The organism is Pseudomonas sp., assembly GCF_032058845.1.
In the GTDB taxonomy this organism is placed as follows: Bacteria; Pseudomonadota; Gammaproteobacteria; order Pseudomonadales; family Pseudomonadaceae; genus Aquipseudomonas.
Window position 1 is genome coordinate 1 of the sequence record NZ_DAMCCR010000024.1, and the last position, 48023, is coordinate 48023.

Here is a 48023-nt window from a genome sequence, read left to right on the forward strand (position 1 = left end):
GCTCAAGCGCGCGATGGGGTTGGAGCAGCATCTGGTGGTGGACTATCGCGACGGCGAGCTGCGCCTCGGCGAGTGCTTCCTGCTGGTCAGCGATGGCGTCTGGGCCACCCTGGGCGATGCTGCCATCGCCGGCGTGCTGCGCGACCAGCCCGACCTGCAGAAGGCCGCCGATGCGCTGGTGTGCGCCGCGCACCTGGCCGGCAGCCAGGATAACGCCAGCGCCGTGCTGGTGCGGGTCGATGAGACCGGCGACGCCAGCCTTGCCGATGCGCTCGGCCAGGCGCAGCAGTGGCCTGTACCACCGGCCTTGAAACCAGGCCAACACTTCGAGGGCTGGCAGGTCGAGACGCTGCTGAGCCAAACCCGGCAATCGGTGCTCTACCGCGTGCGCGACGCGCAGCAACAGCGCTGGTTGCTGAAAACCTTGCCCGCCCGCTGCGAAGGCGACAACGAAGCCGGCCAGCGCCTGCTCCAGGAAGAGTGGTTCCTGCGCCGCGTGGCCGGGCGCTTCTTCCCGGACGTGCACGCTGCCAGCGAGCGGCAGCATCTCTACTACCTGATGCGCGAGCACCCCGGTCTCACCCTCGCCGAGCACCAGCGCCAGCACGGCCTGCTGAGCCTGACCCAAGCGCTCGACATCGCCGCGTCGCTGTTGCGGGCGCTGGGCATGCTGCACCGGCGCAACATCGTGCATCGCGACGTCAATCCGGCCAATCTGCTGCTGGGCGAGAACGGCGAACTGCGCCTGCTGGATTTCGGCCTGGCCTATTGCCCGGGGCTGTCTGCGCAGGTAACCGGCGAACTGCCCGGCACACCCAACTACATCGCACCGGAAGCCTACGCCGGCGCCCTGCCCAGCACGGCCCAGGACCTCTACAGCGCAGGCGTGACCCTGTACGTCCTGCTCACCGGCCACTACCCCCACGGCGAGATCGAAGCCTTTCAACGCCCCCGCTTCGGCACCCCCGTGCCCGCCAGCCGCTACCGCCCCGACCTGCCGGAATGGCTGGTACACAACCTCGACAAAGCCCTCGCCACCGACCCGGCCGAGCGCTTCGAAACCGCAGAGCAGTGGCGCTTGGCACTGGAGAATGGCGAGCAACAGCCCAGCGCGCGGTTTCGCCCGCTGCTGGCGCGTGAAACGGTGAAGGTCTGGCGCACGCTTGCGCTGCTTTCACTGTTGATGAATGGACTGCTGCTGATCTGGCTGCTGCATGGATAAGGACCCACCTGAACACGTTCGTACGCGCTCTGTGCTGTTGATGCGCCGCCGCCAATCTGGCTGAAGCACACAAGACGACCCTGATGAGGGACCGCGCCCGACGGCCCCCACACCCCTGATGAGGAAACGCCCATGAATGCAAAAGTCTGGCTGGTAGGCGCCGGCCCCGGCGACCCGGAACTGCTCACCCTCAAGGCCGTACGTGCCCTGCGCGGTGCCGACGTGGTGATGATCGACAGCCTCGTCAACCCCGCCGTGCTCGAGCACTGCCCCAACGCCAACGTCATCGGCGTTGGCAAACGCGGCGGCTGCCGCTCCACGCCCCAGGCGTTCATCCAGCGCCTGATGCTGCGCTACGCCCGCCAGGGCAAGTGTGTGGTACGCCTCAAGGGCGGTGACCCGTGCATCTTTGGCCGTGGCAGCGAAGAGGCCGACTGGCTGCGCGCCCACGGCGTCGAGGTCGAGCTGGTCAACGGCATCACCGCAGGCCTGGCTGGCGCCACGCAGTGCGACATCCCCCTGACCCTGCGCGGCGTGGCACGCGGCGTGACCCTGGTGACGGCGCACACTGAAGACGACAGCGCGTTGAACTGGCAGGCCCTGGCGCAGAGCGGCACCACGCTGGTGGTGTACATGGGCGTGGCGAAACTGGAGGACGTGCGGCGGGAGTTGCTGGCCGGGGGCATGGCGCCATCCACGCCAGTGGCGATGATCGAAAACGCCTCGTTGCCGCAGCAGCGGGCGCGCTACAGCGACCTGACGGGGATGTATGACGCGGCGGTGGGGTTTGCGCTGAAGGCGCCGGCGGTGCTGGTGATCGGGGAAGTGGCGGCGCGGGGTGCGAGTCAAGAGGTGTTCAGCCAGGATCAACGGGCCATGGCGTCGGCCCTTGAACGAGCACGTATGCAGGGCTGATCCAGATGCGGCTGGCGTTGCCCCGATCCACTTCTGCGCAGGTGGATAGAGATGATGCCACTGGCACGTGAAACCAGCCGGTTACCCTGCTTTGCAGCCCATCGCGGCTAACCGGAGCGCCGAACCGGCCGCTCCCACAGGCCCGCATTTTTCTGAAGAAACACCCATGCCGACCACAATAGAAACCCTGTGGGAGCGGCTTCAGCCGCGATGGGCCGCAAAGCGCCCCCAGTCACTCAACCGGTCGGCATCGACCTCACGCCCACTCTCTTTTGCCGCTGAACTGACTGACAGTTGAGCCGCCCCAAAGCCCCTCATCAACCGATGATCGCCACTCCCGCTTCGAGCCTAAAGCCCCACCCAAAAACGCCGATAGCCTCCTACCACCCCCGTGCACCCGATTCACCGCCCGCATGCCCGTCTGGCACGTCGCATGCTTGCCTGACCCTGCCCAGCCCACATGGAGTACGAGTGAATGCCTGCGCACGTCCGTTTCATCGAGCACTACCGCAAAGCCGACCGCATCATGCTCGCCCTGATCTGGCTGATGACGCTGTTCTCCGTGGGCCTGGCGTTCTGGCACGACACGCTGCTGCAAGCGCTGATCATCGGCGGCGGCACCAGTGTGGTGCTGACCCTCGCCTATCGCGTGATCGGCGGCACACGCCTGATGCGCTGTGCGCTGGGGGTCGGGCTGATGGTGATGGCGGCGCTGCACATCAACCAGGCCCAGGGCGCCATCGAATCGCACTTCGGCATTTTCGCGCTGCTGGCAGTGCTGACGTTCTACCGCGACTGGCTGCCGATTCTGGTGGCCGCCGTCACCATCGCGGTGCATCACGTGGTGTTTCATGCCTTGCAGCACCAGGGTTTCCCGGTGTTCGTGATGGACCATCACGGCGGCTGGAGCATGATTTTCGTCCACGCGTTCTACGTGGTGATGGAAACCATCGCCCTGCTCTACCTCGCGGTACATAGCCATAAAGAAGCGGTGGAAAGCCAGGAGATGCTGGAAAAGATGCTCGCCGTCACCACCCAGTTCAGCGGTGAGGCGGTCAAGGGCGGCCCAGGCACTGTCCACGTATCACTGGCGACGCGTTTCGACCACTTCCTGACCCAGCTCACCGCCCTGGTCGACGGCGTGGCCCATGACTCACACGGCCTCGGACAGCTCGGCCAGGAGCTGGCCCACGCCAGCGGCACGCTGGAACAAGGCGCACGCCACCAGCTCGCGGAAATCGCCCAGATGACCGACGCCATGCAACGCATGGAAGACGCCATGGGCCACATCACCGTGCACGTCGAGCACGCCGTCGAACACGCCGGGCAAGCCAGCCAGCAAGTGATCCGTGGCCAGGAAAGCGTCGGCCGCGCGCAACAGGAAATCACCCAGCTCGCCACCCGCCTGCACGACACCAACGAGACGGTCCAGGGCCTGGCCGTGCACGCCGAACACATCGGCTCGGTGCTGGAAGTGATCAGCAGCATCGCCAACCAGACCAACCTGCTGGCCCTCAACGCCGCCATCGAAGCCGCCCGCGCCGGCGAGCAAGGCCGCGGCTTTGCCGTGGTCGCCGATGAAGTGCGCAGCCTGGCACAGCGCACGGCGGTGTCGACCCAGGAGATAAAGACGATCATCGAAGGCCTGCAACACGGCAGCCGGCAAGCCGTCGACGCCATGCACGAGAGCCGCCAGGGCGTGGAGCGCTGCGTGGAGGACAGCCAACTGGCGGTGGCGATGCTGCAGGCGGTGGGCAATGACATCTCGCAGATCGATCAGCTCAATGGGCGGATCGTCTCGACCACCCGTGAGCAGTCCACGGCGAACGTGGAGATCGTCGGGCGACTGCAATCGGTGCAGAGCATCGCGCAGAACACCGCGCAGGATGTGGAGATGCTGGCCAGGAGCAGTGAGCAGGTGTCGCCGATTGCGGTGCGGTTGGATGCGTTGGGGCGGCGGTTTCACTAGTGAGGGAGCACTGCGCAGCGAGCGGGTGGCCTGATGACGGACAGCAAAGTGCCAGCATGCAATTCCTGCCTGAAGGCTTGCCGGTGTGTCCGCCCGTGAGTCGGACTTCCCGGTCTTCATCAGGCCCAGCGAGCGCGATGCCTGAGAGCGGATTGCAAAGTACCCGTAGTCATCCTCGCCTGGCGGTTCACACCTGCGTCAGCCCTTCAATCGGGCTTGGGCGTCGCCAGCCGCTGGCCACGCGTGCAGAGGTAGAGCAACACCCCCACCAGCATCAAACCGCCCGCCCGCAGCCAGGTGTCCCAGCCCTGCTGACTGAGCAGCAACAGACACGACACGATCGCCAGCACCGGCACCCACGTCGGCACACGAAAATGCGCCTCGGCAACGGCGTCACGGCGCAACACCAGCACCGCGACGTTGGTGCTGAGGAACACGAACAGCAACAGCAACACCACCGTCTGCGCCAAAGTGGCCAAGGTGCCGGTGAGCGTCAGGGCAATCGCCACCAGCGTGGTGGCGACGATCGCCACCCACGGCGTGCGCCGCGCCGGCAGCACCGCGCCCAGCACGCCCGGCAGCAGGCGCAGATTGGCCATGCCATAGGTGAGCCGGCTGGCCATGATCATGGTCAGCAGCGCGCCGTTGGCCACCGCCACCAAGGCGATGAAGGCAAACAGCATGGGCGGAATGTTCAGGCCCGACGCGCGCACCACTTCCAGCAGCGGCGCCGAAGTGGCCACGAGCTTGTCGGTCGGCAGCACGCTCGACGCCGCCACCCCCACCGCCATGTACACCACCCCCGCCGTGAGCAACGCCGCGAACAAGGCGCGCGGGTAGATCCGGCGCACATCCTTGATTTCCTCGGCCAGGTTGGCTGAGGTCTCGAAACCCACGAAGGAATAGAACGCCAGCAACGCCGCGCCGAGCACCGCCAGCATCGGGTTGACGCCCGGCTTGAACGCCAGCGTGCGCCCCAGGTCGGCGTCGCCCGTGCGCAAATACCAGGCAGCGGCAACCACCACCAGCAGCAGGCCTGAGAGCTCGATGAGCGTCATCACCAGGTTCGCCCCCAAGGACTCCTTGATGCCCCGCGCATTCAGCGCGGCGATCACCAGGAGAAAGACGGTCGCCGCCAGGTAAGGCGAGACATCCATGAACGCGCTCAGGTAATCCCCGGCAAACGCCAGCGACAACCCCGCCGCACTGGTGACGGCCGCCGCGAGCATGCAGAAGCCCACCAGAAACGACAGCAGCGGTGACTTGAAGGCCTTCTCCGCAAACACCGAGGCCGCACCTGCGTGCGGATACTTGGTCACCAGCTCCGCGTAGGACCCCGCCGTGAGCATCGCGAAGAACAGCGCAATCAGCAACGGCACCCAGATCGCCCCACCCACCTCCCCCGCAATGGTGCCAGCGAGCGCGTACACACCGGCGCCGAGCACATCGCCGAGGATGAAGAGAAACAACATCGGGCCCGTGATGGCGCGGCGCAGGGAGGGTTTAGCGGTGGAAGCGGTCACGGTCGACTCCTGTCGTCGGTGGGGAATGGCGGGCCTGGCGGTTGATGCGCGCTGGGCGAAGCATGGGGCAAGCAGTTCACACCGTGCACGCACGGGTTTGGAGGCAAGCAGTTCAGACCGTGCTTGCACGGGCTTGGAGGCAAGCAGTTCAGACCGTGTTTGCACGGGCTTGGAGGCAAGCAGTTCAGACCATGCTCGTGCGGGTTAGCGCCAAGCCGATGAGCGCTCGGTAGACGGACGGGTGTGGGATTCTCGGATGTGGTTCACAGCTTCGGAATATCGCCCATGGCCTCAGCGATGGTGGCCAGGCCCTCTTCGATACCGGCAATGTCGTCCTGGAGCTTGGCGAAGGCCAGGTCCAGCGCTTCATCGTCGTCCACTGTCTGGTGGCCGCGCAAGGAGATGGCGCGGTCCTGTTCGGTGACGTGCAGTGCATGTACGCTTTCGCGCAGGGCCAGGAGTTGATCGAAGATGGCCGCGAGTTGGGTGTTGCTGTCGGCGCGGGTGCGGGGCATGCGGGTCTCCTCGGATGGGGCGTTGGCGGTTCGTTGAACGGATGTAAGGGCTACGGCTGGTCAACGTCGCTGACCAAGCTTTAAGGCCGGATAAGCCTGAGACACTTTCCGAAAAATTTTGTACGGCTAGCGCGGAACATGTAGGAGCGACTTCAGTCGCGATGGGCGGCGAAGTCGTCGCAAAAAAAGCCCCCACTCATGGATGTCTGACACACCGCAACCGCTGGTTCAACGCCTGCTTCGCAGCCGATCGTGAGCGAGCTCTCTACAGAACAACGCTCTACATTTGTGAGCCGGCTTCTCATACAAAGCCTAGTTTTTTGGCCGTACTGTTGCCAGCAACCTACCGCATGAGATTTGCACGCGTCGTACGGAGTTCAGGCGGACCCCCCAATAGCGCCTGGCACTCATTGACACGTGTGTTTGGAGCCACTGCCCGCCATTTAACGGGATGCATCAAATTCATGCAGGAAAGCATTCCTACCCTGATGGCGTTGCGCTATCCTCCATGCCGTTTAGATTATTCGCAAAAGGACTTGCTGCGTGACCTACCTCCGTCTTCTCCTCGTTTCGGCGTTCATCGCCGTGTGCACCGGCTGCGCCTCCCCCGCGCAAGTCGCCAACATGACCGTCCCGGCCGACCAGGCCCGCGCCAACACCTACAGCACCGATCTGCACCAACGCGTGCAAGTGGCCGAAGTGAACGGTGGCAACAAGACCAACCCAATGTGGACCTCAGACGTCGACGGCCCTGACTTCGCGGCTGCGCTCAAACAGTCACTGACGAATGCGCAGTTGCTCGGCGGCGCGTCTGCCCCCTATAGCTTGCGTGCCAATCTGCTGCGTGTCGAAAAGCCGGTATTTGGTTTTTCGTTCACGGTCACCAGCGAAGTGGAATACACCCTGCTGCAAACAACCACCAATCAAGTGCTGTGGCGCGAAATCGTGAGAGCACCGTTTACTGCGGGCGTGAGTGATGCATTCGCCGGCATCAAGCGGCTGCGCTTGGCGAATGAAGGGTCGGTGCGGACGAATATCTCGACGCTGTTGAAGCGGTTGAGTGAGTTGAAGATTGAGGCGAAGCAGGTTTCGGTTGAGGGGCAGTAAGGGGTTTGATTGAGGCTTGGGTGGGGTTGGCGTGATGGCGTTCTTTGGTGGACCGGACTTCGCGTGAGGTGCGGGCTGATTGGACGTACGGCATGCTCCGACTTGATTCATTGCAGTCCTGGGTCCAGCCCGGTTGGTGCTGGACCCAGTGAGGCAAATGAACGGCGACGCTGAATCGACTGAGTGATGGCGAGCCGCTACAGGATCATGCGCTTGCAGTTGGCGCGAGCATCTGTGCCATGACGATATCTTCGATCAGCGCTTTTGCCATGCCACTCAAGTGATGGGCCGCGACGATCAAGGTCTCGTTTCGCTCAAGGCTGGCTTCGAGGGTCATGCGGTAAACGCAGTTCATCAGAATGCTGGATTGTTCCAGTAGGTATTGATGATCGTGGCCGGGTTGGACTTTGAACAGGCGGTGCGAGCTGAGGCCTTGTGCGCCTTCGCCGAAAGTGGCTGAGCCGATGGATTCGGTGGTTGGGCTTAAAGAACTGGAAGACGGGTTATTCATGTATGACGTCCCTGCTCAGTGCCGGGATGACCTGGCGAGTGTAGGCCACCCTGGCTTAGACCGTTCTTGGAAGGGTTGGCTGCTTGGTCTCTAAACGAAATCCAGCGCCGGAGGCCGCTCACATCGCAGATGGCGGTGAGTTCTGAGGGTCGGTCGAGAGCCTGGGTAGCGACAGCGGAAGGCCGTTCGGTGAGGGGGGCGCAGCAGGACAGTGCGCAGGGAGGGTGATAAAACGGTCGGCGGTGGATCGGGGACAATCTTCAGCATTGGATCTCCTTATTCTTGGACGGACCGGCCACGTCTTCGCTGTCAAACGAAAGGTGGCGGCTGTACGCGGGTTGACAGACCGGTGAATAAGGAAAAAAACCGGCGCACCGAGGTGCCCCACGCACAGCCACCATTACGGGTAGCTGTTGCGGTCCTTTTTTCCTCGGCCTGTCACAACCGGTCGCTTTTGGGGAGCGACGGGGGGAGACTAAGGCGCGGGAAAAGTGGCCGCAAGGATTTGATGTGCGGGGGAGTATGTTTGGGAAATGGACTACAAGGTATAGGAAAAGGACGAGGTTTTTGTGGTGTGTCCTCGGAGGCTTAATGCGTTTGAGGCTAAATCGTGGACGGGGGTGATCCGATGATGGATTGGGCCTATCTTTCTCAAGACCATTGATTTCTCTAGCCTCTCGCACTGATCGCCCCTTCAAGTACCGGGTAGAGGAAGACTTTTCGGTTCTCCAGCCAGGGCGCATCATCGGCAGAGCTTCTTGGAATCGGAAGCGTCAGGATGGGTGACTATACCGGCGAGATGAAGGTGGAGTTGCTGGATCGTTTACGAAGCAACGGAGCGTTCGATAATTAGCCACATCGATGGAACCTTGCCAGCAGGCGCATGCCTGTCTGCACGCTTTTCGGGGTCAGGTCGCGCCGTGCTGTGGTTTGAAAATTCTGATCTCTTGGACTAGAAAAAGAGACATCCGTCCAACTCAGCAGCTGACTCATACTTGGATGCGGCACTACACTTAACTCAAAGAACGCTCCGATATCGACAGCATTACTAGTGCACTGCTTCATTGGGTAAAAATGGCAGGCTCAATCTGAAAATTTTTTATAACAGGAAGTTTTATGCAACAGGTTCAGATCATAAAAATAGATATAACAAACTATCGTTCTTGCGTTTCTACAACGTTTGAGCCCACACGAACACTTTCTGCCCTGATAGGGCCCAACGGAAGCGGAAAGACAACAGTGCTTTCCGCAATCCAGCTTCTTCAGAAATTACAATCTAATTATCATCGCAGACGGAACTCAGAATCTCATTCCTCAGATAGCCTTATCAAGGCTTCATTTAAGTGGAAGGGAAAAACCGTTCATTATCAGGCACAAATCAGCCTAGTAAACAATGAGCGTAATGAAGACGAAATAGTTGCAGCAAGTGAGTCTTGGACATTTCCATCGATAAGTGGGAACCGGAAAAAGTTACAAATTCCGATAAGTGCGCTTAGTGAGGAATCTCGTTACTCGGAAAAATCCTTCCGCGACTCTATTCTGGGGTACATAACGCACAGCATTGGAAATGAAAATGCATCACCTCAAGTCATGGAAGCGCTAGGTGCGATCTCTCAATTTATTTCAACGATAAGCTACTACAGCGCGTCAATGTTCACAAACCCTGCAAGCTCACCTATTTCATTCGAAGTCGAAGAAACAATGGTTAGAAGAGCAGCTGCAGCTTCCGGTCACAGAAAATTTCTTTTTGATCTCTATGCAGCCTACCGAGACAATACAGAAGACTACCAGGATTATTGCGCGATCGTTGGTGCTCAAGGTCTAAACCTAGTGGATAAAATTGATTTCCACTCAATAGAAACATCATCCTCCGTTTACAAAGTTGCTGTGGGAGGACGCATCACAACACGCGAAAAAACTAATAATCTAATTATTCCGAATTTCATTATCTACGAAAACTCATTATCTCCAAGCCAGCTATCCGAGGGAACATTTAAAGCTCTTGCCCTAATCTTTTACATCATGACTAATCACGGCTCGATGCTACTAATTGAGGAGCCCGAGGTTTGCGTACACCATGGACTGCTATCAAGCATAATTGAACTACTAAAAACCTATAGCCATGAAAAGCAGATCGTGATATCTACGCACTCAGACCAAGTATTGGATTACATATCAGTCGAATGCGTATTTAAAACCACCCGATCTGACGAAACAACAAATGTTACTAACATCCAAAAAGACATGGGCCCTAACGAACTTACTGCGCTAAAAAATTATTTAAAGCACGAGGGCGGCCTTGGCCAATACTGGAAGCACGGAGAGCTATGAATGGCTACGAAAATAGGAATAATCGCTGAAGATGAAAGTGATGTGGACGTCATTAAAGAAATTCTTGGAATTTATATTCCTGCTAATAATTTTGGTACAAAGAAATTTGTCGGCAAGGGATGTGGAAAGCTAAGAGCAAAATGTGCTGCATGGACGACTAATCTTGTCGCAATGGGTTGCGAGCATATTTTGATATTTCATGATCTCGATAGATATGATGAACATACTCTTCGCAAGGAACTTTCTGCAAAGATAGAGCTTACTGGTTTCAAAAATACGCTAATCGTTATCCCTGTCGAAGAGCTCGAAAGCTGGTTGCTTTCTGACATGGAGGCAATCAAAGAGATCTTTTCAATCCAGAAAAAAATAAAGCCACTAGGGCCCTCTGAAAAAATAAAGTCACCAAAAGAACAGTTACAAAAGCTCGTAAAAAGATACTCTAAAAAAACTTATATAAACACCATTCACAATAAGAAAATAGCCTCAAAACTCAGAATCCAAGAACTGATGAATTGCAAATCGTTCCACCCCTTAAATCAATATTTAAATTCTCAATTTAAAAGACATGAACCACCTCATTGCAACCCGTGATTTTTCTTTGTCTCAAGTTTCTATTAACATGCTGCAAATTAAATCCCCGTAAAGACCTATAGACTTATTGGAATAAGCATGAAGCGTAAACTTCAAGTTTTCATCTCGAGCACTTACATCGATTTGATTGAGGAACGTCAAGCAGCAGTAAGCGCAATTCTGAAAGCAGGACATATCCCAGCTGGCATGGAGCTATTTACGGCGGGGGATCGTTCTCAACTAGAAACTATAAATTCATGGATAGATGAATCCGATGTATACATGCTTATACTCGGTGGTCGATACGGAGCAGTAGAGCCAACATCAAACGTAAGCTACACAGAGCTGGAGTTCGATTACGCCGCATCCCAGAAGAAACCAATGTTTTCAGTAGTCATTAAGGATGATGCTCTTGAGAATAAGATTAAAACCCAAGGAACTAGCTTTTCCGAGAAAGAAAACCCTAAAGAGTTGAGACTCTTCCGTACAAAAGTGCTTAGCCGAATATCCTCATTTTTTGAAGACACCAAAGATATTAGGCTGTGTGTTCATGAAACTATGGCTGATTATGCGGCAAACAGAGATCTTTCTGGATGGGTCTCAGGAAATGAGATTGTTGACTCTAAACCACTGATTGAGGAAGTCAACAAACTATCTGCCGAAAATGCCGCACTGAAAGACAAAATAATCCATCTGGAGAATCTACCCCAAACCAAAAATCTAGAGAATAAAGTTAACAACCCAGACTTTAGCGAATTGAAAACGTTGCTTCAAAACACCCTAATCAACCTGCCCAAAAATTTGACTAAGGGTGAAGAAAATATGGAAATTACTCTATTAAAAGCATTCGATATAGCTAAAGACGAATTAATTACAGGAGTGACTAACGACATGGATATGTCTGACACCGATCAGTTTGTCTTCTTCAATCTCAGCCCTAAACTTCAAATACACGGCTTGGTGGATAACGAGAAAGTTCCAGGCGTGCGATATCGGCGCAGCTATGTAACTCCATTAGGAATAGCTTTCTTAGCTTATCTCGAAAAATCCAAAATTGCGAAACAACCTGCAAAACCTGCAAGAAAACGATAGCACCACAGCTTAAACTAGAGCTGCTTGGTATTACCCCATCCCAAACAGCTCCATATCTACAAAAACCCTTGAAGCAATTGTATATTGTATATGCGCCTTCCAGATCAACGCAAATAAGCCTAATCACATATGAAACTTAAAATTTATGACATATCCTTGACCTAACTCACTTAGCCGATTGTAAATCGAGAACCTCGTGAACAATAAAGACGCCACTATCGCAGACGCCATCGAGATTTTATTAATGAACCAGGCGTCACTGATAGCCGATTTTGAAGAAGTTTCACTATTGGTTATTCAGTGAGGATCAATACATACACACAACAATATACTCAGCTGGATCTCACCAAGCTTCTCGTATCGATATGGTACTCGATTATCGACAATGATGGCTAAACGGGAGCAGTATTTTAGGCCAATCGATGGCTCATAGGCGGCGTGGGCATAGCACGCCATTGAGCATCAAGCGGTCATTTGATCGCGGCCTGCCTCTGGCATGGGTTGAGATGAAGAGATCCGCGATCACATTCCATGCTTCATCTGACAGATCCTTTGGCATGGCCATCACTAAATTCTTTCCCCAGATTGGCTTCAAACTTTACAAAATTTTGTCCCTCGGGATGTGGGATTTTGGGCTTCCCAGGCTTTCAGCCGGAGACGAACCTTCTGCAAAATATCTGAGTTGAACACGTCACCCAGTAGACTGGTCTGGATGGCTTCAACCATGCTCTGCTTGCTCTCACCGAGTGACCGAGCTCTCTCAACCTTCAACAGATAGCGCTCGATCATGTATCTAACCGTTAGCCCCTGACGCGTGGCTCAATCAACGGCGCCAAGCTCGGACAGCACGATTTCACGACGCTTGATCCACGCCTGGACACTCCTCTCTCGGGCGAAGATCTAGCCTTCTTGCTAGACTACAACACCATTTTTCTCGAGGCTGATCTGTACGGTGTAGCTAACCGTATCGTCAGTCTTTCCCCCGCTCTGATCGTTACCAAGACTTCCAGTGGTACAAGCGCAGTTTATGGTGACACAGCTCACCACTGTCACACCTGAACCGCCCAACGAATCTGGAAATTGGTACATAACCGCGTAACCCACAATGCCCTCAAATACCGAATCACAGCCAGCAACCACACGTCCTGAGCCCTCCCGCCGCTTCTCCGTCGCCCCCATGATGGACTGGACCGACCGCCACTGCCGCTTCTTCCTGCGCATCCTCTCCAAGCACACCCTCCTCTACACCGAAATGGTCACCACCGGCGCCCTGCTCCACAACGACGCCCACCGTTTCCTCCAGCACCACGAAACCGAACACCCCCTGGCCCTGCAACTCGGCGGCAGCACCCCGGCGGACCTCGCTGCCTGCGCCAAGCTGGCCGAAGCGGCCGGCTACGACGAGGTCAACCTCAACGTCGGTTGCCCGAGCGACCGGGTGCAGAACAACATGATCGGTGCCTGCCTCATGGCGCATCCGGCGCTGGTCGCTGACTGCGTGAAGGCCATGCGCGATGCGGTTGCCACGCCGGTCACGGTCAAGCACCGCATTGGCATCAACGGCCGTGACAGCTACGCAGAACTGTGCGATTTCGTCGGTCAGGTGCGCGACGCCGGTTGCCGCAGCTTCACCGTGCATGCGCGTATCGCGATCCTTGAGGGGCTGTCGCCGAAGGAAAACCGTGAAGTGCCGCCGCTGCGCTATGACGTGGCGGCGCAGCTGAAGGCTGACTTCCCGGACCTGGAGATCGTGCTGAACGGCGGCATCAAGACGCTGGACGCGTGCGAGGCGCACTTGCAGACCTTCGATGGGGTGATGCTGGGGCGTGAGGCGTATCACAACCCATACCTGCTGGCCGAGGTGGATCAGCGGCTGTTTGGCAGTGCGGCGCCGGTGATCACGCGGGCGGAGGCGTTGGCGCAGTTGCGGCCGTACATCGTGGCGCACATCGAAAGCGGTGGCGCGATGCACCATGTGACGCGGCACATTCTGGGGCTGGGTCAGGGCTTTCCGGGGGCGCGGCGGTTTCGGCAGTTGTTGTCGTCGGACATTCACAAGCATCCTGAGCCGTTGATGGTGCTGGATCAGGCCGCTGAGCTGTTAGCAGGCCGGTGAAGTGAACCTGATCGGGCGCTCTGACTCGAAGCCTACAGTCTGATCCGACTTGCCCTACCGCCTTGAGCGGAACCGAGGCGTCGGGTACTGTCGAGCACTCGCAAAGGAAAGAGCACGCCATGACCTCCAAGCTGGAACAACTCAAGCAATTCACCACTGTGGTTGCCGACACGGGCGACCTGGATGCAATCACTCGGCTGAAGCCGGTCGATGCCACCACCAACCCGTCGCTGCTGCTGAAAGCGGCCGACATCGCGGGGTACGCGGACTTGCTGGGCAAGGTCAAGGGCGATGCCAAGGGTAACGTCGACCTCGCTTGCGATCAGTTCGCGGTGGCGGTGGGCAGTGGGATTCTGAAGGCGATTCCGGGGCGTATTTCCACTGAGGTGGATGCGCGTTTGTCGTTCGATGAGGCGGCGTTGCTGAACAAGGCGCGTCACCTGATCGAGCTGTATGACAAAGCCGGTGTTGGGCGTGATCGTGTGCTGATCAAGCTGGCGTCGACTTGGGAAGGTATCCGCGCGGCGGAGAAGCTGGAGAAGGAAGGCATTCAGACCAACCTGACGCTGCTGTTCTCCTTCGCGCAGGCGCAGGCCTGTGCCGATGCGGGGGTGTTCCTGATTTCGCCGTTCGTGGGCCGTATCTACGATTGGTACAAGAAGAGCACGGGCAAGGAATACACCGGGGCTGATGATCCGGGTGTGCAGTCGGTGACGCGTATTTACGATTACTACAAAACCAACGGTTACAAGACCGTGGTGATGGGTGCGAGCTTCCGTAATCTGAATCAGATCGAGCAACTGGCGGGGTGTGATCGCCTGACCATCAGCCCGGAGCTGTTGCAGAAGCTGGGTGAAGATGAAGGCGAGTTGCCGCGTGTGCTGAAGCCGGGGAATGCCGGTGAGGCGAAGCAGCAGTTGACTGAGAGCCAGTTCCGCTGGGCGCACAATGAAGATGCGATGGGGACTGAGAAGCTGGCGGAAGGGATTCGTCAGTTTGCGCGGGATCAGGAGAAGCTTGAGGCGGTGATGGCTAAGAAGTGAGTGGTGGGTTTGGGGAGTGGTGCTGATCCGTTGAGGTGGGTGGGGTCGGTTGGGGCTGCTTTGCAGCCCATCGCGGCTGAAGCCGCTCCTACGCCGGGTGGCTTACGCCTATTGAGAGGACGGGACCTGGCTTGGTCCCTGTTGAAGCGGACTGTCCGGCGTCCTGGTCAGTCGCGATGGGCTGCGTAGGAGACCCAATGGCTGCGATCGGGTTTTGTCTAACAGTACGCGGCGACTGAATGAGGCCGGCTATGCCGGCCATCGCGGCTGAAGCCGCTCCTACAGGGGCTGTTTTTTCTGCTGGGGTAGCCATGGACAGCCATCCCGATCTTGTTGGAGCGGCCGATCTAACAACACCGCACCGTGGATCTAACAAACATCTCTGACCTGTTGCAGCGGCTGTTCAGGCGCTCGGGTCAGACATGGTGGGTCGCTAAACGGCCACCATCACTACGGCCATCACGGTTTTGCAAACTGTCTTTGAATCAACTGTCCTATTCCTCTTCCGACCTCTGAATCCCAATGACCTCTCCCCTGCCCTCTATCCTCGCCGGCCCTGTACTGCGGCGTCTCGAACCTTCTCGGCTGGCGATCTGGCTGGTGTCCACGCGGCCGCTTGCGCCGGCGTTCACGATGGCAGGCCAGGCCTGTGAGACCACCTGCACCGTGGTCCCGGTTGGGCGCGAGGCGTTCGTGCATTTGCTGGACGTGCGGTTCGCGGCGCCTTTGCCGGTGGATACCGTGTTGGCGTACGACGTGCAGATTCCTGGTCTGGGTGGCGTGCAGGACTGGGCGGCGCACCTGCTCTACCCGGGTGAGTCGCAACCGACTCTGGTGTTGCGCGGGCGCTTCGATCATCTTTTGCATGGGTCCTGTCGCAAGCCGCACCACCCGGCGCGTGATGGTCTGCTGTGCGCGGATGAGCTGCTGCTGGGTTGCGAGGCGCCGCAGGATCGGCCAGCTGCGCTGTTGATGACGGGCGATCAGGTGTATGCCGATGATGTGGCCGGGCCCATGTTGCGGGCCATCCACCAGCTCATCGAGCGGCTGGGGCTGTTCGATGAGACGTTGGAGGACGCCTGCATCGATCACACCCAGGCGCTGCATGGCGACACTGCCTACTACTACCGCCGTGCGGAGCTGCTGCCCAGCCATGCGGGGACCGAGGGGTTGAAGCGGCGGTTCTTCGGTGGCAAGCGCAAGCCGATCTTTTCCTCGGCCAATGCGGACAACCACCTGGTGAGCTTTGCCGAGGTGATGGCGATGTACCTGCTGGTGTGGTCGCCGGTGCCGTGGACGCTGGTCGATCTGCAGATGCCCGCAGGGCTGGCGCCGGAGCATCAGCAGCGCTACGGCGAGGAACTGCCACACATCGAGGGCTTTGCCCGTGGGTTGGATCGGGTGGCGCGGGTGATGGCGCACCTGAGTTGCCTGATGATCTTCGACGACCATGATGTGACCGATGACTGGAACCTGTCACTGCTGTGGGAACAGACCGCTTATGGTCATCCGTTCTCGCGGCAGATTCTTGGTAATGCGCTGTTCGGGTATTTGTTGTGTCAGGGCTGGGGCAATGATCCGGATCGCTGTGCCGGGCTTGTCGAGGCGGCCGTCGAGCTGCTGAAGGGTCAGCCGACGCTAAATGCTGAGCGCCATGATGCGTTGATCGAGCGCCTGCTGCACTTTCAGGGCTGGCACTACTCGCTGGCCAGCGACCCGCCGCTGCTGGTGCTCGACACGCGCACACGGCGCTGGCGCAACGAGGACCAACCGCACAAACCATCGGGGCTGCTGGACTGGGAGGGTTTGTGCGAGTTGCAGCAGGCGCTGCTGGATCATCCGTCGGCGATCATCGTTTCGCCGGCACCGATTTTCGGGGTGAAGCTGATCGAGGCGGTGCAGCGGGTGTTCAGTTGGCTGGGGTATCCGCTGCTGGTAGATGCGGAGAACTGGATGGCCCATCGCGAGGGCGCGCGGACGATTCTGAATATCTTCCGGCATTCGCGCACGCCGGGGCATTACGTGATTCTGTCGGGGGATGTGCATTACTCGTTCGTGTATGAGGTACTGATTCGCCAGCGTCAGCACAGCCCGCATGTGTGGCAGGTGACCAGCAGCGGGATCAAGAACCAGTTTCCCAAGCGCTTGCTGGATGTGCTGGACCGGCTCAATCGCTGGCTGTATTCACCGCGCTCGCCGCTCAATGGCTTTACCAAGCGCCGCGAGATGCAGGTGGAGCCGCGCACGCCGAGCAGCCGGCAGGCGGGGGAACGGCTGTGGAACAGCGCGGGGTTGGGGCAGGTGTTTTTCGATGAGGATGGGCGGCCGGCGCGGGTGTTTCAGTTGAATTCGGATGGGCGGGAGAGGACGGAGTTTGTGGGTAAGGCGTGAATGCGTGCTGTGCGGCGCTTTGCGGTTGAGTTGCCATAGTGAGGGCGTGAGTGCACGAAAGATTTGTTTCGGCTCACGCACATCTGTAGGGGCCACTGTCTTTCACACGGGGCTAACCAACGGTCGGATCAGGCCTTTGAACACAGAAACGCGGTCCGGGTAGGAGCGACTTTAGTCGCGATGGGCTGCGCAGCAGCCCTAATGGCTGGAATCGCGTTTTTGCCTGGCGGTATGGGTTGTCTGAGTTGGGGCGGCTGCGCCGCCCATCGCGGCTGAAGCCGCTCCTACACCGACCATGGACTGGCCGGAAGCAGGGCTGAATTTAGACCGATCGTGGACGCGTGCTGAGGAAACCGGATCAAGCCGCTTTTCAGACGCTTCAGCTGCGCTCCAGCGCATTCACCAGATCCCGAAACGCCTCGCGATTCGACTCGTTCAAGCCCATCAGAATGCGGTGTGCTTCGAGCACCTTGGCGCGCACCACGTCTTCGCTCTGGTCCTGCGGCGGCAGGTCATCGAGGCATTCCGGGCAGGGTAGCGGGTGATCGACGATGTTGAACACCTGCTCGAAGCCCATCGACTGCAGCAGGCGCGAGATGTCGGGGTGGGTGGTGACCACGGTCGGCAGCAGGCCGATCTGTTGGCGCGAGAGGATCGACAGCTTGGCCAGCAGGCCCAGGGTCGTGCTGTCCATGCTCTCGGTTTCGGTGAGATCGATGACGATGTTGGAGAAGCTGCGCGTGCTGAAGATCTTCTCGATCGTGGCATCCAACGCGGTGCACAAGGTCAGACGCACTTCACCGACGAACTTCAGCACAAACGTGCCGGCTTCTTCTGCAAACTGGATTCTTCCAGTACTCATTGAAGGTTCCTGCTCAACACCAATAGGGCGATATCATCCGGCATCTCCCCAAGCGTAGCCAATCCGAATCGTTGGCGCAGGCCATCCAGGCTGCCCCCGGCTGCCTTGACCACCTCGGGCAAGCCAGCTTCTTTCTCTTTGAGGGTACTGCCGGGCAAAAGGTCCAGGATGCCGTCAGACATCAGGGTCAGGCTGAATTGCGGTGGCAGTTCCAGCACATGGTCCTGATAGGTCGCCTCTTCGAACAGCCCCACCGGCAGCCCGCGCCCTTCCAGGTAACGGGCCTGGCCAGGGCTGTACAGCACCGGCAGCGGCAGGTGGCCGCCGACCGCGTAGGTCAGCAGGCCGGTGTCTTCGTCGATGATGCCACCGACCATGGTCACGTGCTTGCCCAGCTTGCAGTTGATCAGGCCGCGGTTGATGTGGCCGAGCACATCGGACGGCTTGAACTCGCGCAGGCTGCTGTTGCGCTTGAATTCGAACATCAGGCGGGTGGTCATGAACTTCAGCAGTACGGTGACGAACGCCGAAGAGGCACCGTGCCCGGACACATCGGCGAGGTAGAACGCAATGCGCGTCTCGTCGATCCGGAAGTAGTCGACGAAATCCCCTGACAGGTACAGCGAGGGAATGATCTGGTGCTCGAAGGCAATGCCCGACGCGCTCCACGGGCTTTGCGGCAGCATGTTCATCTGCACCTGGCGCCCGGCGGTCTGGTCTTCCTGCAGCAGGTGCAGGCTGGCTTCGAGCTCGCGGTTGGCGGTTTCCAGCTTCTCGCGGTAGCGCAGGTTTTCCTGCTGCAGGCGCGCGCGCTCCAGGGCCCGGTGCACCGACAGTTCGAGCACGGCGAGGTCTTCGAGCGGCTTGATCAGGTAGTCGGCAGCGCCCAGGCGCAACGCTTCGACCGCATCGGTCATCACACCGGCGCCCGAGACGACGATCACCGGCAACTGCGGCGCCTGCTCGCTGAGGGTGCGAATCAGTTCGAGCCCGCCCATGTGGGGCATGCGCAGGTCGCAGATGACGAGGTCGAGGGGCTGCTGGGCGAAGGTCTGGAGGCCCGCTTGGCCGTTGCTGGCCTGGAGGACGCGAAAACCGCTGTCTTCGAGATAGGCGGCGAGGCTCGCCCGTACTACGTCGTCGTCGTCGATGATCAGCAGCGTTGCACTGGTTTTCTGCATGTGGGCGAACGGCGCCAGAAATAGGTTGGCGTAGCCCTGCAAGGTGGCTGGCAGGCACTACTGGATTCTCTCTGGCCACTCTGCGCTGGGCACTGGACCGGGAAGCGGGCCATCAACCCAGGGTAGAAATGCCCTGTAAGGCGCAGACGGTACTCCCATCCGCCAGGCGTTTCAAGCGTGAAGGGCGCGACGATCCTGCACTTTACAGGCGAAATCGCCGGGAGTTATAAGAAAGTTCTCAAGCCCTACCAGATGGAAGGTTGTCCCTATGTCACAGACGCCCCAGAACTACAGCGAGAAGCGCGATTTCATTCGGATGCGCGTCGATGCGGCCGCCAGTTTGCTGCACGAAGGTGAGGTGATTGCAGCGGTGTGCCTGGACCTGTCCAGCAGTGGCATGCAGGTGCAGGCGCCGCAGCAGTTTCAGGTCGGTGATCGCCTGGAGGTGCGTATCGAGTCGGAACATGCCGCGCTCACCGGGCTGCAGGCCAGCACCGAAGTGGTGTGGATCGCCGATCAGCCTGACGGGGAACAGAAACTGGGGTTGCGCATCCTCACCATGCGCTGAGCCGCGCGTCGGCGCGCGGCTCAGGTACGGCGGATCGCTTAGAAGTCGTCTTCGACTTCGCCGTCCTTGACGCGGAACTCGCGGTTCTGCAGGTAGGCGTTGCGGATGAAGATGTACTTGTCGCCGCTGAGCAGCTTCTCGGCCGAGAGCAGTTGTGCGCGGGTGTCGACGATGTCCATGGCCAGGATCGAGTTGCGGGTCGGGACATGGTCGATGTAGCGATACGGCTTGGTGTAGGTGTCCGGGTAACGCGCCAGCCCGTCACGCACGGTGCTCGGCCCCAGCAACGGGATGACCACGTACGGCCCGCTTGGCACGCCCCAGTAGCCCAGGGTCTGGCCGAAGTCTTCGTCGCTGCGCTGCAGCCCCATGCGCGTGCCGACGTCGAACAGGCCGCCGATGCCGAAGGTGGTGTTGAAGATGATCCGCGCGGTGTCGATGCCCGCTTCGCGGTACTTCAGCTGCAGCACGTTGTTGGCCAGGTTGGTGACGTCGCCGACATTGTTGAACACGTTGTGGATGCCATCTTCGACGAACTGCGGCGTGACGGCCTGATAGCCCTTGGCCAGAGGCTTCAGCGCGTAGGTGTCGAGCACGTCGTTGAACCGGAAGATCGGCCGGTTGATGGCCTCCCAGGGGTCTTCCTCGGTGGCGGCCTGGGTGGCCGTGATCGGTGCCAGCAGCAAGCTGGCACAGATACAGGCCTGGGTGACGCGATCAATCACGCCGGTCCTACGCATAATGCTTCTCCATCGAGGGTTCATGACGGCATCGCAAGGGGCGGCTGCCTGACAAAGCGCCAGTATAAGGTGTCCGTGGCTGATGAACAGCCTTGCGGTGACGTCGGCAAAGATTGCCCGGTGTCACGCAACGGTCACGACGCTGTTCTAGGGTGGATGTTCTTTCATGGATGCTGCCATGCCCCACACCACCCCCTCACCCGCCCGCGTAACCGCCGTGCTGTTCAGCCTGCGGGGCTGCCTGGTGCATGTCGAAGCGGACGGCGCCCGCCCTGCGCCAGGGGCGTTGGCGTGCCTGGCGCAGTTGGCCGAACAGTCGGTGCCGTGCCTGTGGCTGGATGCGCAGGCCAGCGATGACCACGGTCGACTGGCCGCCGCCTTGCCGCCAGGCCTGCCTCGGCAGGTCGGCGCGTCACGGCCCTGGCCCGCTCCAGATGCTTGCTGGCAGGCCTTGATGGCCCTGGGCAGCGAGCACGTGCACGGTGTGGTGGTGGTCAGCGCTGAGCCCGCCCTGCTGCAATCGGCGCTCAATGCCGGGCTGTGGACCGTGGGGCTGGCGGCGTGCAATCCGGCGTGTGCGCACAGCGCCCGCCAGTGGCAAGGGCTGAGCGACAGCGCGCAGGGCAAGGCGCGGGGCCAGGCTACCCTGGCGCTGTACGCACTCGGGGTTCATTCGGTGATCGATCATCTGGAGGCGCTGCCGTTGTGCCTGGGCGACATCGCTCAGCGGCTGGCCAAGGGTGAGAAGCCTTAGGCTCTGTACGGAAAGTCTTGAGACGAAGGTCAGGCAAAGCCGATGGCGGCCCCACAAAAAAACCGGCGAGGAAAGACTGGGGGCGCGCTCGACTGTACTGGAGTACATGAGCATTACGACGGGGACGCCTAGTTGGGGACGCCTAGCCGGGAACGGCCCTCCGGCCGGCATTCAACGCAGCATGAACGCGTATCAAGGCTTCTCGTACAGAGCCTGGCGCGGGTGTGGAGCGCCTGTACGCCCAGCCCGGTTGCCCAGCACACGCCCCCAGTGCCCGGCATGCTTTTTGGCGCCTGCGTTCGCAACGCACAGGGCCTTGCGCTTGACGCCCATCATGCAAAGTCACGGCCAGTGGATTAGGCTTGCAGGCAGGTCAGAAACCTTTAGCTGACTCTCAAGGTCCATGCCTTAAGTCATTGATGGAGTACGTCCCATGTCCGCCCCCGAACTGCAAGCGCGTCTCAACAGCCTGCGCGAACAACTTGACCGTAACGTGCCGCTTTCCGATGAGGAAGTGGCCAACCTGCACGAAGAGGCGCGCGAGGTCGAAGCGCAACTCAAACTCGAGGAAGCCACCGCCGACAACAACGTGGTCGACGGCGTGAACCTGGCCATCGAACGCTTCGAAGCCGAACACCCGGACCTTACCGCTACCCTGCGCAGCATTGCCAATTCGCTGCATAGCATGGGGATCTGAGACGCTCGGGTCAGGCAATTGCTGACATCTGACGCAAAGGCTGTTCGCTCGTGCCACTGGGGCCGCTGCGCGGCCCATCGCGGCTGAAGCCGCTCCTACGTGCTCAAGTCCATGCTGTGGGAGCGACTTCAGTCGCGATGGCCGGCGCAGCCGGCCCAGCACTGATAACCCCGGATACCTGCCAGGACAGGACAACCGCGATCAGGGCCGCTGCGCGGCCCATCGCGGCTGACCGGGGCGCCGGACCGGCCGCTCCTACACGGATAGCGAGACGCCTTGCGCGTCTTTTTTCATGTCCGCTTACTGGCGCACCAAACGCAGGTTGCGTGGGGTGATCGCCCCGCTGCTGCGGTACGGGTTGATGTCCAGGCCGCCGCGGCGCACGTAGCGGGCATACACGGTCAGGTGCTGCGGGTTGAGCAGTCGTTTGAGATCCAGGTAGATGCGCTCGACGCATTGCTCGTGGAAGTCGGCGTGCTGGCGGAAGCTCACCAGGTAAGCCAGCAGGCTCGCATGGTCCAGCGCCGGACCCTGGTAGTCGACCACCACGCTGCCCCAGTCGGGCTGGCTGGTCACCGGGCAGTTGGACTTGAGCAGGTGGCTGTGCAGGGTCTCTTCGACGATGCGATCAGGGTTGCACGCGAGCAACTCGGGTTGTGGGTGGTCGTAGCTGCTGACGGTGATATCCAGCGCGTCAATGCACAGCCCAGGCAACGCCGTGGTGCCTTCATCCTCCACTTCGCCCAAGGTCCGGACGCGTACGGCAACCGGCTTGCCGGCGGCGGCTGACAAGTCTTTTTCCAGGCACGTGCGCAATTCGCCCTGGGTGGCGAAGGCGGTCTGGTTCAGCGAGTTGAGGTAGAGCTTGAATGACTTCGACTCGATGATGTTCGGCGAGTCGGCCGGAATGGCGAACTCGCCGATGGCCACCACCGGCTTGCCCGACGGCAGCAGCCACGACAGCTCGAAGCAGTTCCAGTAGTCCACGCCCTGCCAGGGCAGGGTCTGCGCGGTCACGCCCAGCTCGGTCCATTTGGCCTCGCGTGGGATCGGGAACAACAACGAGGGCGTGTAGGTGGCGACGTATTCGCTGGATTTGCCCAGCGGCGAGGTTTCGGCGGAAGGATGCATGAGATCGGCCCTGCAGAGTCAAATGCCGGCCAGTTTACCGATTTTTCCTATCGCCTGTTGTTCACTCGATGGTCAGCGGCCCGACCATGCCGGCCTGGTAGTGCCCTGGCACGTTGCAGGCGAACTCGATGGGCGCGGACGCGCTGAAGGTCCAGGTCAGTTCGGCGCGTTGACCCGGTTGCACGAGCACGGTGTTGCCACCGCCGTGCCCGTGGTCGGCATCGCCGTGGGCCATGCCGGCATGGGCGCCGGGGGTCTGACCGTGATCCATCCCCGCGTGTCCGCCAGCAGCCTCACCATGCGCCATCCCCACCTGCCCACCCGCAGCCTCACCATGCGCCATCCCCGCCTGCCCACCCGCAGCCTCACCATGGGCCATCCCCGCCCCCCCAGCTCCGGCGAACGTCCTGCCCTGCATGGCGAGCATCTCTTTCTGGTGCTCGACATGCATGGCCTTGTCACCAAGGTTGAATTCATGCGGCAACTGACCTTCGTTGATCAGCACGAAGCGCACCGTTTCGCCGGCCTTGACCTGCAACCTGGTGGGCTCGAAGGCGATGTCTTTCATCACCACCTCCACCGTACGGGTGGCCTTCTCGGCCGAGGCGGGCTCGCCGAAGGCGAAGGTTTCGGCAAGTGCCGGCAGGCTGAACAGCGACAAGGCAGCGGTGAGCAACAGCGGTTTCATGCAGGTAACTCCAGAGCGCGTCAAACGATGTCACGCACCTTACCCAGTGCGCGCTGGCACGCACCTGACGCGCAGATTACAAAGCTGTCAGCTTGGCCGAAACCCGTCAGCCTGACGTATCCTTGCCCTCCCCGCCCATGGAAGCCTCAGCCCATGAAACTGCTGATCGTCGAAGACCAGGCCAAGACGGGCCAGTACCTGTGCCAGGGCCTGCGCGAAGCCGGCTTCAGCACGGAACTGGCCAGTGACGGCGACACCGGTCAGCACCTGGCCTTGACCGGCGACTACGACCTGCTGCTGCTGGACGTGATGCTGCCCGGACGCGATGGCTGGCAGATCGTGCAAAGCGTGCGCCAGGCCGGGCTGGAAACCCCGGTGCTGTTTCTCACTGCCCGCGACACCATCGAGGACCGCGTGCGCGGCCTGGAGCTGGGCGCCGACGATTATCTGGTCAAGCCGTTCGCCTTTGCCGAGCTGCTGGCGCGGGTCCGCAGCCTGCTGCGCCGCGGCGCCAGCAGCCCACAGGAGACCTGCCTGAGCCTGGCCGACCTGCGCCTTGACCTGCTGCGCCGCCGCGTCGAACGTGCCGGCCGGCGCCTGGACCTCACCGCCAAGGAATTCGCGCTGCTGGAATTGCTGCTCCGCCGCCAGGGCGAGGTACTGCCCAAATCGCTGATTGCCTCGCAGGTCTGGGACATGAATTTCGACAGCGACACCAATGTCATCGAAGTGGCGATCCGTCGCCTGCGATTGAAGGTCGACGATGCCCATCCCGAGAAACTGATCCATACCGTGCGTGGCATGGGTTACGTGCTGGAAATGCGTGCCGAATGAATTCCGACAATGGCACCGTCATCGAAGCGGTGATCCGTCTGCGATTCAAGGTCGATGACGTCCACCCCGAAAAATTGACTCATACCGTGCGCAGCATGGGTTATGTGCTGGAAATGCGCGCCGAATGATGCCGCGCCTGTCGCTCGGGACGCGGTTGGGGCTGTTGTTTGCCGCCTGCACCGCAGTGGTCTCGCTGACGGCCGGGCTGCTGTTCAGCCAGGCCAGCGCCCGGCATTTCATCGAGCTCGACCAGCAGCTGCTCAGCGCGCGGCTATCGCAGTGGCGTACTCAGCTGGACGGTTTGCACGAGGCTGAGGATCTGGCGCCGCGCCTGGGCGAGCTGCGTGCTCAGCTCAGCCATCAGGCCGATCTGGCCTTGCGCATTCAGGGCCCGCAAGGGGGCACCTGGTTCACCAGCCACAGCGAGCTGCCCCCCGCGCCAGCCCAGCCAGGGCTGGCCACCCAGCACGGCAGCGGTATCGACTACCGCAGCCTGGACGCCCCGCTGTACGCCAACCAAGCGCAGTCGCCACGCCTGACCTTGTACCTGGACATCACCCACCACCAGCATTTTCTGCAACGCATGCAGCAGTTGATCTGGCTTACCGTCGGGTTGTCAGCGCTGGCCACGGCGCTGCTGGGGGCCTGGGCCGTGCGCCGCGGCCTGCGCCCGCTGCGGCAGATGGGCAAAGTGGCCGCGAGTGTCTCGGCGCGCTCGCTGACGACCCGCCTGCCCGCCGCGCAACTGCCGGAAGAACTGGCCGACCTGGCCGGCGCCGTGAATGACATGTTGCAGCGGCTGGACGATGCCTTCCAGCGCCTGTCGGCGTTCTCGGCCGACATCGCCCATGAACTGCGCACGCCACTGTCCAATCTGCTCACCCATACCCAGGTCACCCTCACCCGCCCGCGCAGCCTGGAGCAGTATCGCGAGGCGCTGCATGGCAACCTGGAAGAGCTGCAGCGCATGGCGCAGATGGTCAACGACATGCTGTTTCTGGCCAAGGCTGACCATGGCCTGCTGGTGCCAGGGCAGCAGCCGTTGCAGCTCGAAGACGAAGTGGATGCGCTGCTGGAGTACTACGCGGTGCTGGCCGAAGACGCCGAGGTGCGCTTGAGCCGACAGGGCCACGCCGCGTTGAGAGGGGATCGCCACATGCTGCGCCGCGCCCTGTCCAACCTGCTCGACAATGCCCTGCGCTTTACCCCGGCAGGCGGGGAGATCCGCGTCAGCCTGAGCCCTGGCGTGCAATTGTGCGTAGCCAATACCGGCCCGGCCATCGACCCGGAGGTGCTGCCGCGACTGTTCGACCGCTTCTACCGCGCAGACCCCGCGCGCAGCGACAGCGGGCGTGAGCATGCCGGGTTGGGGCTGGCCATTACCCGCTCGATCATCCAGGCGCATGGCGGGGAGATTCAGGCCGAGAGCGAGGGGGGGTGGACACGGGTGACGATCGAGTTGCCCGTTGAGGCCGTGTGAGCGGCCGGTTCGGTATCGGGGCGGGGGGCAGGGATCGCGTTATAGAGGTGGGACGGAGGGTCTGGCATTGGGCCGGCTGCGCCGGCCATCGCGGCTAAAGCCGCTCCTACACCGTGTGATGCCTGGGCATCTCGATCGTATGATGCGTGGGAATCTCGCGGTCGTGTAGGAGCGACTTCAGTCGCGATGGCCGGCAAAGCCGGCCTGATTCAGGCAGCACGCCGGGCCGGAAGAACCGGCCTCCCAGCCCATGCGGCTGGCCGGAGGGCTCGGCCTCCCGGCGCATGCGGCTAGCTCGGATTCTGCAGCCCTACCCTGTTAGTCTCGCCGCAGGCCTTACCTTGGAGTGCCGGCTCCATGTCATATCGCATTCCATACTGCTACGCCCCCGGCACCCTCACCCACCCCTCCATCAACACCCGCGCACTGCGGCTCATCAGCGCTTTGGTCACCGTCCACTGGCCGTCGACCTGCTGCGCTTCGGCGCCCACTCGCAAACTGCCGGAAGGATGCCCGAAGCGCACCGCAGCGCGGGTACCGCCTCCCGCCGCCAGGTTGACCAGCGTTCCCGGAATCGCCGCCGCCGTGCCGATGGCCACTGCCGCCGTGCCCATCATGGCGTGGTGCAGCTTGCCCATGGACAGCGCCCGCACCAGCAGGTCGACATCCGTTGCCGGTACCGGCTTGCCGCTGGAGGCGATGTAGTCGGCAGGCGGTGCCACGAACGCGACCTTCGGTGTGTGCTGGCGATCGGCAGCCTGTTCCAGCGTGCTGATCAGGCCCATGCGCAAGGCGCCGTGCGCGCGCAGGGTTTCGAACCGCGCCAAGGCGGCAGGGTCACCGTTGATGGCCTCCTGCAGCTCGGTGCCGGTGTAGCCGAGGTCGGCCGCGTTGACGAAAATCGTCGGGATGCCGGCATTGATCAACGTCGCCTGCAGCGTGCCGAAGCCCGGCACCTCCAGCGTGTCGACCAGGTTCCCGGTGGGGAACATGGCGCCGCCGCCGTCGCCTTCATCAGCGGCCGGATCAAGAAACTCCAGTTGCACTTCGGCGGCGGGAAAGGTCACCCCATCGAGCTCGAAATCGCCGGTCTCCTGCACCTCACCGGCGGTGATCGGCACGTGGGCGATGATGGTCTTGCCGATGTTGGCCTGCCAGATGTGCACGGTCGCAACACCGTCATGCGGGATACGCGCCGCGTCCACCAGACCGCTGGCAATCGCGAAGGCGCCGACGGCGGCGGACAGATTGCCGCAGTTGCCGCTCCAGTCCACGAACGCGCGGTCGATGGCGACCTGGCCAAACAGGTAATCGACGTCATGCCCGGCGCGCTGGCTGGGCGCGAGAATCACCGCCTTGCTGGTGCTCGAGGTGGCGCCGCCCATGCCGTCGATCTGCTTGCCGTAGGGGTCGGGGCTGCCGATGACCCGTAACAGCAACGCGTCGCGTGCAGGGCCCGGGGTCTGGGCGCTTTCCGGCAGATCGGCCAGGCGAAAGAACACGCCCTTGCTGGTGCCACCACGCATGTAGGTGGCGGGAATCTTCAGTTGTGCGGGGTGGGCCATGGTGAATTCCTGTCGGCCAGCCCTGCCGCAGAAGCGACAGGCTGGCGGGTTGAGTCAGACGGAGGCTTCGAGGAAGTCCTGGGCGAAGCGTTGCAGCACGCCACCGGCTTCATAGATCGAGACTTCTTCACCGGTGTCGAGGCGGCAGGTCACCGGCACTTCCAGGCGCTCGCCGTCGCGCCGGGTGATGACCAGGGTCAGGGTCGCGCGTGGGGTGCGCTGGCCGACCACGTCATAGGTTTCACTGCCATCGAGCGCCAGGGTGTGGCGGTCGGTGCCGGGGTGGAATTCCAGCGGCAGCACGCCCATGCCCACCAGGTTGGTGCGGTGAATGCGCTCGAAACCCTCGGCGACGATGGCCTCGACCCCGGCCAGGCGCACGCCCTTGGCCGCCCAGTCGCGTGACGAGCCCTGGCCGTAGTCGCCGCCGGCGACGATGATCAGCGGCTGCTTGCGCGCCATGTAGGTCTCGATGGCCTCCCACATGCGCACCACCTGCCCTTCAGGTTCCAGGCGGGCCAGCGAGCCCTGCTGCACCTTGCCATCGGCGCCACGGACCATCTCGTTGAACAGCTTGGGGTTGGCGAAGGTGGCGCGCTGCGCCGTCAGGTGGTCGCCGCGGTGGGTGGCGTAGGAGTTGAAGTCTTCCTCGGGCACGCCCATCAGCGCCAGGTATTCGCCCGCTGCGCTGTCGCGCATGATCGCGTTGGAGGGTGACAGGTGATCGGTGGTGATGTTGTCCGGCAGCACCGCCAGCGGACGCATGCCGGTCAGGCTGCGCTCGCCGGCCAGGGCGCCTTCCCAGTACGGCGGGCGGCGGATGTAGGTGCTCATGGGGCGCCAGTCATACAGCGGCGCCACGCTCGGCCCAGTGTCTTCGTCGATCGCGAACATGGGGATGTAGACCTGGCGGAACTGCTCGGGCCTGACCGCGGCCTTGACCATCGCATCGACCTCGGCATCGCTCGGCCAGAGGTCCTTGAGGCGAATCTCGCGGCCCTCGACCACACCCAGCACGTCTTTCTCGATGTCGAAGCGGATGGTCCCGGCGAGGGCGTAAGCCACCACCAGCGGCGGCGAGGCGAGAAACGCCTGCTTGGCGTATGGATGAATGCGCCCATCGAAGTTGCGGTTGCCCGACAGCACGGCCGTGGCGTACAGGTCGCGGTCGATGATCTCCTGCTGGATCTGCGGGTCGAGCGCACCGGACATACCGTTGCAGGTAGTGCAGGCAAACGCGACGATGCCAAAGCCGAGCTGCTCCAGCTCCGCCTCGAGCCCCGCTGCCTGCAAATACAGTTGCACCGTGCGCGAGCCGGGCGCCAGGGACGACTTGACCCATGGCTTGCGTGTCAGCCCCAGACGGTTGGCGTTACGCGCCAGGAGGCCTGCGGCGATCACGTTGCGCGGGTTGCTGGTGTTGGTGCAGCTGGTGATGGCCGCGATGATCACGGCGCCGTCAGGCATCTGCCCCGGCACCTGATCCCAGGCCCCGGCGATGCCGCGCGCGGCCAGGTCAGTGGTGGCGACGCGGGCGTGCGGGTTGGACGGCCCGGCGAGGTTGCGCACCACGCTGGCGAGGTCGAAGCTCAGCACCCGTTCGTAGGCGGCGTCCACCAGGCTGTCGGCCCAGAGGCCGGCGGCCTTGGCATAGGCTTCGACCAGGTGCACCTGCTGCGCTTCGCGGCCGGTCAGGCGCAGATAATCGAGGGTCTGTTCATCGATGGCGAACATGGCGGCGGTGGCGCCGTATTCGGGGGCCATGTTGGAAATGGTGGCACGGTCGCCCAGGGTCAGCGCACGGGCGCCCTCGCCGTAGAACTCGAGGTAGGCGCCGACCACTTTCTGCTGGCGCAGGTATTCGGTCAGTGCCAGCACCAGGTCGGTGGCGGTGATGTTCGGCGCCAGCCGGTTGCGCAGCTCGACGCCGACGATTTCCGGCAGGCGCATCCACGAGGCGCGGCCGAGCATGACGTTCTCCGCTTCCAGCCCGCCGACGCCGACGGCGATCACGCCCAGCGCATCGACATGCGGCGTATGGCTGTCGGTGCCGACACAGGTGTCGGGGTAGGCCACGCCGTGCTCGGCATGGATCACCGGGGACATCTTCTCCAGGTTGATCTGGTGCATGATGCCGTTGCCCGGTGGGATCACTTCGACGTTCTTGAACGCTCGTTTGGTCCAGTCGATGAAGTGGAAACGGTCCTCGTTGCGGCGGTCCTCGATGGCGCGGTTCTTCTCGAAGGCCTGCGGGTCATAGCCGCCGCACTCGACCGCCAGGGAGTGGTCGACGATCAGCTGTACCGGCACCACCGGGTTGACCTGCGCCGGGTCGCCGCCCTTGTCGGCGATGGCATCGCGCAGACCGGCCAGGTCGACCAGGGCAGTCTGGCCGAGGATGTCGTGGCACACCACGCGGGCCGGGTACCAGGGAAAGTCGAGGTCGCGCCTGCGTTCGATCAATTGGCCGAGGCAGGCGTCGAGCGTGGCCGGGTCGCAGCGGCGCACGAGGTTTTCCGCGAGCACACGCGAGGTGTAAGGCAAGCCCGCATAGGCACCAGGCTGCAGCGCTTCGACTGCCGCGCGGGCGTCGAAATAGTCAAAGTCGGTGCCGGGCAAAGCGGTTCGGTAGGCAGTGTTCATATCGTTATCAGGCTCTATCACGGTAATCGGGTGTGGCCACGGGTCGCCGAGGACGGGCAAGCGCCCTCGGTGCAGCATTCAGCGCTGCGGCCCACTGCTGACCGTCAGCGCTGCTCGAGCGGCACGAACGGACGCTGCGCCACCCCGGTGTACTCGGCGCTGGGGCGGATGATGCGGTTGTTTTCGCGCTGCTCGAACACGTGCGCGGCCCAGCCGGTGAGGCGCGAGCAGACGAAGATGGGCGTGAACAGCTTGGTCGGGATGCCCATGAAGTGGTACGCCGAGGCGTGATAGAAATCGGCGTTGGGGAACAGCCGCTTCTGCTCCCACATGGTCTTGTCGATGGCTTCTGAAACCGGGTACAGCACGCGGTCACCGGCCTCGTCGGCGAGCTTCGCCGCCCAGCCCTTGATCACCTCGTTGCGCGGGTCGGACTCTTTGTAGATGGCATGGCCGAAGCCCATGACCTTGTCCTTGCGTTCGAGCATGGCGAGCAATTCACGGGTGGCTTCCTGTGGGCTGCTGAACCGTTCGATCAGCTCCATGGCCGCTTCATTGGCGCCGCCGTGCAGCGGGCCGCGCAGTGAGCCGATGGCGGCGGTGATGCAGGAATACAGATCGGACAAGGTCGAGGCACAGACCCGCGCGGTGAAGGTCGAGGCGTTGAATTCGTGCTCGGCGTAGAGGATCAGCGACACGTTCATCACCTTCACATGCAGCGCGCTCGGCGCCTTGCCCAGCAACAGCTGGAGGAAGTGGCCGCCCAGGGTGTCCTGGTCGCTGTCGCAGTCAATGCGCACGCCGTGATGGCTGAAGCGGTACCAGTAGCAGACGATGGCCGGAAACAGCGCCAGCAGACGGTCAGTGCGCTCGCGCTGGGCGCCGAAGGTCAGCTCCGGCTCCAGGGTGCCGAGCATCGAGCAACCGGTGCGCATCACGTCCATCGGGTGCGTGTCGCGAGGGATGCGCTCGAGCACGTCCTTGAGCGCCTGGGGCAGGCTGCGCAAGGCCTTGAGGCTGTGCTTGTAGTCAGCCAGCTCGGCGGCGCTGGGCAGTTCGCCGTAGAGCAGCAGGTACGCCACTTCCTCGAATTCGGCATGGGCGGCGAGGTCGCGCACGTCGTAGCCGCGGTAGGTCAGCCCGGCGCCGGCCTGGCCGACGGTCGAGAGGGCGGTCTGCCCGGCGACCTGGCCACGCAGGCCGGCGCCACTGAGTACTTTTGCTTCGGCCATGGTGTTGCTCCTTTATTGAAATTGTGGGGAGTCATTGGCTGATCAGGTGTAGGGGCTGCGCTTCAGCGTTTCTCCTTCGCGAACAGGGCGTCGAGGTGCTGCTCGAAGGCGTGGTAGCCGATGGTGTCGTAAAGCTCCATGCGCGTCTGCATGGTGTCGACCACCTGCTGCTGGGTGCCGTCGCGGCGCAGCGCGGTGTAGACGTTCTCGGCGGCCTTGTTCATGGCGCGGAAGGCCGACAGCGGGTAGAGCACCAGCGACACATCCACCGACGCCAGTTGCTCGGTGGTGAACAGCGGCGTGGCGCCAAATTCGGTGATGTTGGCCAGCACCGGCACCTTCACGCGGTCGACGAAGGTCTGGTACATGGCCAGTTCGGTGATGGCCTCGGGGAAGATCATGTCGGCGCCGGCCTCGACGCAGGCGGCGGCGCGGTCGAGCGCAGCGTTCAGGCCCTCCACGGCCAGGGCGTCGGTGCGCGCCATGATCACGAAGCTGTCGTCCAGGCGCGCGTCCACTGCGGCCTTGATGCGGTCGACCATTTCCTGCTGGGTGACGATCTCTTTATTGGGGCGGTGGCCACAACGCTTGGCACCGACCTGGTCTTCGATGTGGATCGCAGCAGCACCGAACTTGCCCATCGAGCGCACGGTGCGCGCCACGTTCAGGGCCGAGGCGCCAAAGCCGGTGTCGACGTCTACCAGTAACGGCAGATCGCACACATCGGTGATGCGCCGCACGTCTGTCAGCACATCGTCCAGGCCGCTGATGCCCAGGTCCGGCACGCCCAGCGAGCCTGCCGCAACACCGCCGCCCGACAGGTAGATGGCCTTGAAGCCGGCGCGCTTGGCCAGCAGCGCATGGTTGGCGTTGATCGTGCCGACCACTTGCAAAGGGTGCTCGGCGGCGACGGCCTCGCGAAACCGTTGGCCAGGGGTACTCATCATGCATCACCTCGGAGGTTGGGGAAGTCGGCGCCCAGTGCGTGGCGCTCGATGGTGCGTCGGGACGCGCCGATGTGACGGCGCATCAGCAGTTCGGCCAGCTCGCCGTCGCCGGCCTCGATGGCGTCGAGAATACGGTGGTGTTCGGCAAAGGCCTGGTGTGGGCGATTGGGCGTGCTGGAGAACTGGATGCGGTACATGCGCACCAGCTGGTAGAGCTCGCCGCAGAGCATTTGCACCAGGGTCTGGTTGCCGCTGCCGTGAATGATCCGGTAGTGGAAGTCGTAGTCGCCTTCCTGCTGGTAGTAGCCCAGGCCTGCCTGAAAGGCGGCGTCTTGCTCATGGGTATCGAGCACCTGGCGCAGCGCCCGGATCTGCTCGGCGCTCATGCGCTCGGCGGCCAGCCGGCAGGCCATGCCTTCGAGCGACTCGCGAATCTGGTACAGCTCGATCAACTCGCGGGTGCTCAGCGACACCACCCGCGCGCCCACATGCGGCACCCGCACCACCAGGCGCTGGCCTTCCAGGCGATGGATGGCCTCGCGCAACGGTCCGCGGCTGATCCCGTAGGTGCGTGCCAGCTCGGGCTCGGAAATCTTGCTGCCCGGCGCGATCTCACCGCTGATGATCGCGGCCTGGATGCGCCGGAAGACGTGCTCGGAGCGCGTTTCGCCTTCCTCGGCCTGGGCAGTGGGAGCGGTGGCGGTATCCTGCATCATTGTCGACACCTTTGGTTTTATTGACTGAAAAGTAGCCATTAAAAGCACTAAGGTCAATCTCGAAAAGCCTGATTGTCGACAATACGCCCACCAAGAAACTCCTCCCCCGCACTGCTGTCAGAACGCCGCGCGCTGGCGTGATGACAGCAGCGTGATAGACTGCCGCGCCGTTTGCCGGTGCAGGAATCCCCTGCAGGCCGCGATACAGACGCGATGGCAGCTCAATGAGGATGGCAAGGCCCTGCGCCCTGCATCCTGCCTCGACTTTGCACCGTACTGCGCCAGGATTATGAACTTCACACCCGCCCTACCGTTGCTCTGCCTTCTAATGCTGCCGGCCCCAGGCCAGGCGGCAGAAAAGACCGTGTACGGCCTGAACGAGTACGCCCGCCTGGGTGGGCTCGACCTCGAAGTGGCAGCCAAGCTCGACACGGGCGCCAAGACCGCTTCGCTGAGCGCCCGCGACATCAAGCGTTTCAAGCGCGACGGGGAAAGCTGGGTGCGCTTCTACCTGGGCATCGACTCGGCCCACAAGCACCCGATCGAACGCCCACTGGCCCGCGTCAGCAAGATCAAGCGCCGCGCCAGTGACTACGATGGCGAATCGGGCAAGGCCTATACCGCCCGCCCGGTCATCGAACTGGCCATCTGCATGGGCCAGACCCAACGTACCATCGAGGTCAACCTCACCGACCGCAGCGCCTTCCAGTTCCCGTTGCTGATCGGCTCGGAAGCGCTCAAGCACTTTTCCGCAGTCGTCGATCCAAGCCTTAAATACGCGGCCGGCAAACCTGCCTGTGCCCCCGAAGCTCCTACCGCAGAGTAATTCCGATGCGTTCTCTTACCCTTCACCTGAAAGTCCTGATCACCGTTCTGGTGCTCCTGGGCGTAATGGTCACGGCCTATCAGATTTTCTTCCTCGGCATTCCGGTGACCGAAGACGAAACCGACGACTTGTGGAACATCGATGCCAAGGTCGAGTTCGTGGCCAGTTCCAAGGATCCGGTCAAGGTGCAGATGTTCGTGCCGCCGCTCAATCGTGATTACGTCAGCCTCAACGAGAGCTTCATCTCCAACAACTACGGCGTGAGCGTCAACCGCGCTGACGGCAACCGCAAGGTGACCTGGTCAGCACGTCGCGCCAATGGCAACCAGACGCTGTACTACCGCCTGGTCCTGACCAAGCGCTTCAGTACCGAAAAAGCCAAGATCAAGGGCCCGACCTTCCGCGACAGCCTGGCCGTCGATGGCCCGGAGAAGATCGCCGCCGAAGCCCTGATCGCACCGATCCGCCAGCATTCCGCTGACGTCGAAACCTTCGTCAGCGAAACCATCAAGCGGGTCAACAACCCCAACGACGACAACGTCAAGCTGCTGCTCGCGGGCGACACCTCGTCGCTGAACAAGGCCAAGGTCGTCAATCTGCTGTTGTCCATCGCCCACGTACCGGTGGAGAAGGTGCATACCATTCGCCTGGTCGCAGACACCCCGCAGAGCCCTGAACTCTGGCTGCGCAGCTTCAACGGCAATGACTGGCTGTACTTCAACCCCGACACCGGTGAACAAGGCCTGCCCAGCGACCGCCTCATGTGGTGGAGCGGCGACGAAAACCTGATCACCGTCGATGGCGGCAAACGCGCCAATGTCACCTTCAGCCTGAACAACAGCGAGATGAACGCCATCCGCCTGGCCAAGCTGACCGACGAGAACACCGACGCCGATTTCCTCGAGTACTCGCTCTACAGCCTGCCGCTGCAAACCCAGCAGACCTTCATGATCATGGTGATGATCCCGATCGGTGTGCTGGTGATCCTGGTGCTGCGCAACCTGATCGGCCTGCAGACGCTGGGGACGTTCACCCCGGTACTGATCGCCCTGGCCTTCCGCGAAACGCAACTGGGCTTCGGCATCATCCTGTTCACGGTGATCACCGCGCTGGGGCTGTCGCTGCGCTCCTACCTCGAACACCTGAAGCTGCAGATGCTGCCGCGCCTGTCGGTGGTGCTGACCTTCGTCGTGGTACTGATCGCCGCCATCAGCCTGTTCAGCCACAAGCTGGGCCTGGAGCGCGGCTTGTCGGTGGCGCTGTTCCCGATGGTGATTCTGACCATGACCATCGAACGCCTGTCGATTACCTGGGAAGAGCGTGGCGGTGGCCATGCCATGAAAGTGGCGATCGGCACGCTGTTCGCCGCGTCCCTGGCGCACCTGCTGATGATGGTGCCGGAGCTGGTGTACTTCGTCTTCACCTTCCCGGCCGTGTTGCTGATCCTGGTGGGCTTCATGCTGGCGATGGGTCGCTACCGCGGCTACCGCCTCACCGAGCTCGTGCGCTTCAAGGCGTTCCTGAAGAAGGCTGATGCCTGATGTTCGGACTGATCAAGACCTGGAAGGCCCTGGAAGCGCGGGGCATCATGGGCATCAACCGGCGTAACGCCGACTACGTGCTCAAGTACAACAAGCGCAGCCTGTACCCGGTGGTGGACGACAAGATCATCACCAAGGAACGCGCGCTGGCGGCCGGCATCCATGTGCCGGAGATGTACGGCATCATCGAGACCGAGAAGCAGATCGATACGCTGCACGAGATCCTCGGCAAGCGCAGCGACTTCGTCATCAAGCCGGCGCAAGGCGCCGGGGGCGACGGCATCCTGGTGGTGGCCGACCGTTTCGAAGACCGCTACCGCACCGTGTCGGGCAAGATCATCAGCCATGAGGAAATCGAGCATCAGGTTTCGAGCATCCTCACCGGGCTGTATTCGCTTGGCGGGCACCGTGACCGCGCGCTGATCGAGTACCGCGTCACCCCCGACCAGATCTTCAAGAGCATCAGCTACGAAGGCGTGCCGGACATCCGCATCATCGTGCTGATGGGCTACCCGGTGATGGCCATGCTGCGCCTGCCGACCCGCCAGTCGGGCGGCAAGGCCAACCTGCACCAGGGCGCCATCGGCGTGGGCGTCGACCTGGCCACCGGCGTGACCCTGCGCGGCACCTGGCTGAACCGCATCATCAGCAAGCACCCCGACACCACCAACTCGGTGGACGGTGTGCAGTTGCCGAACTGGGACGGCTTCATGAAGCTGGCCGCCAATTGCTATGAGCTGTGCGGCCTTGGCTACATCGGCGTGGACATGGTGCTGGATCAGGACAAGGGCCCGTTGATTCTCGAACTCAACGCCCGCCCTGGCCTGAACATCCAGATCGCCAACGACTGCGGCCTGACCCAACGCACCCATGCCATCGAGGCGCATATCGAGGCACTGGCCAAGGAAGGCCGGAGCGAAACGCCTGAAGAGCGCGTGCGGGTGACGCAGAACCTGTTCGGGCACGTGCCGCAGCACTGAGGGCCTGCGCTTCACAGGCGGTTGCAGCGCCGGCGCATCATGGGCCGCGTATCGAGGTGTTGGTACGTGGTCTGTGATGCGCCGGCGCTGTCGTTCAGGGGCATGGGTGGGTGAGTTTGCCGGTGATGCCGAGCCGCCTTGCAGGGGCTTGCCCAGGTGGCGCCTGAGCCGATCAAGGCGGGCAAAGCCCGTCCTATGGGCGATGGGGCTGACCGTGGGGCTGTGATGTCCGTCCTGAGAGCGCTGGCGCTGATCAAGGCCGGTGATGTCCGTCATGAGGGCGCTGGGGCTGATCACCCTATCGCCGCACGTGATCCTATTCGCCCAGCGCTGGCCAGCGCGAGAATGTCGCTCCGACGCTAGGCGCCTTTCCTACAGCGGACTACAATCGCCCTCCTCGCTTTGCCAGCCCTGTCCCGAGCCATGCCGACCTGTACGCTCCACCCGCTGCCCTACCAGCCTGACCCCGCCGTCTACTTCGCTCACCTGCGTGCTGCGCCGGGTGCAGTGCTGCTGGACAGCGCCCGCCCGCACGCCGAACGCGGCCGTTTCGACCTGCTCAGCGCCTGGCCGCTGGAACAGTTCCACGCGCAGGCGGCTGAGCGCGGCGACGACTACCTCGCGCGCTTGCGCCAGGCGCTGCGCAGGCTGGGTGCGGCGCAGTTGCCAGACGGCTGTGAGCTGCCGTTCGCAGGTGGCCTGATGGGTTATCTGAGCTATGACTTCGGTCGGCGCCTGGAGCCCTTGCCGGCGCACGCAGTGGATGATCTGGGGCTGCCAGACGCGCAGTTGGGGCTGTACGCCTGGGCGCTGGTCACCGACCATCACCTGCGGACCAGCCAGCTGGTGTTTCACCCTTACCTGAAGGCTGACGAACGCAATCGCCTGGTGCACCTGTTCGCCTCCGGCTGTACTTCGCCGGCTGGCCACTTCCGCCTGCTCGCGCCCATGCGCGGGGACCTGCAGGCAGCGCAGTATCACGCCGCGTTCGACCGCGTTCAGGCGTACATCCAGGCCGGCGACTGCTACCAGATCAACCTCACCCAGCGCTTTCGAGCACCGTGCGAAGGGGACCCCTGGCACGCCTATCAAGCGCTGCGTAGCGCCTGCCCTACGCCGTTCTCGGGCTTCCTGCAACTGGCTGACGGCACGGCGCTGCTGAGCTTCTCGCCCGAGCGCTTCATTCAAGTGCGCGGCCGCCAGGTGGAAACCCGTCCGATCAAGGGCACCCGCCCCCGCGCCAGCGCACCCGATCAGGACGCCGCCAACGCCCGCGAGCTGCTCGACAGTGCCAAGGACCGCTCGGAAAACCTGATGATCGTCGACCTGCTGCGCAACGACCTGGGGCGCACCTGCGAGATCGGTTCGGTGCAGGTGCCCGAGCTGTTCAGCCTGGAAAGCTACCCCAACGTGCACCATCTGGTCAGCAGCGTCACCGGGCGCCTGGCGGCGGGCAACGATGCCCTCGACCTGATCGCCGGCAGCTTCCCCGGCGGGTCGATCACCGGCGCGCCGAAGATCCGAGCCATGCAGATCATCGACGAGCTGGAGCCTGCTCGCCGGGCGCTGTATTGCGGGTCCTTGCTGTACCTGGATGTGCGCGGCGAGATGGACAGCTCCATCGCCATCCGCAGCCTGCTGATCAAGGACGGCCAGGTCAGTTGCTGGGGCGGGGGCGCGGTGGTGGCCGATTCACACTGGCAGGCTGAATACGAGGAGTCGATCGCCAAGGTGCGGGTCCTGATGGAAACGCTGCAAGGATTAGGCGCGCGGCCTGCATCGCCTTGATCGCCTTGGTCGGCTTGATCGCCGATCAGGCTGGCGCGCAGATGGGTGCCTGCGCCAGCGCATGCCGCGTCTGCGACTGTTTGCGCGTGCGGAACTACTGCGTGGGCTGAACCTGGGCTGATCATATGGCGCGCAGATGGGTGCCTTCGCCTGCGCATTCCGCGTCTGCGACTGTCTGCGCATGCTGAACGGCTGCGTGGGCTGAACCTGGCCTGATCAGCTGGCTGCCGCCTGCCAGCAAGCCTGCCCCCATCGCTGTCCTGCCATTTTTTGTTACCATCTAGCCACTACGAGCGCCCAGCGCCACTATCACGATGGAAACCGCCTGATGAGCCAACCTTTCGACGTCGCCGCCCTGGCCGCGACCTACGCCAGCAAGTCACCCCAGGACATCCTCAAGCTCGCCTTCGAACACTTCGGTGACGATCTGTGGATTTCCTTCAGCGGCGCTGAAGACGTGGTGCTGGTGGACATGGCCTGGAAGCTCAACAAGCAGGTCAAGGTGTTCAGCCTCGACACCGGCCGCCTGCACCCCGAAACCTATCGCTTCATCGAGCAGGTGCGCGAGCAGTACAATCTGCCGATCGAACTGCTCAGCCCGGACCGCGACAAGCTCGACGCCTTCGTCAAGGAAAAGGGCCTGTTCAGCTTCTACCGCGATGGCCACGGCGAATGCTGTGGCGTGCGCAAGATCGAGCCGCTGCGGCGCAAGCTGGCCACCATCAGCGCCTGGGCCACCGGGCAGCGCCGTGACCAGAGCCCGGGCACGCGCAGCCATGTGCCGGCCATCGAAGTGGACGGTGCGTTCTCGACGCCCGAGCGGCCGTTGTACAAGTTCAACCCCTTGGCGCAGATGACCAGCGAAGAAGTCTGGGGTTATATCCGCATGCTCGAACTGCCCTACAACAGCCTGCACGAGCGCGGCTTCATCAGCATCGGCTGTGAACCCTGCACCCGCCCGGTACTGCCGCGACAGCACGAGCGCGAGGGGCGCTGGTGGTGGGAGGAGTCAACGCAGAAAGAATGCGGGTTGCACGCCGGGAACCTGATCAGCAAAGCCTGATTGCCCCTGCAATGGAACCAGCTTGCCGCGAATGTCCATCAGGTGATTCGCGCTGCCATCCCTGGAGCTGCCGTGCAGCCCATCGCGGCTGACCGGGGTGCCGCACCGGCCGCTTCCCACCCTGACCGCGCCTCTGCAGCGACCGTTTCGTCAAGCTGAACCCTGTTGGAGCGACTTCAGTCGCGATGGGCGGCGCAGCCGCCCCAATCGCTCAGTCGGTTATGTGCCTGGCGTTAAGCGTCGCTTGAGTCAGGGCGGCGGCGCCGATTACGAACTGATCGACATCAGCCTCGCAGAGCGGCTTTTCAGACCGGTGTCAGTCAGTGCACAGGCAACTCAACGCCTTCGAACAGCGCCTCGAGCTCTTGCTTGTTATGGCACTGGATCGCCTTGGCCATCACCTCGCGGGTCAGGTGCGGGGCGAACTTCTCGATGAAGTCGCACATGAAGCCGCGCAGGAAGGTGCCACGGCGGAAGCCGATCTTGGTGATGCTCGGCTCGAACAGCTCGCTGGCGTCCAGGGCCACCAGGTCATTGTCGAGCTTGGCATCGACCGCCATGCCGGCCACGATGCCCACGCCCAGGCCCAGCCGTACGTAGGTCTTGATCACGTCGGCATCGGCCGCGGTGAAGACCACCTTCGGCGTCAGGCCACGATGGCTGAAGGCTTCATCGAGCTTGGAGCGGCCGGTGAAACCGAACACGTAGGTCACGATCGGGTATTCGACCAGCGCCTCCAGGGTGAGCTTGGGCAGCTTGCTCAGCGGATGGCCCTGGGGCACCACCACACAGCGGTTCCATTTGTAGCAGGGCATCATGATCAGATCGTTGAACAGCTCCAGCGCCTCGGTGGCGATGGCGAAATCGACGGTGCCATCGGCCGCCATCTCGGCGATCTGCATGGGCGAGCCCTGATGCATGTGCAGGGCCACATCCGGGTACTGCTTGATGAACCCGCTGATCACCGGTGGCAAGGCGTACCGCGCCTGGGTGTGGGTGGTGGCGATCGACAGCGTGCCTTTCTTCTCGTTGGAGAATTCCTGGGCGATCTGCTTGATGCTTTCGACCTTGCGCAGAATTTCACCGGCGGTGGTGATGATGCGTTCGCCAGCAGGGGTCACGCGGGTCAGGTGCTTGCCGCTGCGGGCAAAGACCTCGACCCCCAACTCATCCTCCAACAGGCGAATCTGTTTGCTGATCCCGGGTTGAGAGGTGTACAGGCTCTGCGCCGTGGCAGACACGTTGAGATCGTGGTGCGCCACCTCCCAGATGTAGCGCAGTTGTTGAAGCTTCATAGATGTCCCTCGAATCGCGTTGGGTCAGCAGCGGGTGGTGACGGTTTATAACTATATTAGTGGTTAAACCTACAAATCTAGAACTTTTCATCAGGCCGCGAGGGAAATGACTGACAAATAGATTCAAGACTTCCTACGCCCAAGGTGTTGCGAGAGCGGAACCATGTAGACCGGCACCGTCGACAGCTGCAACAAACGCACAGCGGTCCGGCCAATCGGCACATCCACACCGGCGCCATGACTGTGGCTGCCGAAGATCAGCAAATCGGCCTGCACCCGCTCCACCTGATCGAGAATCACCTGCGCCGGATCGCCCTGGCGTACGCGTACGGCCTTGATCAGCGCCAGATCGGCGGCCTCGCCGAGTTCATCGCGAAAGTTCTCGAGCACCCGCTGCTCGATGGTGGCCAGCACGGTGTTGACGCCCTGACTGTGCAACTGGTCCAGGGTGCGCTCGTCCAGATAGCTCTGCAGCAACGATTCGGCAAACTGGCCCATGGGCTCTACCGCATGAATGACATAGAGGCTGGCATCGAACGTACGCGCCATGGCCAGCGCGTGCTGCATCACGAAAGGGGCATACACGCCGAGGTCGCTGGCGTACAGCAGGGAACGAATCATTCGGCCTCCTCGACTGCCACAGCGGCAGGGCACGGTTGAGCTTAGCAGCGCCTCACGCGGTCGCAGGGCCGCGTGGCACGACGCGCAGACGAGGCAGGCAGAGCCCGAATCATCCCTGCCGATTGGCCCGATCGATGAATGACAGCGCCTGGTACAGGGCCTCGATGCGCGGCAACTGGCAACCGGCCGCGCGGGCACGCGCCAGTGGCTCGGCATAGATCGCCTGCAGTTCGAGCGGTCGTTGCTGCACATGGTCGTGGTACATGCTGGGCCAGTAGTCGGGCATCTGCTGGGTGACACGCAGCAGGTGGCTGGCATAGTCGTCGTCCACTGCATGACCACAGGCCTGCGCGCCCTGCACCACCTCGCCCATCAGCGCCTGGATCAGCGCGCGGCTGTCGGCATCGCCCATCAACGGCGTGGTGCTGGCGCGCAACAACACCGACAGGCCGTTGTAGGGCACGTTCCAGACCAGCTTCTGCCAGCGCGCCAGACCCAGGTCGTCCATCGCCTGGGAGTCAAGACCTGCGGCGTGGAACAGCTGCGCAGCGTCAGCGACGATACCCAGGCGCTCATCGTCTGCGGCCGGGCCACTGTGGTAGCCCACATTCACCGCGCCCAATGCCTGGTGGCGGATGATACCGGGCGCCTGGCGGCTCACGCAGATGAAACACAACCCACCGAGCAGGTGCATGTCCTCGCGCAGCGCCGGGCGCAGTTGCTCTTCCACACCCAGGCCGTTCTGCAGCAACAGCACCTTGGCGCCAGGGGCTGCGGCCTGCACGATCAGCGGGGCCAACTCGGCATTGCTGGTGGCCTTGGCGCCGATCAGCAACCAGTCGCACGGCGGCAGGTCGGCCGCGTTGGCATAGGCCTGCACCTTCATCGACACCGCGCCGTGCACGGCGCTGTCGAGCGTCAGGCCCTGCTCGCGCACGCGGGCGTAGTCGCTGCGCAACAGAAAATGCACATCGAAGCCGGCGCGGGCCAGCATCAGGCCGTAGAAGCCGCCAATGGCGCCGCTGCCAATGATACCGATACGTACAGGGGTGGACGTCATCCGCTACTCCAGGGGGCTTTGACAGCGGCCATCTTGGCACGCAGACCAGGCCGAGTTCGAGCCCGGCATGGCGTTTGGGGCAACGACCCAGCGCTCAGCCCTGCAAAAACCCCACGGCGGTCGGGGTTTGCCCATTGTCGCAGGCCCCGTTAACGCGCTAAGGTTCGGCCCTCCCCCGCTGCGAACAATCTGCTGCTGGGCCGTACGGGGTTGCTGGCGGCCGGCACCCGTGACCTGACGAGTAACACGATGGCTGATTTACCGATCGATGACCTCAACGTCGCCTCCAACGACACGCTGATCACCCCCGATCAGCTCAAGAAAGAAATCCCCCTCAGCCGCAAGGCCCTGGACACCGTGACCAAAGGCCGTGAAGTGGTGCGCAACATTCTCGACGGCAAGGACCATCGCCTGTTCGTGGTGGTGGGCCCCTGCTCGATCCACGACCTCAAGGCCGCCCATGCCTACGCCGAGCGTTTGAAGGTGCTGGCTGAAGAAGTGTCGGACACGCTGTATCTGGTCATGAGGGTGTATTTCGAGAAGCCACGCACCACCGTCGGCTGGAAGGGCCTGATCAACGATCCGTACCTGGACGACTCGTTCAAGATCCAGGATGGCCTGCACATCGGTCGGCAACTGTTGCTGGACCTCGCCGAGCAAGGCCTGCCCACCGCCACCGAAGCGCTGGATCCGATCTCGCCTCAGTACCTGCAGGACCTGATCAGCTGGTCGGCCATCGGTGCACGCACCACCGAATCGCAGACCCACCGTGAAATGGCCTCCGGCCTGTCCTCGGCCGTCGGCTTCAAGAACGGCACCGACGGCGGCCTGACCGTGGCCATCAATGCCTTGCAGTCGGTGTCCAAGCCGCACCGCTTCCTGGGCATCAACCAGCAGGGCGGCGTGTCGATCGTCACCACCAAGGGCAATGCCTACGGCCACGTGGTACTGCGCGGTGGCAACGGCAAGCCCAACTACGACTCGGTCAGCGTTGCCCTGTGCGAACAGGACCTGGCCAAGGCCAAGATCAAGCCGAACATAATGGTCGACTGCAGCCACGCCAACTCCAACAAGGACCCGGCCCTGCAGCCGCTGGTGATGGACAACGTGGCCAACCAGATTCTGGAAGGCAACCAGTCGATCATCGGTCTGATGGTGGAAAGCCACTTGAACTGGGGCGCCCAGTCCATTCCGAAGAACCTCGAAGACCTGCAATACGGCGTGTCGGTGACCGACGCCTGCATCGACTGGGCGGCCACCGAGACTGCCCTGCGCAGCATGCACGTCAAGCTCAAGGATGTGCTGCCCAAGCGCCAGCGCGGCTGATCATTGGCACAGACACAGGAACGCCGGGCAATGCCCGTAATGGTGTTCACTCAAGCTGAATTGATATGACCTGGGGCTGCTTTGCAGCCCATCGCGGCTAAAGCCGCTCCCACAGGCTATGCCTACGCTGTGGGAGCGGCTTTAGCCGCGATGGCGTTTGGGAGCAGCTTCAGCCGCGACGGCATGTGGGAGCAGCTTGAGCCGCGACGGCGTGTGGGAGCAGCTTGAGCCGCGACGGCGTGTGGGAGCGGCTTCAGCCGCGATGGGCCGCAACGCGGCCCTAGTCGCTCAAGCAAACAGCATTACAGGCAATGCCCGGCGTTCTCACAGCGTCGATTCACGCTTTGCTGGAGTGGCGCTGCTGGCGCTCCATGTAGCGTTCTACATAGGAACATGACGGGATGACGGTGTAGCCCATCTGTTCGGCGTAGGCCAGTGCCTGCTCGGTCAAGGCGGCGGCGATACCGCGACCGCGCAGGGCGTTGGGTACGAAGGTGCGATAGATGTCCAGCGTCTGCTTGCCCAGGTCCATGTACGTCAGGTAGGCCCGGTGACCGTCCACATTGGTCTCGAACTGATGACCGGCCTGGTCATGGTGGATGGTCAACGCTTCACTCATCACAGCTCCTTGCAGGTCTTCTGGCAGACCTTCGCCTTATCGATAGGGTAATGACGGCTGGACCGCCTCCGCGCCCCCGTTGCGCATTCGACAGCGCAACTTGCACAATCGTTCTGCCAAGCGCAACGCTTGAATAGTAGGCGTTGTGCAACGGGTTACTCAAGCCGTGACCGGCAAATATTAAAGCGAACGGGCTCGCGCTGAATCATGCAAAGATCGGCGGGATATTCAATAAGCGTAGACGCTGGAGGACAGGAAAAGTCACCCTTAGTTCAACGGAAAAGTTACTGCTTAAGTGCCTTCAGCCCCTGTGGGCTCAAGGTGCCATGACTGTTCCCTGATACGCCGACGAGGCCAGCAGATTTTTTTAAGGCTTCTTGCGTTCAGTCAGTTTACTTACTACAAGTAATGGGTACTATGTACGCCGGCCAGTTTCTCATTTCGAGAGATGGCTCTATTTAATAGATATAAAGTCCTTGAAGGGGAACACGATGAACAACGTTCTGAAATTCTCTGCTCTGGCTCTGGCCGCAGTTCTGGCTACCGGTTGCAGCAGCGTCACCAAAGAAACCGAAGCTCGCCTGACCGCTACCGAAGACGCAGCAGCTCGCGCTCAAGCCCGTGCAGACGAAGCTTACCGCAAAGCTGACGACGCAATGGCCGCTGCTCAGAAGGCTCAGCAAACTGCTGACGAAGCCAACGAGCGCGCTCTGCGTATGCTGGACAAAGCCAGCCGCAAGTAATAATCCTCACGGATTATTGTTAAGCCGATCCCTTGCCGGATCGGCTTTTTATTGCCTGTAGAAAAGCCCGCGTGAAAAAAAAGCCCGCACAGGGCGGGCTGATCACGCGCAAGCGCGCTTATTGCAGTTCGGGCGGAAGACCGTTATCCCCTGCCGCCACGCCGCCATGGGCCGAAGGCACCGCGATCTCCACCGGCATGCCATCTTCGGCAGCGACCACATCACGCACCATGTCCCAGTTCATCTGCAGGCTGTTGGCCAGGTCTTCACGCTTGAGCAAGGCATTGATCACCGCCGTGTGCTTGTCGACCACCGACGGATTGCCACTCTCGTCCAGCGGCGTGTGCGCCTCGAGATAGACCTTGCCGGCACTGACGCCAAACTTGTATGGCTCGTTGATGATGCGCACCGAGGTGCCCACCGGAACCAGCCCCGAAAGTTGCAGCACGTTGTTGTTCAACATGCGGAAGCAACCGTGGCTGGTGCGCATGCCAATGCCGAACTTCTTGTTCGAGCCGTGAATGAGATAGCCCGGAACACCCAGGGTGAACTTGAATGGCCCAAGCGGGTTGTCAGGGCCTGCCGGCACCACGGCCGGGAGGATATCGCCATCGGCGGCGTGCTCGGCACGGATGGAGGCAGGTGGGGTCCAGGTCGGATTCGGTGTCTTGGCGATGATCTTGGTGTTGGCGATTGGCGAACCCCAGCCCTCACGGCCGATCCCCAGCGGGAAGGTGTACACCACGCTTTCGCCTTTGGGGTAGTAGTACAGGCGGTACTCGGCCAGGTTGATCACCACCCCTTCGCGCGGGCCGGGTGGCAGCACGTAGCGGGTGGGCAGGATGATTTCGGTGCCAGCGCCTGGCAACCAGGGATCGACGCCCGGGTTGGCCGCGATCATTTCCAGGTAACCCAGGTCATTGGCCGTGGCGATATCGGCGAAGGTGTCTTCGTACTTGGCGGTGACCGTGCGCACCTGGCCCACCACATCTTCACCTGGCGGTGGTAATGGCAGTTCCAGCGCGACAGCGGGGCCTGCAACCAGCAGGGCGGCCAGAGTCAGGCAACGGGCAACGACAGGAAAGCGCGGCGACATCCAGTGGATCCTTGGCAATCGGGTTCAAGACAGGCAAGTGTACACGCGCGCCACGGGGAGCGGGAGGCGCGCGCTCGTGCAGCCGTGGGCAGATGATGAAAGGCGCTCAGAGCAGTGGCCAGACCGGCCGCGTACCGCCCCGCTGGGCCAGCAGGATGGCTTTGCACAGCTGGCACAGCCGCTGGTCGCGATAGAGGCTGCGGGTTGCCACCGACCAGCGTGGCTGCGCCGGCAGCAGGCTGCCGCACAGGGTACGGTCGGCCGGCGCACCGAGTTCGAGCTGGCGAGTGACAAGGTGGACACGGACTTCCTGACAGGCGAACAGATCGAGTTGCTCATCAGGCTCGATCAATTGGTAAGCGAACAGGGACCAGGCAGGGCGCGGCATTGGGGGCACTCGAAACGGGGGCGCAACTTTAGCCGAAAGCCACCCCCGATTAAAGCGTCAAAGCAGCGGTTTAATGATTGGCCAGGCGTTGTCCAGCAGGCGCTGTTGGGCACCCAGGGCTGGGTGTACGCCGTCGGCCTGCATCAATTCAGGCACACCACCGACCCCCTCCAGGAAAAACGGCACCAGCGGAACGTCCTTGGCCTTGGCCAGGTCCGAATACACAGCAGCGAACGCGGTGGTGTAGCGAACGCCGTAGTTGGGCGGCAGGCGCATGCCCAGCAGGGCCACCTTGGCGCCACTGTCGCGGGCCTTGTCGATCATCGAGGCAAGATTTTGTTGCAATTGATCAGGACGCTGCCCGCGCAGGCCATCGTTGCCGCCCAGTTCCACCACCACCAACGTTGGCTTGTGTGCCTGCAACAGCGCTGGCAGGCGGGCCTGGCCGCCGGCGCTGGTGTCACCACTGATGGAGGCGTTGACGACCTGGGTATCGAAACCCTCTTGCTTGAGGCGTTTCTGCAGCAGGGTTACCCAACCCTTGCCGGTATCCAGGCCAAAACCGGCGCTGATACTATCGCCGACCACCAGCAACGTTCCCGCCACCGCAGTCTGAGCCAGACAACACAGGACCAGACCGACACTCAACCACCCTCTTCGCATTGGATTCTCCATGGGCCCCAGCATTCTCGTTGCGCAGAACCTTAGCAAAGTGGTCACCAGCGCGGAAGGCGAGCTGACCATTCTCCACGAACTGTCACTGACCTTGGCCGAGGGCGACAGCCTGGCCATCGTCGGCGCCTCGGGTTCGGGAAAATCGACCCTGCTCGGCCTGCTCGCCGGCCTTGACCGGCCCAGCGCCGGCACGGTCATCCTGGCCGGCAAGGACCTCGCCCCGCTCGATGAAGACCAGCGCGCCCAGGTCCGCGCCGAACACGTCGGCTTCGTGTTTCAGTCGTTCCAGTTGCTCGACAGCCTCAACGCGCTGGAGAACGTCATGCTGCCGCTGGAGCTTGAAGGCCGGCGCGATGCGCGCGAACACGCCAGTGAGCTGCTGCAGCGCGTCGGCCTGGGCCAGCGCCTGAGCCACACGCCGCGCCAGTTGTCGGGCGGCGAGCAGCAACGGGTGGCCATCGCCCGGGCCTTTGCCGCCCAACCCTCGGTGCTGTTTGCCGATGAGCCGACGGGCAACCTCGACAGCCTGACCGGCGAGCGCATCAGCGACCTGCTGTTCGAGCTCAACCAGGAACGCGGCACCACCCTGGTACTGGTCACCCACGATGAGCGCCTGGCCAAACGCTGCCGCCGCTCGATCCGCCTGGATGCGGGCCGCC

At 62.0% G+C, this 48023-nt stretch carries 43 protein-coding genes and 1 pseudogene; 24 read left to right on the forward strand and 20 right to left on the reverse strand.

Annotated features, from left to right (window positions below; all coding sequences use genetic code 11):
- From RT028_RS06995 to RT028_RS07005, 3 genes are all read left to right on the forward strand, one after another.
- Nucleotides 1-1222 (forward strand): protein kinase domain-containing protein (locus tag RT028_RS06995; protein ID WP_312933903.1); only part of this gene is annotated, 1222 nt, incomplete at its 5' end.
- Between the two features lie 132 nt (nt 1223-1354).
- A complete protein-coding gene (gene cobA, locus RT028_RS07000; RefSeq protein ID WP_312933905.1) occupies nt 1355-2137 on the forward strand; it encodes a uroporphyrinogen-III C-methyltransferase in 783 nt (260 codons plus the stop codon).
- A 475-nt stretch (nt 2138-2612) separates the two neighbouring features.
- A complete protein-coding gene (locus tag RT028_RS07005) occupies nt 2613-4106 on the forward strand; it encodes a methyl-accepting chemotaxis protein (RefSeq protein WP_312933907.1) in 1494 nt (497 codons plus the stop codon).
- A 206-nt stretch (nt 4107-4312) separates the two neighbouring features.
- On the opposite strand, the gene RT028_RS07010 is transcribed toward RT028_RS07005, so the two are convergent.
- On the reverse strand, nt 4313-5578 hold the full coding sequence (locus tag RT028_RS07010; protein WP_312933985.1) for an APC family permease: 1266 nt from the start codon (nt 5576-5578) through the stop codon (nt 4313-4315).
- A 314-nt stretch (nt 5579-5892) separates the two neighbouring features.
- Entirely contained in the window at nt 5893-6144 is a 252-nt protein-coding gene (locus RT028_RS07015; protein ID WP_312933908.1) for a hypothetical protein, read from the reverse strand.
- A gap of 543 nt (nt 6145-6687) precedes the next feature.
- Here RT028_RS07015 and RT028_RS07020 point away from each other — a divergent pair.
- On the forward strand, nt 6688-7251 hold the full coding sequence (locus tag RT028_RS07020) for a hypothetical protein (protein ID WP_312933910.1): 564 nt from the start codon (nt 6688-6690) through the stop codon (nt 7249-7251).
- Nucleotides 7252-7456: 205 nt separating this feature from the next.
- Here the strand turns inward: RT028_RS07020 and RT028_RS07025 are convergent, their stop codons facing one another.
- A complete protein-coding gene (locus RT028_RS07025; RefSeq protein WP_312933912.1) occupies nt 7457-7762 on the reverse strand; it encodes a DUF3077 domain-containing protein in 306 nt (101 codons plus the stop codon).
- A 1116-nt stretch (nt 7763-8878) separates the two neighbouring features.
- Here RT028_RS07025 and RT028_RS07030 point away from each other — a divergent pair.
- The 6 genes from RT028_RS07030 (at nt 8879) to RT028_RS07055 (ending at nt 17305) form a co-directional block, all read left to right on the forward strand.
- Nucleotides 8879-10093: an ATP-binding protein gene (locus tag RT028_RS07030; RefSeq protein WP_312933914.1), complete on the forward strand. Its 1215-nt coding sequence runs from the start codon at nt 8879-8881 to the stop codon at nt 10091-10093.
- Nucleotides 10094-10684, forward strand: coding sequence for a DUF4276 family protein (locus RT028_RS07035; protein ID WP_312933916.1), 591 nt, complete (start codon nt 10094-10096; stop codon nt 10682-10684).
- 78 nt (nt 10685-10762) lie between these two features.
- Entirely contained in the window at nt 10763-11755 is a 993-nt protein-coding gene (locus RT028_RS07040; RefSeq protein ID WP_312933918.1) for a DUF4062 domain-containing protein, read from the forward strand.
- A 1105-nt stretch (nt 11756-12860) separates the two neighbouring features.
- Nucleotides 12861-13871 (forward strand): tRNA dihydrouridine(20/20a) synthase DusA, encoded by a 1011-nt coding sequence (gene dusA, locus RT028_RS07045; RefSeq protein WP_312933920.1) that lies wholly within the window; start codon nt 12861-12863, stop codon nt 13869-13871.
- Nucleotides 13872-13990: 119 nt separating this feature from the next.
- Nucleotides 13991-14914, forward strand: a complete 924-nt coding sequence (gene tal, locus RT028_RS07050; protein WP_312933922.1) for a transaldolase — start codon at nt 13991-13993, stop codon at nt 14912-14914.
- Between the two features lie 522 nt (nt 14915-15436).
- The gene (locus RT028_RS07055) at nt 15437-17305 is read left to right on the forward strand and encodes an alkaline phosphatase family protein (protein ID WP_312933924.1); all 1869 of its coding nucleotides are present in this window, start codon (nt 15437-15439) and stop codon (nt 17303-17305) included.
- A 379-nt stretch (nt 17306-17684) separates the two neighbouring features.
- On the opposite strand, the gene rssC is transcribed toward RT028_RS07055, so the two are convergent.
- Entirely contained in the window at nt 17685-18167 is a 483-nt protein-coding gene (gene rssC / locus RT028_RS07060; RefSeq protein ID WP_312933926.1) for an anti-sigma factor antagonist RssC, read from the reverse strand.
- Nucleotides 18164-19348, reverse strand: coding sequence for a two-component system response regulator RssB (gene rssB / locus RT028_RS07065; RefSeq protein WP_312933927.1), 1185 nt, complete (start codon nt 19346-19348; stop codon nt 18164-18166). Before rssB ends, rssC begins: the two co-directional genes overlap by 4 nt.
- A 268-nt stretch (nt 19349-19616) precedes the next feature.
- On the opposite strand from rssB, the gene RT028_RS07070 reads away from it, so the two are divergent.
- Nucleotides 19617-19916 (forward strand): PilZ domain-containing protein, encoded by a 300-nt coding sequence (locus RT028_RS07070; RefSeq protein ID WP_312933929.1) that lies wholly within the window; start codon nt 19617-19619, stop codon nt 19914-19916.
- 38 nt (nt 19917-19954) lie between these two features.
- Here the strand turns inward: RT028_RS07070 and RT028_RS07075 are convergent, their stop codons facing one another.
- A complete protein-coding gene (locus tag RT028_RS07075) occupies nt 19955-20656 on the reverse strand; it encodes a VacJ family lipoprotein (RefSeq protein ID WP_312933931.1) in 702 nt (233 codons plus the stop codon).
- A 178-nt stretch (nt 20657-20834) separates the two neighbouring features.
- Here RT028_RS07075 and RT028_RS07080 point away from each other — a divergent pair, with 178 nt between their 5' ends.
- Together RT028_RS07080 and RT028_RS07085 are read left to right on the forward strand one after the other, a co-directional pair.
- Nucleotides 20835-21410, forward strand: a complete 576-nt coding sequence (locus RT028_RS07080; protein ID WP_312933933.1) for a phosphonoacetaldehyde phosphonohydrolase-related protein — start codon at nt 20835-20837, stop codon at nt 21408-21410.
- A 433-nt stretch (nt 21411-21843) separates the two neighbouring features.
- Entirely contained in the window at nt 21844-22107 is a 264-nt protein-coding gene (locus tag RT028_RS07085) for a DUF4404 family protein (RefSeq protein WP_312933935.1), read from the forward strand.
- Nucleotides 22108-22407: 300 nt separating this feature from the next.
- Here the strand turns inward: RT028_RS07085 and queF are convergent, their stop codons facing one another.
- Together queF and RT028_RS07095 are read right to left on the reverse strand one after the other, a co-directional pair.
- Nucleotides 22408-23238: an NADPH-dependent 7-cyano-7-deazaguanine reductase QueF gene (gene queF, locus RT028_RS07090; protein ID WP_312933937.1), complete on the reverse strand. Its 831-nt coding sequence runs from the start codon at nt 23236-23238 to the stop codon at nt 22408-22410.
- 61 nt (nt 23239-23299) lie between these two features.
- Nucleotides 23300-23926 (reverse strand): cupredoxin domain-containing protein, encoded by a 627-nt coding sequence (locus tag RT028_RS07095; RefSeq protein WP_312933939.1) that lies wholly within the window; start codon nt 23924-23926, stop codon nt 23300-23302.
- Between the two features lie 153 nt (nt 23927-24079).
- Here RT028_RS07095 and RT028_RS07100 point away from each other — a divergent pair, with 153 nt between their 5' ends.
- From RT028_RS07100 to RT028_RS07110, 3 genes are read left to right on the forward strand one after another with little or no spacing between them, the layout of a single operon-like run.
- On the forward strand, nt 24080-24760 hold the full coding sequence (locus RT028_RS07100) for a heavy metal response regulator transcription factor (protein ID WP_312933941.1): 681 nt from the start codon (nt 24080-24082) through the stop codon (nt 24758-24760).
- Complete coding sequence (locus RT028_RS07105) at nt 24757-24888, forward strand: hypothetical protein (protein WP_312933943.1); 132 nt, start codon at nt 24757-24759, stop codon at nt 24886-24888. Before RT028_RS07100 ends, RT028_RS07105 begins: the two co-directional genes overlap by 4 nt.
- The gene (locus tag RT028_RS07110; RefSeq protein ID WP_312933945.1) at nt 24885-26240 is read left to right on the forward strand and encodes a heavy metal sensor histidine kinase; all 1356 of its coding nucleotides are present in this window, start codon (nt 24885-24887) and stop codon (nt 26238-26240) included. The genes RT028_RS07105 and RT028_RS07110 overlap by 4 nt, the downstream gene beginning before the upstream one ends.
- A gap of 380 nt (nt 26241-26620) precedes the next feature.
- Here RT028_RS07110 and prpF read toward each other — a convergent pair whose 3' ends face one another.
- From prpF to RT028_RS07135, 5 genes and pseudogenes are all read right to left on the reverse strand, one after another.
- Nucleotides 26621-27805: a 2-methylaconitate cis-trans isomerase PrpF gene (prpF, locus tag RT028_RS07115; protein ID WP_312933947.1), complete on the reverse strand. Its 1185-nt coding sequence runs from the start codon at nt 27803-27805 to the stop codon at nt 26621-26623.
- Nucleotides 27806-27859: 54 nt separating this feature from the next.
- A complete protein-coding gene (gene acnD, locus RT028_RS07120; protein WP_312933952.1) occupies nt 27860-30448 on the reverse strand; it encodes a Fe/S-dependent 2-methylisocitrate dehydratase AcnD in 2589 nt (862 codons plus the stop codon).
- A gap of 104 nt (nt 30449-30552) precedes the next feature.
- A complete protein-coding gene (prpC, locus tag RT028_RS07125; RefSeq protein WP_312933954.1) occupies nt 30553-31680 on the reverse strand; it encodes a 2-methylcitrate synthase in 1128 nt (375 codons plus the stop codon).
- A gap of 62 nt (nt 31681-31742) precedes the next feature.
- Nucleotides 31743-32627, reverse strand: coding sequence for a methylisocitrate lyase (gene prpB / locus RT028_RS07130; RefSeq protein ID WP_409567195.1), 885 nt, complete (start codon nt 32625-32627; stop codon nt 31743-31745).
- Nucleotides 32624-33333, reverse strand: a pseudogene (locus RT028_RS07135) (GntR family transcriptional regulator). Before RT028_RS07135 ends, prpB begins: the two are co-directional and overlap by 4 nt.
- Before the next feature lie 299 nt (nt 33334-33632).
- Between RT028_RS07135 and RT028_RS07140 the strand changes: the two are divergent.
- The 5 genes from RT028_RS07140 to RT028_RS07160 all read left to right on the forward strand — a co-directional run bounded on the left by RT028_RS07140 (nt 33633) and on the right by RT028_RS07160 (nt 39541).
- Nucleotides 33633-34169 (forward strand): ATP-dependent zinc protease, encoded by a 537-nt coding sequence (locus RT028_RS07140; RefSeq protein WP_312933958.1) that lies wholly within the window; start codon nt 33633-33635, stop codon nt 34167-34169.
- 5 nt (nt 34170-34174) lie between these two features.
- Nucleotides 34175-35710, forward strand: a complete 1536-nt coding sequence (locus tag RT028_RS07145) for an inactive transglutaminase family protein (protein ID WP_312933960.1) — start codon at nt 34175-34177, stop codon at nt 35708-35710.
- The gene (locus RT028_RS07150) at nt 35710-36690 is read left to right on the forward strand and encodes an alpha-L-glutamate ligase-like protein (protein ID WP_312933961.1); all 981 of its coding nucleotides are present in this window, start codon (nt 35710-35712) and stop codon (nt 36688-36690) included. The genes RT028_RS07145 and RT028_RS07150 overlap by 1 nt, the downstream gene beginning before the upstream one ends.
- Before the next feature lie 423 nt (nt 36691-37113).
- Entirely contained in the window at nt 37114-38478 is a 1365-nt protein-coding gene (gene pabB, locus RT028_RS07155) for an aminodeoxychorismate synthase component I (protein WP_312933963.1), read from the forward strand.
- Nucleotides 38479-38806: 328 nt separating this feature from the next.
- Nucleotides 38807-39541 carry a phosphoadenylyl-sulfate reductase gene (locus tag RT028_RS07160; protein ID WP_312933965.1) on the forward strand — a complete coding sequence of 245 codons (735 nt, stop codon included), beginning with the start codon at nt 38807-38809 and terminating at the stop codon, nt 39539-39541.
- Nucleotides 39542-39861: 320 nt separating this feature from the next.
- Here the strand turns inward: RT028_RS07160 and cysB are convergent, their stop codons facing one another.
- The 3 genes from cysB to RT028_RS07175 all read right to left on the reverse strand — a co-directional run bounded on the left by cysB (nt 39862) and on the right by RT028_RS07175 (nt 42517).
- Nucleotides 39862-40836 (reverse strand): HTH-type transcriptional regulator CysB, encoded by a 975-nt coding sequence (gene cysB, locus RT028_RS07165; protein ID WP_312933966.1) that lies wholly within the window; start codon nt 40834-40836, stop codon nt 39862-39864.
- 123 nt (nt 40837-40959) lie between these two features.
- Nucleotides 40960-41457, reverse strand: coding sequence for a universal stress protein (locus RT028_RS07170; protein WP_312933968.1), 498 nt, complete (start codon nt 41455-41457; stop codon nt 40960-40962).
- 109 nt (nt 41458-41566) lie between these two features.
- A complete protein-coding gene (locus RT028_RS07175; RefSeq protein ID WP_312933970.1) occupies nt 41567-42517 on the reverse strand; it encodes a putative 2-dehydropantoate 2-reductase in 951 nt (316 codons plus the stop codon).
- A 249-nt stretch (nt 42518-42766) separates the two neighbouring features.
- Between RT028_RS07175 and RT028_RS07180 the strand changes: the two genes are divergently transcribed.
- Entirely contained in the window at nt 42767-43843 is a 1077-nt protein-coding gene (locus RT028_RS07180; protein WP_312933972.1) for a 3-deoxy-7-phosphoheptulonate synthase, read from the forward strand.
- 337 nt (nt 43844-44180) lie between these two features.
- Here RT028_RS07180 and RT028_RS07185 read toward each other — a convergent pair whose 3' ends face one another.
- Nucleotides 44181-44462, reverse strand: a complete 282-nt coding sequence (locus RT028_RS07185; protein ID WP_016714752.1) for a GNAT family N-acetyltransferase — start codon at nt 44460-44462, stop codon at nt 44181-44183.
- Between the two features lie 491 nt (nt 44463-44953).
- Between RT028_RS07185 and RT028_RS07190 the strand changes: the two genes are divergently transcribed.
- Nucleotides 44954-45205 carry an Lpp/OprI family alanine-zipper lipoprotein gene (locus RT028_RS07190; protein ID WP_312933975.1) on the forward strand — a complete coding sequence of 84 codons (252 nt, stop codon included), beginning with the start codon at nt 44954-44956 and terminating at the stop codon, nt 45203-45205.
- A gap of 118 nt (nt 45206-45323) precedes the next feature.
- Here the strand turns inward: RT028_RS07190 and RT028_RS07195 are convergent, their stop codons facing one another.
- The 3 genes from RT028_RS07195 to RT028_RS07205 all read right to left on the reverse strand — a co-directional run bounded on the left by RT028_RS07195 (nt 45324) and on the right by RT028_RS07205 (nt 47352).
- Nucleotides 45324-46301 carry a L,D-transpeptidase family protein gene (locus RT028_RS07195; protein ID WP_312933977.1) on the reverse strand — a complete coding sequence of 326 codons (978 nt, stop codon included), beginning with the start codon at nt 46299-46301 and terminating at the stop codon, nt 45324-45326.
- Between the two features lie 106 nt (nt 46302-46407).
- A complete protein-coding gene (locus RT028_RS07200) occupies nt 46408-46689 on the reverse strand; it encodes a hypothetical protein (RefSeq protein ID WP_312933979.1) in 282 nt (93 codons plus the stop codon).
- 57 nt (nt 46690-46746) lie between these two features.
- Nucleotides 46747-47352: an arylesterase gene (locus RT028_RS07205; RefSeq protein WP_312933981.1), complete on the reverse strand. Its 606-nt coding sequence runs from the start codon at nt 47350-47352 to the stop codon at nt 46747-46749.
- A gap of 10 nt (nt 47353-47362) precedes the next feature.
- On the opposite strand from RT028_RS07205, the gene RT028_RS07210 reads away from it, so the two are divergent.
- Nucleotides 47363-48023: ABC transporter ATP-binding protein (locus tag RT028_RS07210; RefSeq protein ID WP_312933983.1), on the forward strand; the 661-nt coding region annotated here is incomplete at its 3' end.

Bases quoted from the DNA above. Each gene is read 5' to 3' on its own strand.
- RT028_RS07205 (WP_312933981.1), bottom strand. From the start codon at position 47,352: ATGCGAAGAGGGTGGTTGAGTGTCGGTCTGGTCCTGTGTTGTCTGGCT.
- prpF (WP_312933947.1), bottom strand. From the start codon at position 27,805: ATGGCCCACCCCGCACAACTGAAGATTCCCGCCACCTACATGCGTGGT.
- RT028_RS07170 (WP_312933968.1), bottom strand. From the start codon at position 41,457: ATGATTCGTTCCCTGCTGTACGCCAGCGACCTCGGCGTGTATGCCCCT.
- RT028_RS07080 (WP_312933933.1), top strand. From the start codon at position 20,835: ATGCCCCACACCACCCCCTCACCCGCCCGCGTAACCGCCGTGCTGTTC.
- acnD (WP_312933952.1), bottom strand. From the start codon at position 30,448: ATGAACACTGCCTACCGAACCGCTTTGCCCGGCACCGACTTTGACTAT.
- RT028_RS07140 (WP_312933958.1), top strand. From the start codon at position 33,633: ATGAACTTCACACCCGCCCTACCGTTGCTCTGCCTTCTAATGCTGCCG.
- RT028_RS07005 (WP_312933907.1), top strand. From the start codon at position 2,613: ATGCCTGCGCACGTCCGTTTCATCGAGCACTACCGCAAAGCCGACCGC.
- RT028_RS07100 (WP_312933941.1), top strand. From the start codon at position 24,080: ATGAAACTGCTGATCGTCGAAGACCAGGCCAAGACGGGCCAGTACCTG.
- RT028_RS07075 (WP_312933931.1), bottom strand. From the start codon at position 20,656: ATGCGTAGGACCGGCGTGATTGATCGCGTCACCCAGGCCTGTATCTGT.
- RT028_RS07105 (WP_312933943.1), top strand. From the start codon at position 24,757: ATGAATTCCGACAATGGCACCGTCATCGAAGCGGTGATCCGTCTGCGA.
- RT028_RS07180 (WP_312933972.1), top strand. From the start codon at position 42,767: ATGGCTGATTTACCGATCGATGACCTCAACGTCGCCTCCAACGACACG.
- RT028_RS07070 (WP_312933929.1), top strand. From the start codon at position 19,617: ATGTCACAGACGCCCCAGAACTACAGCGAGAAGCGCGATTTCATTCGG.
- RT028_RS07085 (WP_312933935.1), top strand. From the start codon at position 21,844: ATGTCCGCCCCCGAACTGCAAGCGCGTCTCAACAGCCTGCGCGAACAA.
- rssB (WP_312933927.1), bottom strand. From the start codon at position 19,348: ATGCAGAAAACCAGTGCAACGCTGCTGATCATCGACGACGACGACGTA.
- RT028_RS07195 (WP_312933977.1), bottom strand. From the start codon at position 46,301: ATGTCGCCGCGCTTTCCTGTCGTTGCCCGTTGCCTGACTCTGGCCGCC.
- RT028_RS07025 (WP_312933912.1), bottom strand. From the start codon at position 7,762: ATGAATAACCCGTCTTCCAGTTCTTTAAGCCCAACCACCGAATCCATC.
- dusA (WP_312933920.1), top strand. From the start codon at position 12,861: ATGCCCTCAAATACCGAATCACAGCCAGCAACCACACGTCCTGAGCCC.
- RT028_RS07175 (WP_312933970.1), bottom strand. From the start codon at position 42,517: ATGACGTCCACCCCTGTACGTATCGGTATCATTGGCAGCGGCGCCATT.
- cysB (WP_312933966.1), bottom strand. From the start codon at position 40,836: ATGAAGCTTCAACAACTGCGCTACATCTGGGAGGTGGCGCACCACGAT.
- prpB (WP_409567195.1), bottom strand. From the start codon at position 32,627: ATGATGAGTACCCCTGGCCAACGGTTTCGCGAGGCCGTCGCCGCCGAG.
- pabB (WP_312933963.1), top strand. From the start codon at position 37,114: ATGCCGACCTGTACGCTCCACCCGCTGCCCTACCAGCCTGACCCCGCC.
- tal (WP_312933922.1), top strand. From the start codon at position 13,991: ATGACCTCCAAGCTGGAACAACTCAAGCAATTCACCACTGTGGTTGCC.
- RT028_RS07110 (WP_312933945.1), top strand. From the start codon at position 24,885: ATGATGCCGCGCCTGTCGCTCGGGACGCGGTTGGGGCTGTTGTTTGCC.
- RT028_RS07190 (WP_312933975.1), top strand. From the start codon at position 44,954: ATGAACAACGTTCTGAAATTCTCTGCTCTGGCTCTGGCCGCAGTTCTG.
- rssC (WP_312933926.1), bottom strand. From the start codon at position 18,167: ATGAGTACTGGAAGAATCCAGTTTGCAGAAGAAGCCGGCACGTTTGTG.
- RT028_RS07145 (WP_312933960.1), top strand. From the start codon at position 34,175: ATGCGTTCTCTTACCCTTCACCTGAAAGTCCTGATCACCGTTCTGGTG.
- RT028_RS07055 (WP_312933924.1), top strand. From the start codon at position 15,437: ATGACCTCTCCCCTGCCCTCTATCCTCGCCGGCCCTGTACTGCGGCGT.
- RT028_RS07095 (WP_312933939.1), bottom strand. From the start codon at position 23,926: ATGAAACCGCTGTTGCTCACCGCTGCCTTGTCGCTGTTCAGCCTGCCG.
- RT028_RS07010 (WP_312933985.1), bottom strand. From the start codon at position 5,578: ATGTTGTTTCTCTTCATCCTCGGCGATGTGCTCGGCGCCGGTGTGTAC.
- RT028_RS07035 (WP_312933916.1), top strand. From the start codon at position 10,094: ATGGCTACGAAAATAGGAATAATCGCTGAAGATGAAAGTGATGTGGAC.
- queF (WP_312933937.1), bottom strand. From the start codon at position 23,238: ATGCATCCTTCCGCCGAAACCTCGCCGCTGGGCAAATCCAGCGAATAC.
- RT028_RS07185 (WP_016714752.1), bottom strand. From the start codon at position 44,462: ATGAGTGAAGCGTTGACCATCCACCATGACCAGGCCGGTCATCAGTTC.
- cobA (WP_312933905.1), top strand. From the start codon at position 1,355: ATGAATGCAAAAGTCTGGCTGGTAGGCGCCGGCCCCGGCGACCCGGAA.
- prpC (WP_312933954.1), bottom strand. From the start codon at position 31,680: ATGGCCGAAGCAAAAGTACTCAGTGGCGCCGGCCTGCGTGGCCAGGTC.
- RT028_RS07150 (WP_312933961.1), top strand. From the start codon at position 35,710: ATGTTCGGACTGATCAAGACCTGGAAGGCCCTGGAAGCGCGGGGCATC.
- RT028_RS07015 (WP_312933908.1), bottom strand. From the start codon at position 6,144: ATGCCCCGCACCCGCGCCGACAGCAACACCCAACTCGCGGCCATCTTC.
- RT028_RS07160 (WP_312933965.1), top strand. From the start codon at position 38,807: ATGAGCCAACCTTTCGACGTCGCCGCCCTGGCCGCGACCTACGCCAGC.
- RT028_RS07200 (WP_312933979.1), bottom strand. From the start codon at position 46,689: ATGCCGCGCCCTGCCTGGTCCCTGTTCGCTTACCAATTGATCGAGCCT.
- RT028_RS07030 (WP_312933914.1), top strand. From the start codon at position 8,879: ATGCAACAGGTTCAGATCATAAAAATAGATATAACAAACTATCGTTCT.
- RT028_RS07040 (WP_312933918.1), top strand. From the start codon at position 10,763: ATGAAGCGTAAACTTCAAGTTTTCATCTCGAGCACTTACATCGATTTG.